46 protein-coding genes (2 of these 46 running past the window's edge) are annotated in these 57,671 nt (G+C 42.9%); 24 read left to right on the forward strand and 22 right to left on the reverse strand.

Annotation, left to right across the window (positions count from 1 at the left end; all coding sequences use genetic code 11):
* The 3 genes from G7092_RS12235 to bglX all read right to left on the reverse strand — a co-directional run.
* On the reverse strand, nucleotides 1-855 hold the 5' portion of the coding sequence (locus G7092_RS12235; protein ID WP_166089645.1) for a RagB/SusD family nutrient uptake outer membrane protein. Its footprint begins 963 nt before the window's first position; 855 of the gene's 1,818 nt are visible here — the first part of the coding sequence; its start codon is at nucleotides 853-855; its stop codon lies beyond the left edge, outside the window.
* A 28-nt stretch (nucleotides 856-883) separates the two neighbouring features.
* Nucleotides 884-4,168: a SusC/RagA family TonB-linked outer membrane protein gene (locus G7092_RS12240; protein ID WP_166089647.1), complete on the reverse strand. Its 3,285-nt coding sequence runs from the start codon at nucleotides 4,166-4,168 to the stop codon at nucleotides 884-886.
* Nucleotides 4,169-5,036: 868 nt separating this feature from the next.
* Nucleotides 5,037-7,349, reverse strand: a complete 2,313-nt coding sequence (gene bglX, locus G7092_RS12245) for a beta-glucosidase BglX (protein ID WP_166089650.1) — start codon at nucleotides 7,347-7,349, stop codon at nucleotides 5,037-5,039.
* 199 nt (nucleotides 7,350-7,548) lie between these two features.
* On the opposite strand from bglX, the gene G7092_RS12250 reads away from it, so the two are divergent.
* Nucleotides 7,549-8,310 carry an NUDIX hydrolase gene (locus G7092_RS12250; RefSeq protein WP_166089652.1) on the forward strand — a complete coding sequence of 254 codons (762 nt, stop codon included), beginning with the start codon at nucleotides 7,549-7,551 and terminating at the stop codon, nucleotides 8,308-8,310.
* A 73-nt stretch (nucleotides 8,311-8,383) separates the two neighbouring features.
* Here G7092_RS12250 and G7092_RS12255 read toward each other — a convergent pair whose 3' ends face one another.
* Nucleotides 8,384-8,623, reverse strand: a complete 240-nt coding sequence (locus tag G7092_RS12255; RefSeq protein WP_166089654.1) for a hypothetical protein — start codon at nucleotides 8,621-8,623, stop codon at nucleotides 8,384-8,386.
* Nucleotides 8,624-8,764: 141 nt separating this feature from the next.
* Between G7092_RS12255 and G7092_RS12260 the strand changes: the two genes are divergently transcribed.
* From G7092_RS12260 to G7092_RS12285, 6 genes are all read left to right on the forward strand, one after another.
* A complete protein-coding gene (locus tag G7092_RS12260) occupies nucleotides 8,765-10,630 on the forward strand; it encodes a M1 family metallopeptidase (RefSeq protein WP_166089656.1) in 1,866 nt (621 codons plus the stop codon).
* Between the two features lie 560 nt (nucleotides 10,631-11,190).
* Complete coding sequence (locus G7092_RS12265) at nucleotides 11,191-12,246, forward strand: sterol desaturase family protein (RefSeq protein WP_166089658.1); 1,056 nt, start codon at nucleotides 11,191-11,193, stop codon at nucleotides 12,244-12,246.
* A 270-nt stretch (nucleotides 12,247-12,516) separates the two neighbouring features.
* Nucleotides 12,517-12,861 (forward strand): winged helix-turn-helix domain-containing protein, encoded by a 345-nt coding sequence (locus tag G7092_RS12270; protein ID WP_166089660.1) that lies wholly within the window; start codon nucleotides 12,517-12,519, stop codon nucleotides 12,859-12,861.
* A 325-nt stretch (nucleotides 12,862-13,186) separates the two neighbouring features.
* Nucleotides 13,187-15,190 carry a TonB-dependent receptor plug domain-containing protein gene (locus G7092_RS12275; protein ID WP_166089662.1) on the forward strand — a complete coding sequence of 668 codons (2,004 nt, stop codon included), beginning with the start codon at nucleotides 13,187-13,189 and terminating at the stop codon, nucleotides 15,188-15,190.
* A 129-nt stretch (nucleotides 15,191-15,319) separates the two neighbouring features.
* Nucleotides 15,320-16,465, forward strand: a complete 1,146-nt coding sequence (locus G7092_RS12280; protein WP_166089664.1) for a cytochrome-c peroxidase — start codon at nucleotides 15,320-15,322, stop codon at nucleotides 16,463-16,465.
* Nucleotides 16,466-16,475: 10 nt separating this feature from the next.
* Nucleotides 16,476-16,967 (forward strand): molybdopterin-dependent oxidoreductase, encoded by a 492-nt coding sequence (locus tag G7092_RS12285; RefSeq protein ID WP_166089667.1) that lies wholly within the window; start codon nucleotides 16,476-16,478, stop codon nucleotides 16,965-16,967.
* A 375-nt stretch (nucleotides 16,968-17,342) separates the two neighbouring features.
* Here G7092_RS12285 and G7092_RS12290 read toward each other — a convergent pair whose 3' ends face one another.
* A complete protein-coding gene (locus tag G7092_RS12290; protein ID WP_166089669.1) occupies nucleotides 17,343-17,990 on the reverse strand; it encodes an ankyrin repeat domain-containing protein in 648 nt (215 codons plus the stop codon).
* A gap of 239 nt (nucleotides 17,991-18,229) precedes the next feature.
* Between G7092_RS12290 and G7092_RS12295 the strand changes: the two genes are divergently transcribed.
* Both G7092_RS12295 and lolA1 read left to right on the forward strand, forming a co-directional pair.
* Nucleotides 18,230-20,791, forward strand: coding sequence for an FtsK/SpoIIIE family DNA translocase (locus tag G7092_RS12295; RefSeq protein WP_166089671.1), 2,562 nt, complete (start codon nucleotides 18,230-18,232; stop codon nucleotides 20,789-20,791).
* Nucleotides 20,792-20,947: 156 nt separating this feature from the next.
* On the forward strand, nucleotides 20,948-21,625 hold the full coding sequence (lolA1, locus tag G7092_RS12300) for an outer membrane lipoprotein periplasmic chaperone LolA1 (protein ID WP_166089673.1): 678 nt from the start codon (nucleotides 20,948-20,950) through the stop codon (nucleotides 21,623-21,625).
* Nucleotides 21,626-21,882: 257 nt separating this feature from the next.
* Here lolA1 and G7092_RS12305 read toward each other — a convergent pair whose 3' ends face one another.
* The 4 genes from G7092_RS12305 to G7092_RS12320 form a co-directional block, all read right to left on the reverse strand.
* The gene (locus G7092_RS12305) at nucleotides 21,883-22,134 is read right to left on the reverse strand and encodes a DUF1456 family protein (protein ID WP_076374097.1); all 252 of its coding nucleotides are present in this window, start codon (nucleotides 22,132-22,134) and stop codon (nucleotides 21,883-21,885) included.
* A 16-nt stretch (nucleotides 22,135-22,150) separates the two neighbouring features.
* Complete coding sequence (locus tag G7092_RS12310; RefSeq protein WP_166090988.1) at nucleotides 22,151-23,452, reverse strand: DEAD/DEAH box helicase; 1,302 nt, start codon at nucleotides 23,450-23,452, stop codon at nucleotides 22,151-22,153.
* Nucleotides 23,453-23,740: 288 nt separating this feature from the next.
* The gene (locus G7092_RS12315) at nucleotides 23,741-24,022 is read right to left on the reverse strand and encodes a hypothetical protein (protein ID WP_166089676.1); all 282 of its coding nucleotides are present in this window, start codon (nucleotides 24,020-24,022) and stop codon (nucleotides 23,741-23,743) included.
* A gap of 71 nt (nucleotides 24,023-24,093) precedes the next feature.
* Complete coding sequence (locus G7092_RS12320) at nucleotides 24,094-24,771, reverse strand: pseudouridine synthase (protein ID WP_166089678.1); 678 nt, start codon at nucleotides 24,769-24,771, stop codon at nucleotides 24,094-24,096.
* A 133-nt stretch (nucleotides 24,772-24,904) separates the two neighbouring features.
* On the opposite strand from G7092_RS12320, the gene G7092_RS12325 reads away from it, so the two are divergent.
* The gene (locus G7092_RS12325; protein WP_166089680.1) at nucleotides 24,905-26,050 is read left to right on the forward strand and encodes an acyltransferase family protein; all 1,146 of its coding nucleotides are present in this window, start codon (nucleotides 24,905-24,907) and stop codon (nucleotides 26,048-26,050) included.
* Between the two features lie 192 nt (nucleotides 26,051-26,242).
* Here G7092_RS12325 and rlmF read toward each other — a convergent pair whose 3' ends face one another.
* Together rlmF and G7092_RS12335 are read right to left on the reverse strand one after the other, a co-directional pair.
* A complete protein-coding gene (gene rlmF, locus G7092_RS12330) occupies nucleotides 26,243-27,196 on the reverse strand; it encodes a 23S rRNA (adenine(1618)-N(6))-methyltransferase RlmF (RefSeq protein ID WP_166089683.1) in 954 nt (317 codons plus the stop codon).
* A 20-nt stretch (nucleotides 27,197-27,216) separates the two neighbouring features.
* Nucleotides 27,217-27,690 (reverse strand): pyrophosphohydrolase domain-containing protein, encoded by a 474-nt coding sequence (locus G7092_RS12335; RefSeq protein WP_235953818.1) that lies wholly within the window; start codon nucleotides 27,688-27,690, stop codon nucleotides 27,217-27,219.
* A gap of 348 nt (nucleotides 27,691-28,038) precedes the next feature.
* On the opposite strand from G7092_RS12335, the gene G7092_RS12340 reads away from it, so the two are divergent.
* From G7092_RS12340 to G7092_RS12350, 3 genes are all read left to right on the forward strand, one after another.
* Nucleotides 28,039-28,476, forward strand: coding sequence for a histone (locus G7092_RS12340; protein ID WP_166089685.1), 438 nt, complete (start codon nucleotides 28,039-28,041; stop codon nucleotides 28,474-28,476).
* A gap of 338 nt (nucleotides 28,477-28,814) precedes the next feature.
* The gene (locus G7092_RS12345) at nucleotides 28,815-29,987 is read left to right on the forward strand and encodes a DUF5009 domain-containing protein (protein WP_166089687.1); all 1,173 of its coding nucleotides are present in this window, start codon (nucleotides 28,815-28,817) and stop codon (nucleotides 29,985-29,987) included.
* Between the two features lie 35 nt (nucleotides 29,988-30,022).
* On the forward strand, nucleotides 30,023-31,186 hold the full coding sequence (locus G7092_RS12350; RefSeq protein ID WP_166089691.1) for a glycoside hydrolase family 18 protein: 1,164 nt from the start codon (nucleotides 30,023-30,025) through the stop codon (nucleotides 31,184-31,186).
* 192 nt (nucleotides 31,187-31,378) lie between these two features.
* Here the strand turns inward: G7092_RS12350 and G7092_RS12355 are convergent, their stop codons facing one another.
* The 3 genes from G7092_RS12355 to G7092_RS12365 are packed head-to-tail and all read right to left on the reverse strand — an operon-like array spanning nucleotide 31,379 to nucleotide 33,479.
* Nucleotides 31,379-32,131 carry a ThuA domain-containing protein gene (locus G7092_RS12355; protein ID WP_166089693.1) on the reverse strand — a complete coding sequence of 251 codons (753 nt, stop codon included), beginning with the start codon at nucleotides 32,129-32,131 and terminating at the stop codon, nucleotides 31,379-31,381.
* 20 nt (nucleotides 32,132-32,151) lie between these two features.
* A complete protein-coding gene (locus tag G7092_RS12360) occupies nucleotides 32,152-32,907 on the reverse strand; it encodes a ThuA domain-containing protein (RefSeq protein WP_166089695.1) in 756 nt (251 codons plus the stop codon).
* A gap of 29 nt (nucleotides 32,908-32,936) precedes the next feature.
* Nucleotides 32,937-33,479 (reverse strand): DUF4468 domain-containing protein, encoded by a 543-nt coding sequence (locus G7092_RS12365; protein ID WP_166089697.1) that lies wholly within the window; start codon nucleotides 33,477-33,479, stop codon nucleotides 32,937-32,939.
* Between the two features lie 182 nt (nucleotides 33,480-33,661).
* Here G7092_RS12365 and G7092_RS12370 point away from each other — a divergent pair, with 182 nt between their 5' ends.
* Complete coding sequence (locus G7092_RS12370; protein WP_166089700.1) at nucleotides 33,662-34,432, forward strand: ThuA domain-containing protein; 771 nt, start codon at nucleotides 33,662-33,664, stop codon at nucleotides 34,430-34,432.
* Nucleotides 34,433-34,766: 334 nt separating this feature from the next.
* Here G7092_RS12370 and G7092_RS12375 read toward each other — a convergent pair whose 3' ends face one another.
* Nucleotides 34,767-34,964, reverse strand: coding sequence for a hypothetical protein (locus G7092_RS12375; protein WP_166089702.1), 198 nt, complete (start codon nucleotides 34,962-34,964; stop codon nucleotides 34,767-34,769).
* A gap of 467 nt (nucleotides 34,965-35,431) precedes the next feature.
* Between G7092_RS12375 and G7092_RS12380 the strand changes: the two genes are divergently transcribed.
* The gene (locus G7092_RS12380; protein ID WP_166089704.1) at nucleotides 35,432-38,350 is read left to right on the forward strand and encodes a triple tyrosine motif-containing protein; all 2,919 of its coding nucleotides are present in this window, start codon (nucleotides 35,432-35,434) and stop codon (nucleotides 38,348-38,350) included.
* A 109-nt stretch (nucleotides 38,351-38,459) separates the two neighbouring features.
* Here the strand turns inward: G7092_RS12380 and G7092_RS12385 are convergent, their stop codons facing one another.
* The 3 genes from G7092_RS12385 to G7092_RS12395 form a co-directional block, all read right to left on the reverse strand.
* Complete coding sequence (locus G7092_RS12385; RefSeq protein WP_166089706.1) at nucleotides 38,460-39,584, reverse strand: redoxin family protein; 1,125 nt, start codon at nucleotides 39,582-39,584, stop codon at nucleotides 38,460-38,462.
* Nucleotides 39,585-39,599: 15 nt separating this feature from the next.
* Entirely contained in the window at nucleotides 39,600-41,426 is a 1,827-nt protein-coding gene (locus G7092_RS12390) for a glycoside hydrolase family 9 protein (protein ID WP_166089707.1), read from the reverse strand.
* An 87-nt stretch (nucleotides 41,427-41,513) separates the two neighbouring features.
* Nucleotides 41,514-44,489, reverse strand: coding sequence for a glycosyl hydrolase family 28-related protein (locus G7092_RS12395; protein ID WP_202985262.1), 2,976 nt, complete (start codon nucleotides 44,487-44,489; stop codon nucleotides 41,514-41,516).
* Between the two features lie 484 nt (nucleotides 44,490-44,973).
* Here G7092_RS12395 and G7092_RS12400 point away from each other — a divergent pair, with 484 nt between their 5' ends.
* The 6 genes from G7092_RS12400 to G7092_RS12425 are packed head-to-tail and all read left to right on the forward strand — an operon-like array spanning nucleotide 44,974 to nucleotide 50,193.
* A complete protein-coding gene (locus tag G7092_RS12400) occupies nucleotides 44,974-45,378 on the forward strand; it encodes a PTS sugar transporter subunit IIA (protein WP_166089710.1) in 405 nt (134 codons plus the stop codon).
* Entirely contained in the window at nucleotides 45,371-45,841 is a 471-nt protein-coding gene (locus G7092_RS12405) for a PTS sugar transporter subunit IIB (protein WP_166089712.1), read from the forward strand. Before G7092_RS12400 ends, G7092_RS12405 begins: the two co-directional genes overlap by 8 nt.
* Nucleotide 45,842: 1 nt before the next feature.
* Nucleotides 45,843-47,441, forward strand: coding sequence for a PTS system mannose/fructose/sorbose family transporter subunit IID (locus tag G7092_RS30525; protein WP_202985263.1), 1,599 nt, complete (start codon nucleotides 45,843-45,845; stop codon nucleotides 47,439-47,441).
* Nucleotides 47,438-49,156 (forward strand): phosphoenolpyruvate--protein phosphotransferase, encoded by a 1,719-nt coding sequence (gene ptsP, locus G7092_RS12415; RefSeq protein ID WP_166089714.1) that lies wholly within the window; start codon nucleotides 47,438-47,440, stop codon nucleotides 49,154-49,156. The genes G7092_RS30525 and ptsP overlap by 4 nt, the downstream gene beginning before the upstream one ends.
* The gene (locus tag G7092_RS12420) at nucleotides 49,153-49,419 is read left to right on the forward strand and encodes an HPr family phosphocarrier protein (protein ID WP_166089716.1); all 267 of its coding nucleotides are present in this window, start codon (nucleotides 49,153-49,155) and stop codon (nucleotides 49,417-49,419) included. The genes ptsP and G7092_RS12420 overlap by 4 nt, the downstream gene beginning before the upstream one ends.
* A 15-nt stretch (nucleotides 49,420-49,434) precedes the next feature.
* Nucleotides 49,435-50,193, forward strand: a complete 759-nt coding sequence (locus G7092_RS12425; RefSeq protein WP_166089718.1) for a 6-phosphogluconolactonase — start codon at nucleotides 49,435-49,437, stop codon at nucleotides 50,191-50,193.
* A gap of 103 nt (nucleotides 50,194-50,296) precedes the next feature.
* Here the strand turns inward: G7092_RS12425 and G7092_RS12430 are convergent, their stop codons facing one another.
* On the reverse strand, nucleotides 50,297-51,256 hold the full coding sequence (locus tag G7092_RS12430; RefSeq protein ID WP_166089720.1) for an alpha/beta fold hydrolase: 960 nt from the start codon (nucleotides 51,254-51,256) through the stop codon (nucleotides 50,297-50,299).
* A gap of 231 nt (nucleotides 51,257-51,487) precedes the next feature.
* On the opposite strand from G7092_RS12430, the gene G7092_RS12435 reads away from it, so the two are divergent.
* Nucleotides 51,488-52,123, forward strand: a complete 636-nt coding sequence (locus tag G7092_RS12435) for an RDD family protein (RefSeq protein ID WP_166089723.1) — start codon at nucleotides 51,488-51,490, stop codon at nucleotides 52,121-52,123.
* A 4-nt stretch (nucleotides 52,124-52,127) separates the two neighbouring features.
* Here G7092_RS12435 and G7092_RS12440 read toward each other — a convergent pair whose 3' ends face one another.
* Entirely contained in the window at nucleotides 52,128-52,697 is a 570-nt protein-coding gene (locus G7092_RS12440; protein ID WP_166089725.1) for a DUF1572 family protein, read from the reverse strand.
* Between the two features lie 187 nt (nucleotides 52,698-52,884).
* Between G7092_RS12440 and G7092_RS12445 the strand changes: the two genes are divergently transcribed.
* Complete coding sequence (locus tag G7092_RS12445) at nucleotides 52,885-55,815, forward strand: PAS domain-containing protein (RefSeq protein WP_166089727.1); 2,931 nt, start codon at nucleotides 52,885-52,887, stop codon at nucleotides 55,813-55,815.
* Between the two features lie 9 nt (nucleotides 55,816-55,824).
* Here G7092_RS12445 and G7092_RS12450 read toward each other — a convergent pair whose 3' ends face one another.
* Entirely contained in the window at nucleotides 55,825-56,619 is a 795-nt protein-coding gene (locus tag G7092_RS12450; protein WP_166089729.1) for an alpha/beta fold hydrolase, read from the reverse strand.
* A gap of 81 nt (nucleotides 56,620-56,700) precedes the next feature.
* Between G7092_RS12450 and G7092_RS12455 the strand changes: the two genes are divergently transcribed.
* On the forward strand, nucleotides 56,701-57,297 hold the full coding sequence (locus G7092_RS12455) for a TetR/AcrR family transcriptional regulator (RefSeq protein WP_166089731.1): 597 nt from the start codon (nucleotides 56,701-56,703) through the stop codon (nucleotides 57,295-57,297).
* A gap of 8 nt (nucleotides 57,298-57,305) precedes the next feature.
* On the opposite strand, the gene G7092_RS12460 is transcribed toward G7092_RS12455, so the two are convergent.
* On the reverse strand, nucleotides 57,306-57,671 hold the end of the coding sequence (locus G7092_RS12460; RefSeq protein WP_166089734.1) for a sulfotransferase. The gene runs 465 nt beyond the window's last position; only the last 366 of its 831 coding nucleotides appear in the window; its start codon lies beyond the right edge, outside the window — the gene reads right to left on this strand; the stop codon is at nucleotides 57,306-57,308.

Genomic DNA, 57,671 nt, shown 5'->3' on the forward strand with positions numbered 1-57,671 from the left:
ATTTACAGAGTTTTGAGCTGCAAATACTGATTCTGCACTATTTTTCTGCGAAGCCTCAGGACTAAAGTTTGTCTGAAAAATTGGGGTTAACGCATATTTTTGACCACGTGCAGTAACTCCATTTGCTATTAAATCACGCAGCAAGGTAAGTGCCTGGTCATATTTGTGCTCAAACATATATGTTTTTGCCAGGTATGCTTTTGCGGCCCAGCTATTGGCCCGCCCAGCTTGTGGCTGTGTAGCAGGCAAATCGGTCATCGCTGCTGTAAAATCGGCCTCTATTTTAGGCCAAATTTCTGCAGTATTGGGTAAGTTATAATTAGTTGTTGTTTCATCTGCATATGGTACCTGACCATACATTTTTCTTAATTCCAGATAATAAAAGCCGCGTAGGAATTTAGCCTCAGCTGCTATAACTTTAGCATCTGCCGCAGCAAGGTCCTTAGCCAGTGGGATAGTACGTAACACATCATTTGACCTGGCAACGCCATCAAACAATAGGGTATATCTGTCCCTTACATAAACATTAGAAGTGTTAGCAGTAAAGTTACCTACCGGCAATGCATCCTGGCCACCATCTGAAGGTTGTGAACCTTTATAAGCATCACCTGCGGCTATACTACCAAACATCCAGTTTGAACCGGAAGCGTTTGAACCACCACCTATACCACCTACACCATCTAATAAAGAGTAAGCTCCAATTAAAATCCCGTTTACTCCGGCAGCATTGGAAACCTGAGAAGGTGTTAACTGGCCCGCAGGGGTTTGAGACAGCAGGTTCTTTTTACAACTATATGCTAAGCATAACGCCACTAAAACCAGAGGCACTATGACTTTTAAATGTATTTTTTTCATAATTTCTTTTCGCTAAAAACATTAAACATTAAAACGTCGCCTGTACACCTATACTGTATCTTTTTTCGTTTGCCGGATAGTTTCCGAAGTCAATACCAAAGCTGGTGTTATCACCCGCAGTACTATTATTAAGAGCCGAATTCTGTAATTCAGGATCTAAGCCAGTATACTTGGTGATTGTAAAAAGATTATTTCCTAATACGAACACTCTTACCTTAGATAAACCAATTTTTCTTAATGCTTCCGGAGATAGAGTGTAGCCTATTTGTAATGATTTTAATCTTAGGAAAGAGCCATTTTCAATATAAAATGAGTTAAACGCACCAGTGTTGCCAATATTAGCTGCTCTTGTTAAAATAGGAATAGTAGCTTTGCTGTTATCAGCACCAGGATGCCATGAATCTGTTAATATATTGGCACTTACGTTGCCATCAAACACAGCGGGGAAACTTGTCCAGTATTTAACGTAATTAGCAACTTTATTACCATAAACGCCATAGAAGAAGGCGCTAAAATCAAAGCCCTTATAACTGGCGCCTAAATTTAATCCTCCTGTAAACTTAGGATTTGGGTTTCCTATAAAAGTACGGTCATTGGCATCAATTTTGCCGTCTCCGTTAACATCCTTTAGCTTAAATAAACCAGGTTTAGCTCCGCTATACCCTGGAGAGTTATCAACATCGGCCTGACTTTGATATAAGCCCACTACCTGATAGCCATAAAACTCTCCCACTGGCTGTCCCGGCTGCAACCGTACAAAATTTTGCAAGCGGGTTGAACCTGCACTATTAACATCCAGATAAGGTACACCTGAATTTAGCGATTTCACTAAATTGCTGTAGTGGCTAAAATTAAGTCCTACTGTAAATTTAAGCTGGTCGATATTACCATGATAATTTACACTGAAATCAAAACCTTTGTTTACTAAATTTCCGGCATTGATATAAGGAGGGTTTGGAATACCTGCCGGGGCGGGCAGCTGTGATTTAAATAATAATCCAGAGGTTGTTTTTTTATAATATTCAAATGAAAAATCAACCGCATTATTCAATATCGTTCCATCGATACCAATATTTAACTCTTTATCCGTTTCCCAGGTAGTTTGTTTATTACCTTTTTGTGTGAGCGAGTACCCCAAGTTTGCAATATTTCCGGTACCATTGATATCATAATATTGAGTTCCAGGGCCTGCTGTATATAAATCGTAAGCGTTGTAAGGCTGCGTTGCCACACCACTCAATGATCCTAATGAACCATAACCACCACGCAGTTTTAAATCATTTATCCAGTTAACACCTTTCAGGAAATCTTCTTTAGATATTCTCCAGCCTAAAGTTACTGAAGGAAAAGTTCCGTACCTGTAACCAGGAGCAAAATAAGAAGATCCATCCCGTCTGATAGTACTGCTTAACAGGTATTTATCATCAAACGCATAATCTAACCTTGCAAAATAAGATTGGATAGTATTGGAGAAAAATACGTTATAATCAAGAAAGTTATTGGTATTTGTTTGGCCAGATGGCGAGCCTGTGTTCAATTGTATATAATCCGGATCGGTTATATTGTAATTTCCTCTACCGGCCTGTACCTGGCGGCCATAGTTATTGATGGACTCCTCTCCTAACAATACCTTTAAGCTATGTTTGCCAAATTGTTGATTGTAATTTAAAGTATTAGTCCATGTATAATTGCTGCGGTATCCCGAAATTTCCTGATACGAATTTGCGCCTGTATTACCTTCAGCATTTTCATACGGAGTTGGGTTAAAATAACGATTATAATAGTTATCAATAGTACCACCAAATTGCGTACGGGCAGTGAAGTGTTTCAGGAAATCAACCTCAGCAAAAAGGTTACCTTGAATTTGCCAATCCTGGTTATTCCCCCTTAACTTGCTATTGGCAAGGCTGCGTTGAACAATAGCTACAGGGTTTTGAGAGTTACTTAAACCTGGAGATCTTGAACCAGCATAATTACCCATAATATCATAAACCGGGATGATAGGAGGTTCGCGATAAATGAAGGAAATCGCATTGCCTTCATTCTGGTTAGCCGTACCCATATTAGGGTTGTTTTTATTAAACAAATAGGCATTTTCACCAACACGTACATGATCTGCAAGATTAAAATTTGTATTGATTCTTGTAGAGTAGCGTTTTTCATAAGTACCGATCAATGTACCCTGCTGATTAAGATAACCAACCGACATTAAATAGGTTGATTTATCATTACCTCCGCTGGCTGTTATATTATGTATTGTAGTTGGGGCGGGTTTAAATACTTCATGAAACCAGTCGGTTCCCTGCTTATTGGCCATAGTTACCTGATTACCTACACCTGTTAAAGGATTTAAGGTATAATCAGCGGCCGTAGTACCCGGATCACCTATTTTAGCACCTGCCGGAGAAATGAAATCCGGAATAGTATAGGTACCTGTTCCTTGTGGGTCAAATTGAGTATTAGGGTTTCCTTTCGGTCCACCACCTATCTTACCGTCATTTTTATACGACTCAAATTCGGCCTCCATGTATGTTTTGGTATCTGCCAGTTTAAAACCATCTTTTAATGGTCTGGTAGTTCCATAGAAACCATCATAGGTTATGGTCGTCTTTCCTGATTTACCTTTTTTCGTAGTAACAACAATTACACCATTTGAACCACGTACACCATAAATAGATGCCGAACCCGCATCCTTTAGTACTTGTATAGATTCAATGTCGTTTACGTTGATGTCGTCTAATTTACCTGGAGTACCATCGATAATAACCAATGGCGCTGTACTAAAAATAGAACCTACACCACGAATATTTACAGAAGTTGCAGCACCCGGCTGACCGGAGTTGGTAACCGTTACACCTGAAGCCTGACCTTGTAACAATGTAGCTGTGTTACCTGCGGGCACCGATTTCATCGTAGTCACGTTAACAATAGCTACCGAACCAGTGATGTCCTTTTTACGTTGAGAGCCGTAACCAGTAACAACAACTTCATTCAGTGAATTGCTGCCGGCCTGCAGCGTAATTCTGATGTTGGCATCGGTGCCTACTTTTACTTCGGTAGTTTGATATCCGATGTAGGAAACCACCAATGTGTTGCCCGGACTTAGGCTCAGCGTAAATTCGCCATTAACATCCGTTACAGAACCTGTGGTAGTACCCTTAATGCGTACTGACGCACCTACTACGGGTAGTTTATCGTCGCTGCCGATAACTTTACCCTTGTACTTTGTTTGCGCTGTAACTACCAATGAAGAAACCAGGCAGCATAGCAGCACACCAAGGAATCTTCCCTTGAGGAGTAAACTTTTAAACATGAGATTGAGATTTAGTTGATTAATATATTTGATTTAAGATTGTAAGTCGATAACCATAGTTTTAAGTTTATAATTGGACCATAAAATTTTCAGGGATGAATTGTTTTCGGGGCAGAAAAACCTAATAGTGCGGCTTTTAAAATAGCGGCACCTAAATTCAGAAGATTCGAAAAAAATAAAGAGTGTAAAAGTTTTATCATATAATCTTCCCCGTAATAAATTTTTAATTTATCCCCGCTATCACCCGTTTTTGCTTACCCTTTCGGGTTAAGCACATTAATTAAAATGTTATAATAATATTAGATTCAGTGTAATTTCTGTCAATTCAGAAATTTTAATTGGCTGCTCATCTAATGTAATGAGAGTGTATTGTTTACACAAGTAAAAAGTGAAGATTTACAAATTAATTATTAGTAAATCATTATAGCAAGCAAACATGGCAATTTGCGTTTGTTTTATTAATAAATTATTAACAAAACTTATTTTTTTATAAAAATATAGCAATGTAAAATTGTTGCTACTAATGATTCTACACATCCAAAAATTGGTCGTGAGCAATAATTATTAATAGACGACAACAAAATCTATATTTTTTCTGATAATAAATCCGTGTTTTATCAACGCAATCGATTCCATTTTAATTGTCAAAAACATCTTTATAATCAAAAATAATGTCATTATAACACTTATAACGAAACATATAAAACTGCCGTACAATCATTTATATGATTAATATGCATCTATAAAATTGTCAAATAAACACTTATCAACATATAAAATACTTTCGGCTTTTTCTTCGAAAACTAAAAATGGCGGAGATATTATAATACCTCCGCCATTTTAAGATCATTAAGAAAAGTTCACTTTGTTATTTATTCCATTGTACAGAAGCATTATGCGTATCGCTTGAGTTTGTACCAATTTCAACAATGAACTTGCCTGGCTCCCAATCATACCTAAGTTGGCTGTTATAAAATTTAAGCTCTTCTGGAGTGATAGTAAATGACACCTCTTTTTGTTCACCTGGTTGCAGGCTTATCTTTTTAAAACCCTTCAGTTCCTTTACAGACCGGCTTATGCTGGCTACCGGATCGCTGATATACAATTGCACCACCTCTTCTCCTGCATATTTACCGGTATTGGTAACAGTTACTGTTGCTGTAAGGTTGTCATTACCTTTTAGTGTTGTTTTATTGAGTTTAACATCACTATAGCCAAAAGTAGTATAGCTTAACCCATAACCAAATGGATAAAGCGGGTCGTTTGAAATATCAAGATAATTTGATTTAAACTTTGATGGCCCGCTGGTATATGGCCTGCCTGTGTTTTTGTGGTTATAGTAAATAGGTATCTGCCCTACACTGCGTGGAAAGGTAGCGGTAATTTTTCCGGCAGGATTATAATCGCCAAACAGGACATCAGCTATAGCATTACCGGCTTCGGTTCCAGGAGCCCAAACATCTAATATAGCGCTGGCATGTTTATCTTCCCAGGTTAAGGTAAGAGGACGGCCATTAAATAATACAATAACTAATGGTTTACCCAACTTGGCCAGTTCTTTCAGCATATTTTTTTGGCTTTCGGGAATATCAATATCTGAGCGGCTTGATGATTCGCCCGACATACTTTGTGATTCACCTACCACAGCCACAATTACATCCGATTTTTTAGCAGCTTCAACAGCCTCTTTCAATAATTCATCAGCAGGTTTGGGATCAACTGTTACCATCTGCTGACCAAAAAAGTTCAGCCGCTGTATAAATAGGCTATCTTCTGTGATGTTGGCACCTTTGGCATAGTTAATAGTAACGCCATCACCAACTACATTCTTAATGCCCTGCATTACACTAATTGATTTTTGCCAATCGCCGGCAACTACCCAGGTGCCCAGCATATCGCGCTGATTATTTGCCAGAGGACCTACCAGTGCAATGGAACCTGTTTTCTTTAACGGCAGTGTTTGATTACTATTTTTTAACAGCACAAATGAATGCTTGGTGATATTACGTGCTTCCGTACGATTTTCGGCTGTTAGTACATCTTTAGCTTCGCGGTTTGCATCAATTGACTTATAGGGGTTATCAAATAATCCCAATTTGTATTTGGCCTCCAGCACACGGCGGCATGCCAGGTCAATTTCCTGTTGGGTTACTTTACCGGCGGTTAATGATTTTTTTAATGTAGTTAAAAAGCCTTCGCCTACCATATCCATATCCAAACCGGCTTTAAGAGCTAACGCTGATACAGTTTGCAGATCACCCAATCCATGCGCTGTCATTTCATTAACAGCGGTATAATCAGATACTACAAAACCTTTAAAGCCCCATTGTTTACGCAACACATCGGTTAACAACCATTGATTACCTGTGGCCGGCACGCCATCAACTGTATTAAAGGAGCTCATAAAACTACCTGCTCCCGCATCCACTGCTGCTTTATAAGGAGGCAGATAATCCTGGTACATTTTAATACGGCTCATATCCACCGTGTTATACTCGCGACCAGCTTCGGCACCACCATATAAGGCAAAATGTTTTACACAAGCCATCACTGCATCTGCGTTTTTCATGTTATTACCCTGGTAACCTTGCACCATAGCTTTTGCCACCTGCGAACCGTACCATGGATCCTCACCCGAACCTTCCGAAATACGCCCCCAGCGTGGATCACGTGCAATATCAACCATAGGTGAGTATACCCAATTCAAACCTTCGGCGGTAGCCTCTTTAGCCGCGATCTGTGCCGATCGTTTGATCAAATCCATATCCCAACTAGCTGAAAGACCCAGCGGAATTGGAAAAATAGTACGATGCCCGTGAATCACATCCAATCCAAAAATAAGCGGGATATGTAGCCTGGAGCTTTTTACTGCCAGGTCCTGGATCTGTTTTACCTGATCCGCACCCCATATACCAAATACACCTCCAATGGCACCATTTTTTATTTTTTCCTCAACACCTTTATTTACGACTGAACCAGTGGTTGCGGCACCAATAGTTACCAGATTAAGCTGCCCTATTTTTTCATCAAGGGTCATCTTACTCATTAAACCGGTAACATAAGTATTCATCCTGGTATCCTCAGTTTTGGTTTGGGCTGATGCTTTATAAAAGGGGATCAATGCCACAAAACAAAGCGGGATAACCTTGTTGGTGATTCGGGTTGAAAAACACTTTTTCATTTTTTTAATTTAGATATAACAGAATTGGATAAACAAATATGAATAAAATAAAAGCCATGTAACTGAATATTAATTACTTATTTTAATAGAAAGTTACGGATTCAAATTGGTTGCAATAAAACAAAAACAATGGTGTATAAAGTACACAATTGTAATTATTATAATTAAATAATCAAACTTTATTTGTACAATAGCACAAATGTTAACTAGAGAACAACTTATTGAATATAGCGAAGACGCGCGTAAAAATTATTTGGATCATATTTCTATCGATTGCGTTGTTTTTGGCTTTCATGAGGGGCAGATGAAGGTTTTATTGTTAAACCCCCAGGATGAAAAGAAATGGTTGCTACCCGGTGGCTTTGTGCAGAAACAGGAACCTATTGAAATGGCCGCCAACCGCATATTGAAAGAACGTACCGGTCTTGATAAAATATTTTTGCAGCAATTTCACATTTTTGGTGCTCCAGATCGTGCAAAATTCCACCATGATCTTTATAAAAACATAGTATCTGATGAGCAAAACTGGTTTGCTAACCGTTTTTTATCGATAGGCTATTATGCACTGGTTGATTTTTTTGGTGTAGTACCGCAGGCCGACCAGTTTTCTGAACTTTGCACCTGGCGCGATCTGGATGATATGCCCGAATTTCTGCTTGATCATGAACTGATATTTAAAACCGCATTGGAAACACTCCGCGTACAGCTCAGTTATCAACCTATAGGATATAACCTGATGCCTAAAGAGTTCACCATGCCCGAGCTGCAAAAGCTATATGAAACCATACTGGACAAAAAGCTGGACCGGCGCAATTTTCAACGCCGCATACTTGGTTTTGGCATCCTGACCCGGGCCGAGCAACCCCGTAAAGGGGGAGCTCACAAAGCTCCCTACTTATATTCTTTTGATCTGGAAAAATATCAAAATGCCCTAACCGAAGGTTTTAAAGGCGGATGGTAGTTTTAAGACAGAAGTCCTGAATCTTAAATTTCAAGTCAAAATGACTTTGGACTTCTGACTTAAAACTTTGGACTTAAGACTCAATTACGTACTCCATTTTTACCTGGATATTCAAATCTTCATGCATTTTGGCAAACTGCCGGGGGTTACGCGTAAAATCAGGATCGGTATCCATATACATGTTAATAATTTTCACTTCCTCGGGGTGTTTATCTGTACCTATATTATAGGTAAGGCCATCACCACTTTCCAGCTTTTGTTTTAATTCCAGGTATTGCTTACCTGTTATCATAATTATTTTTTCTGCGGTCATTAGTTTATTTATATGGGGTATAATGGTGGTATTTATCCGTTGAACTTAAATATGTTAAAATCACTTATTTGGCAGGCATACGTTGCTGCCTATTCAGTTTATTATATTTACCTTCAAATATAACTGATATAATTTCGCTTAATGCTTAACATCAAAAAATTACTCGCAATAGTACTCTTATCCGGCAGTACCATTTCTTACGCGCAGGTTAACCTACCGATAGCCTTAAATCTGCAAAATACGTATACCAAAGGAACGCGCACCAAAGCAGGAGCCCCCGGGAAAAACTACTGGCAAAATACTGCCGACTACCATATCAAAGTAAGCTTTGACCCCAAAAGCCGGAATATTGCCGGCACAGTGGCTATTGATTATGCCAATAACAGCCCGGATACGCTTAGCACAGTTCTGTTTAAGCTTTACCCTAATTTATACAAAAAAGGGGCGATTCGTGATATGCCTGTATCTGCTCAAGACCTTACCGATGGCGTACATATCAAATCAATCAGCGTTAATAACCAATTACAGGACAGCACCAAACATCGTATTGAAGGTACCAATATGATGCTGAACGCTCATTTAGCACCCGGGCAAAAGACTCATTTTGATATCGAGTATGCTTATACCCTCAACAAAACATCACATATACGTACCGGGCAAATTGATACCGGAGCTTTCTTTGTGGCCTATTTTTTCCCGCGTATAGCCGTTTATGACGATATTGACGGCTGGAACGAATTTCCCTACCTGGGCTCGCAGGAGTTTTACAACGATTTTTGCCATTTTAATGCCGAGATCACCGTACCTGGCAATTACCAGGTTTGGGCTACAGGAAACCTCAAAAACCCCGAACAGGTGTATAACCCCAAATATGTAAAACTGATAAACCAGGCAAGCATCAGCGATAAGATAACCGATATTATTACCCAAGCCGATGTTGAGGCTGCTGATATCGCCAGGAACAATCCTACCAATACCTGGAAATTTGAAGCCGACAGCGTTACTGACCTTGTTTTTGCTATCAGCAACCATTATATCTGGAAGGCATCAAGTTTAGTGGTCGATACCAAAACTAATCGCCGCACGCGTGTTGATGCCGTTTTTAATCCTGCACATAAGGATTATTTTGAGGTAGTGAACTACGCCCGTAAAACAGTAGAAACGATGAGCTATCAGTTTCCGAAATGGCCATATCCCTACCCGCATGAAACCGTATTTGACGGGCTCGACCAAATGGAATACCCGATGATGGTGAACGATAATCCATTAGAAAACACCGCCGATGCTATTGAATTGACCGACCATGAAATATTTCACACCATGTTTCCTTTTTACATGGGCACCAACGAAACCAAGTATGGCTGGATGGACGAAGGCTGGGCCACCATTGGCGAATGGCTTATCAGTCCGGTTATCGACCCCAGCATCGTGGATCCTTATGGCGTTGCAGCAACAGAAAACAGCGCTGGCATTGAGCAGGATGTGCCTGTCATGACCCTAACCCCTCAGCTTACCGGCGTTTCAAAATTTACAGATAGCTACCCTAAACCCGGTCTGGGCTATTTATATGTCAAAGATATGCTGGGCGATGAGCTGTTTACCAAAGCCTTACATTACTATATTAGCCAATGGCATGGTAAACACCCAATGCCCTACGATTTTTTCAACTGTATCAATACCGGTTCGGGCATTAACCTTAACTGGTTTTGGAAAAGCTGGTTCTTTGACAACGGGCAGCCTAACCTGGCTATCAGCAAAGTAAGCCATCAACAACAAAAATATAGTGTGACCATTACCAGCATCGGTACCAAGCCTGTACCCATTAACCTCACTGTATATTATCAGGATGGCAGTTCGCAGCTGGTGCATCAGAGCATTGCTTGCTGGGCCAAAGGCAACAAAACCACCAATGTTACCTTCGCGGCTAAAAAGCCAGTTAAACAAATGGTGCTAGGCACTACCTATGATCCGGACACAGATAAAAAAGATAACATCTGGAAACCATGATCAAAAACTTTTTAAACCTTAAATTTTAACAATTTTTCGATCAAAATCGGGTAAAAATCATTCAAAAACTACTCAAAAAACCCTCATTTTAACACTTTTTAACAAATTAAAACCCGGTTTTGAGTAGTTTTTGAAACTTTAAAAAGTATTAAATATCTAATTATCAAATAACTACACACCAAACAGTTGATTTTCGACCTTGTTTTGGTGTTAACAAAACAGCCCGGTTTTTTCCCAAAAGAGAAAACCGGGCTGTTGATTGATATAAATATACGAAAAATTATGGGAAGATCTGGTGAAAGGGTTTTGCGTATAGCTAAATGTGATCAACGATTCACCTTTGGCCTATATTCGCTGAATGCCCCTCTCTTTCCCGTCACCACGACTTTGCGATAATAAGAAGTAATCATTGGGGTTCTTTAACAGTTTAGTCCCTAAATTTAGATTTTAACTTGCAGGGTAAATAAATTTTGCTGACTTTTATAAAAATTACTATGTACATACATAATTACATATTAATTCCGTTTTAAATCAATAAACCAATTATAAAAATTTAACGAATGGACTTCTTAAACGCTGTATGGCATCAATTTACAGGCTTTTTTGGATTTGGCCAATTAATCGAAATCATCAAATCGGGCGATTATGATAAACTGCTCACCTATCAGGGCTTTGTGGCATTACTGGTACCCATTATGCCTTTTCTATTGGTGATGGAGATTATCAGGGGAGCATTTTACAAGCGTTTTAAGGTGATCAATTACAAGCTAACTTTTTTCTCCTATGTGTTCAACTCTTTTATTGGCCGGGTAATATCTATTGCCATGGTGGGTATTTGCATCGGCTTGTTTGAAAAATACGCCATCTTTAAGCTTTCGTTCACCTGGTATTGGTTTATTTATGGTTACGTTGTATGGGAGTTTGGTCACTTTTTATATCATTATTTCGGGCATAAAGTAAGACTGTTCTGGTGCCTGCACTCTACCCATCACGCTCCCGAAAGCATGAACCTTTCGGTAAGTTATGCTCACTTCTTTCTAGAAGGGCCTTATGCCGATTTTATCCGAACCACAACCTGTATTTTGCTGGGTGTACCTCCAGCCATGCTATTTGTGATTATGTTTATCGACGGCTTTTGGGGCGGTATGATCCACATTGGCGAAAACCTGGTACATGACGGTCGCCTGGGTTTCCTGAATAATATTATCCTTACCCCGTCGCACCACCGCGTACATCATGCACGTAACCCGCTTTATATGGATACCAACTTTTGTAATCTATTGAACATCTGGGATAAAGTTTTTGGTACCTACCAGGTGGAAGACCGTAACATCCCTATCGAATACGGTATCAGTCGCCCGATGATCAAGAATAGCTTCCTGGATGCTTATTTTGGCGAAATAGTGGCCCTGGCCAAGGACGTATACCGGGCACCGGGCATCAAAAACAAATTTCTGTACATGGTGATGCCTCCAGGCTGGAGCCATACCGGCGATCATAAAATGACTACGGTTGTAAAAAAGAAATATTTTGAAGAATTACAGCAGCAACAGGGAACTCCGGTGAATGATGCGGATAAAGCTGGCACTCAAAGCAATGAGCCGGTGCTCTCATAAAAGACCGTCGGTTTACGCACATGCCAATCAAAATACCTTTCATTATCCCATTGGGCTAAAGCCCCAACCTTGCTATTTATTTTACCCGTCCTATAAATGGGACGGCAATGAATTGATGTATCTTATCCATTGCCGTTGGCTTTAGCCAACGGATAAAGGATCGTTCAATTAAGGCTTTAGCCAAACCCAGCGTTGCTTGCCGCAAAATATCCGCGATGATATCCCGGGATTTGCCTTTTCATCAAAATAGCCTTACTTTCATTATTAATAATGAGTGATCCTATATTTAAATTGAACGGCAGAGTTTGGATAGAGATCGGGGACGAAAAAGTTCTCGGCCATGGGCGGGTTGAATTGTTGGGGCGTATCCAGGCTTCTGGTTCTATCAGACAGGCGGCTCTCCAAATGAAAATGTCATACAAGCAAGCCTGGGACCTGGTAAACCACATGAATGAGCATTTTAGCCAACCGCTGGTGATATCGCATCGTGGGGGTAAAGGAGGTGGTAATGCGGTGATAACAGAGTATGGTATAAAGGTGATAGGGGAGTTTCATCTGCTGCATCAAAAATTACAGGAGTTTTTAAAGGATAATACCGAAGGACTTAAATTTTAGAAAAACATTCTTTAAATTTCGGACACAAGGTTTGGAGTAATTTTTATAAAGGGTAATCATCCTCAAAGACCCTGTCCGTCATATTTCGACAGTAGATAATTAGACTTACGAAGTTTTAGAAACTTCGTAAGTCTTTCTACAATTGCCCCAGCCCCCTCAGCGGGAATCGCACCCTACCAGCACTTCTTCTTTTAAAATATCTTCTCATGACAAGCTAAGCCACCATTTTAGGGTAGCAAAATTCAACAAATAATCTCCGGATACTTTAAATTCCGGTCAAAATTGCGAATTTGCGTTATATCTTATTTTATATAACGCATTGTTCATGAAAAAACCTTTACTCTTTATTATCACTGTTTTAACCGCGCTCAACCTATCTCATTTAAATGCTCAGGCTCAAGACAGGGACACCTCCAAACATGTTTTCCAGTTGGGGCAGGTGAATATCATCGGTACAAAAGATAGTTTACGATCTGATAAGCTAAGTTCGGGCACCATTAACCGGTATAACCGCTTAACCGTTTCCAGCGCTCTGAACCTGCTGCCTGGTGTTACCTTAACAGCTGTGGGCCCAAGGAATGAATCGGCAGTAAGCATCCGCGGGTTCGATGTGCGTTCGGTTCCTATTTACCTGGATGGTGTGCCGCTATACGTACCTTACGATGGTTATGTTGATCTGGCACGGTTCAATACCTTCAACTTATCAGAAATACAGATTGCCAAAGGCTATTCTTCGGTTTTGTATGGCCCAAATGCCGAAGGCGGTGCTATCAACCTCATCAGCCGTAAACCCGTAAAACCTTTTGAGCTGAGTGCCATTGCCGGTTGGCTAAGCGGCGGTTACAGGCTAAATACCAATATAGGCTCCAACCTGGGTAAGGTTTATTACGAAATCTCGGCCTCGCAGTTAAAACGTAACTGGTACCCGCTGTCGCATGATTTTGTGCCTACTAAAAATGAAGATGGCGGCCATCGCGATAACTCCTACAATAATGATGTGGCCGTAAGCGGCAAAGTTGGCTTTACCCCTACCGCCAACCAGGAATATGCCGTGGGTTACAGCTATCAGCATGGCACCAAAGGAACTCCCGTTTATACCGGCGATGATACGGCTAACCCGCTGTTTAAAAGTCCGCGTTACTGGAAATGGCCCAACTGGGATACCCAGAGTCTTTATTTGATCAGCAATAACCGCATCAACAGCACCAACGTGATCAAAACCCGCTGGTATTATGATCAGTTTAAAAACAACCTGCAAAGTTTTGATAATGCCTCCTACAACAGCATGACCAAACCGTATGCCTTCACCAGTATTTACAATGACTACACGCTGGGCAGCAGTATCATGTTTGAAAATACCAGCTTAAAAAACAACAGTTTCAGTGTAGCGGGTCATTTTAAACAGGATGTGCACCGCGAGCATAATGTAGGCGAACCCGTAAGGCGCGACGCGGACAACAACTTTACCGTTGGCGCCGAGGATACTTATCACCTCACATCGGCCTTAAAAGCCAATGCTGGGATAAGTTATATGAACAGGCACAGCATTGATGCCCAGCAATACACCAACAATGTGGTGAGCCAGCTACCGGCCAACAGCAACAGCGCCTGGAACTTACAAGGCTTATTACAATACGATATAGACAGCACGAATGCTATTACACTTTCGGTGGCCCGCAAAACCCGTTTTGCTACCATCAAAGACAGGTACTCGTATAAATTTGGAACTTTTATCCCCAATCCTAACCTGAAAGCAGAGAACGCTTTAAATTATGACCTGAGCTATCATACGTTACTGAGCGGCAAACTATCGGTACAGGCATCCTTATTTTACAGCAAGATTGGCAACCTGATCCAAACCGTAAACAATGTGCAGGTTGACCCTAAAACGGGCACCAACCTGTCGCAGGTGCAAAATGTGGGTCGCGCGGAGTATTATGGCGCTGAGCTGGCCTTGGGTTATCCCATTGCCGACCAGGTGCGGATAGATGCCAATTACACCTATCTGAAACGTAATAACCTTTCAAGCCCATCTATTTACCTCACCGATGTACCACAAAACAAAGTATTTGGTTCGGTGCAATACTCCCCTATCAAAAAACTGTACGTCATGGCATCGGAGGAGTATAATTCTAAAAGATACAGCACCAGCTACGGCACCGTATCCGGCGGATTTGCACTTACCAATGTCAAGGCTCATTTAACACTGGTTAAAGGATTTTCGATTGAAGGTGGTGTAAACAACCTGTTTGATAAAAACTATACCCTGGTAGAAGGTTTCCCCGAAGCCGGGCGTAATTATTTTGCGAATGTGATTTTTAGTTATTGATAAAAGTCGGATGTCATGCTGAGCTTGTCGAAGCATGGTGGGCAGGGCCTCTACGCGCGCCCTTCGACAGGCTCAGGGTGACAGCCCCTTTTAACATGACACAAGGCCAGTATTTAAGTAAATTTGTTCATGCACCAACTCAAACATAACCCACTTTTAAGCCGGCAAAGCCTCAGAAAAGGCCGGGTTATGTTCCTGCTGCTCATCTTTGTTATAGTATCCGGTTGGTGTTATGTAGATGGCGGTATCGAAACAGGCCCATACAACCTGGTATATCCGGCCAACTTTGGGAACCGTATCCAGATCCCGGCTGATAATCCTACTACTAAACAAGGTGTTTACCTGGGTCGGATGCTTTTTTATGAAACCAAACTTTCGGCTAACAACAAGCTTTCCTGTAGTAGTTGTCATCAGCAGGATAAGGCTTTTACCGATGGACGAGCATTTAGTCCGGGAGTAGATGGTGTATTGACGCCACGCAATTCCATGTCGCTGGTTAATTTATTGTGGGCGCGCAGGTTGTTTTGGGATGGCCGGGCTAATGGACTGGAAGAACAGGCTGTTACGCCACTGACCAACCCACACGAAATGGGGCAGGCATTAAGCATTTCGGCACAACGGCTTAGTCAAACAGCCAACTACCCAGTCCTGTTTAAATTGGTTTATGGAGACGAAAAGATCACCGGCGACAAGATAGTAAAAGCCCTATCGCAGTTTGAGCGTACGCTGATATCAGCCAATTCTCACTATGATCAGTACCTGCGCGGTGCTTATCAACCTACACCCGACGAATTGAAGGGCATAGAGTTGTTTAACACGGCACCTCAGCCCGAGAAAGGTATCCGCGGAGCCAATTGCAGCCATTGCCATGGTGGCCCAAAAACTTATATGGAATTGTTTCATAATAACGGCCTGGACAGCCTGCCGAAAGACTCCGGCATAGAAAAGCTGACTGCTTTAGCCACCGATCGCGGTCGTTTTAAGGTGCCAACCTTACGCAATGTAGCCCTTACGGCACCCTACATGCACGACGGCCGGTTTAAAACCCTGGATGAAGTGATTGATCATTACAGCGAACACATTGAGCAGTCGCCCGCGTTAAGCTCCTTTCTGCGTGGTGAATCCAACGAAGCCGGTGGTAAAAGTTTAAAACTAAATTCAATAGAGAAAAAACAGTTGATCGCCTTTTTGAACATGCTTACCGATTCGGCATTTATCACCAATCCTGCATTTTCAGATCCGCATATACTATCCACAAAAAATAAAAAGCATTAGATTTATATCCATGAAAAAACAACTCCTGATAGCCTGCATCGCTTTTTTAAGCTTTACAACTATTCCTTTTATATCTCAAGCACAAACCATTAAAATAAGTGGTGAAGTAAGTACACCATTAACTATCGACGCTGCCTATCTGCAAAAATTCACCCAAACAACCGTGGTGCGTAAAGACAGGGACGGGAAAGATCATACCTATAGTGGGGTTATCCTGTCGGAGATACTGAAGAACGCGGGTGTTACTTTAGGCCCAGAGCTCAAAGGAGAGAATCTGACTAAATACTTACTGGTTGAAGCTAGTGACGGCTACCAGGTGATCTTCGCGCTGGCTGAACTGGATAAAAGCTTTACCGACAGAACCATCATCCTGGCAGATAAGGTTGACGGTGCCCCACTTGCCCCCGCCGATGGCCCCTACCGCATTATTGTACAAGACGAAAAGAAACCTGCCCGCTGCATTAAGCAAGTAACGGCAATGCAGGTGCATTTTGTGAAGTAACAAGATTAATTATTGAATTAGTGATTTAGTGAATTACTGATTAGGAACAACCTTTTTTCCTTTTTTGTCAGCAGTTAAGCTTCGGGCGAAAGCGGGCAGAACAATGGTGGCCTGTGCGGATGCGGGGCATAGCAAGTTTTTGCTGAAGCGCAGGGAAACGCGGGAACAAAGTGGGGCAAAATAATTGCAGCCCTGGTTCTGACTGATTTGGAGGGCAAAGGCCTTGTGCCGTAAAGAAGCATTTCTGCTGAAAGCCTTTTGGTTACTTTGTGGCGACAAAGTGACTGGCCCTCCCGCGGCCAAGAGCGGGTATACGCCATGCCTACCAACGAATATATTCTTCGCTCCGCCCAGAATGACAAAACAGAAGTATGATCAACCCAATATCTCTGCAATTTCTTCAAAACCCTTTTCGCGGGCCAGATCGGCGGGGAGCTTGCCGCCTTCCATACGTACATTGGTAATGGCGCCATGCTCCAGCAGCAGGATCAGCATTTCGATGTTACCATTTTGAGCAGCTGAATGTATAGGAGTGGCACCTGCCTGTTGCTTTACGTTTACCTGCGCACCGTTTTCAACCAGCAAACGGGCTATGGCAGTATAATTACCGGCGCAGGCAGAGTGTATAGGCGCAACCCGGAAACCATTGTTTGATGGTAAGTTAACATCGGCGCCATTAGTCACCAGGTAACGGGCAACCGCCTCATGACCAAAATAACAGGCCAAACCAAGTGGGGTAAAACCATCGGAGGCGTGATCGTTAATCGTATCAGGATTGGTTTCAACAAAATGACTTACTACTTCCAACTTCCCGGCAGCAGCTGCTTCAAATAAGGTGATCTGGTTAACGTATCTCAACAACACATCAGTAACCTCAGGCTTTTTGTAATAACAAGATAACATTAATGGCGAAACCTGGTGGCTGGTTATGGTAGTGGCCAGCGTGGGGCTTTGCATCAGTAAGGCTTCCAGCTTACCCAGGTCGGCGGTGGTGATGTATTGTTCCAGCTTTTCTATACTCATGGTGTACATTGGTGTAAGCCGCAACTACATGGGCTATGCTTTTAATAAGGCTCTTTTACGAGGATCGTACCAGATGGTTTTCAATAATACTAAAAAATAAAAATACGATTAAATAATTGTTTAATCTGCTAACTTTATGTGAGTGAATTTAGGATTTACATTGATTTGGGATTAACCACCAAGTCCTAAATCCCGTGAAATTTTGTGTAAGTTTGCAGTAAAAGGATGTTACATCAGCGATGCCGGTAAAAGGAAATCAGTTTAAATCAAATAGTTTTAAGGACGATAATCAGCCCCGCCAAACGGGAAAAGTTGAAAAGGAAAGAGCGCCAAAGCGCAGGCTGCCCAGCATGCCGCGCCTGGATATGGAGAATGGGAAGACGGTTAAAATAGCAGGCTTACTGTCGCTTTTGATGTCGATCTTTTTCCTGATAGCCTTCACCTCTTACCTGTTCACCTGGCAGGAAGACCAGAGTTATATATCAACCACCAACGGCGGCTGGCATAACCTGGCTACAGGCAAAACCGTGCAGGAAATTGCCGATACCGGCAACCCGCAGATAGCACAAAACTGGCTGGGTAAATTTGGCGCATTGCTTAGCAACCAGTTTATTTATGAATGGTTTGGTGTGGCCTCGTTCCTGTTTGTGTTCATCTTTTTTGTGATCGGTTACCGCCTGCTCTTTAAGGTAAGGTTGTTTTCCATTATCAAAACATTGGGTTATACCCTGTTTAGTATCGTATTTATTTCTACCACTATAGCTTATTTTCACGCTTTTATTATTGATTATCCGCATTACCTGGAGGGTGGTTTTGGCTACTGGACAAATCGTTTGCTGGATGCGCAGATCGGCCCGGCGGGTACGGGTGGTTTCCTGGTATTTGCCGCACTTACAGTACTGGTAATTGCCTATAATATTGACTTTAAACTACCGCAACGTAAAAACCGACCGGCAGCACCAATAGCTGTTGATGAAGTGTCGCCAGAGCCGGTTGAAATGACAGAGGAAGAACCTTCTATTCCGTTGGAATGGCCACGGGGTAATAATCGCATCAAGGAAACGCATGTGACATCCATTATGCCCGAACCCAGGCAACAGCAACAACCATTGGAACAAACGCCCATTTATCACGAGCCGGTTGTGCTTAAGCCATCATCAACACATGAACCGGAGGAGGAAACCGAGATTCCGCTTACTATTGATACCAATCGTCCGCTGCCTGAACTCAATGTAGAAAAAACCGACGACGACAAAGCCAAAGATCTGGTAAATCAGTTTGGCATTTATGACCATAAACTCGACCTGGCAACATACAAAATGCCGCACCTGGAACTGTTAGAGAACCACGGATCGAATAAAATATCAGTTAACGCCGAAGAGCTGGAAGCCAACAAGAACAAAATTGTTGAAACGCTGAATCATTATAATATCGAGATCGATAAGATCAAGGCTACCATCGGGCCAACGGTTACGTTGTATGAGATCATCCCGGCGCCGGGTGTGCGTATCTCCAAGATCAAAAACCTGGAAGATGATATCGCCCTGAGTTTGGCGGCATTGGGCATCCGTATCATCGCGCCAATGCCAGGTAAGGGAACTATCGGTATCGAGGTGCCAAATCAGAACCCCGAAATGGTATCGATGCGCTCGATCCTATCGACAGAGAAATTCCAGAACACTACGATGGACCTGCCCATCGCCCTCGGTAAAACCATATCCAACGAGGTATTTATTGCCGATTTGGCCAAGATGCCACACTTATTGGTGGCTGGTGCTACCGGTCAGGGTAAATCGGTTGGTATCAATGCCATATTGGTTTCGCTGCTGTATAAAAAGCATCCTGCGGAACTAAAATTTGTACTGGTAGATCCCAAAAAGGTGGAGCTTACGCTTTTCCGTAAAATTGAAAGACACTTCCTGGCTAAGCTCCCTGACGAAGGCGATGCCATTATTACCGATACCAAAAAGGTGGTGAATACGCTCAACTCGCTTTGTATCGAGATGGATCAGCGTTATGACCTGCTGAAAGATGCACAAGTACGTAACCTGAAAGAGTATAACGCCAAATTTGTAAACCGTAAGATCAGCGATCCGGAAAAACACCGCTACCTGCCATTCATCGTACTGGTGATTGACGAGTTTGCCGATTTGATGATGACCGCCGGTAAAGAGGTGGAAATGCCGATAGCCCGTATTGCCCAGCTGGCCCGTGCCGTAGGTATACACCTGGTTATTGCCACACAACGTCCATCAGTTAATATCATTACGGGTACTATTAAAGCCAATTTCCCGTCAAGACTGGCATTCAGGGTACTTTCCAAGATCGATTCACGCACCATTCTTGATGCCGGTGGCGCTGATCAATTGATCGGTCGCGGGGATATGCTGTTTAGTACGGGCAGCGACCTGATTCGTTTGCAATGTGCCTTTGTGGATACTCCGGAGGTTGAAGCCATTTCAGATTTTATTGGAAACCAAAAAGGTTATCCAACCGCCCTGTTCCTGCCCGAATATGTGGGTGAAGGCGAAACCAGCAGCGCTAAAGAATATGATCCGGATGATCGCGATCCGATGTTTGAAGAGGCTGCCCGCCTTATCGTGATGCACCAACAGGGCTCCACTTCACTCATCCAGCGTAAAATGAAACTGGGCTATAACCGTGCCGGCAGAATCATTGACCAATTAGAGGCCGCAGGTATTGTAGGCGCTTTTGAAGGCAGCAAGGCCCGCGATGTACTTTATCCCGATGAATACAGCCTGGAACGCTATCTGGAAACCCTTCAAAAACCCAAAGATTAAACCTATTCAAATTTATTTACTCTAACAGAGTAACTATTAACAATAATAGTTGTTGATGTAAAAAACACTGATGAAACCATCATGAGCCGCCGTCAAAAAAAACAAATGAATATGCTCGTGATAGCTTCATTACCAATAAAAAAACAGATTATTTTAATGAAAAAGATACTCCTTTATTCCATTTTAGCTATAAGCACCTGCAGCCCCGCTTTCGCCCAAAAAGATACACAAGCTAAAGCTATATTAAACCAGGTAAGCCAAAAGTATAAATCATACGATGCTATCAAGACAGATTTTAGTTTTACGCTCGATAATCCACAGGCTGGCGTTAAAGAAACCCAGAACGGCACTTTAATTTCAAAAGCAAAATCGGGCAAATACCGGGTAACCCTTTATGCTTCGACCGGTGGAAAAGATGTAGACAAGGAAATCATCAACGATGGCAAAACCCAATGGACCTACCTCAAAAAAGATAAAGAAGTACAGGTTGGCGACGCGCCAAAAGGCACAGATGGTGTTAGCAACCCCTCACAAATTTTCACCATCTATGAACATGGTTACAAATACTTGTACACCGGTGAGCAAAAAATAGGTGGAAAAGCCTATCAGGTCATCGACCTGACCCCCGAAAACGAAAAACAAAATATTTTTAAGGTCCGCCTGTTGATAGACAAAGCCAAAAAACAGATTTACAGCGCGCAACTGTTTGATAAAAACGGTAATAAATACAACTACACCGTACGCAGCTTTACCCCGAATGCCCAAATTGCCGACGCCACATTTGCATGGGACGCCAAAGGCCACCCGGGTGTGGAATTAGTTGACCTGAGATAAGATTAGGTTTTACGTTGGCCGTAATAAATTTTACGTTTGATATTTAACAAGAAGAGCGATGATAAAATCATCGCTCTTCTTGTTTTTAGTTCCCTCCCAAGGGAGGGGTGCGGCTGGCTTGAGCGCAATGGCAGGGAGGGGTTTCTGCAAGAGGTGATTACCCGGCGATGAAACCCCTACCTCCCCTTCCCCAAGGAAGGGATCGCACTAACCCTATTTCCTTTTATGTAGTGAACAAAAACGTCCAACCTAAATCCCTATTTCCCTTCCACCTTAGGTGCCCTTTTATCAGGCATAGGGCCGCGTTGATGAATGATGAGGCCATTCAGAAAATTGCGCAGGATCTGGTCGCCGCAAGGCTTAAAATTGGGGTGATCGTCGGCACGGAAAATGGCACCCAGTTCCGTTTTGGTGATGCGGAAGTTAACCAGTTCCAAAACTTTTACAATATCATCATCGGTAAATTTCATCGCTACACGTAGCTTTTTCATGATATCATTATTGCTCATGCTCTTCTCAGTTTTATTATCTTGAAATATCTATTTTAACTTTTTTGTTTTTGATCTTCTCGCCTTTCACCGCTTGTACTGCCCGCTCAATACGGTTACGTTTTACCGCCGCGTATGAAGCGTAATCGTGTACTTCTATTAGCCCTACATCTTCCTTATCCAATCCGCCTTTTTTAAGTAGTAGACCCACGATGTCGATCTTATTTACCTTATCTTTTTTACCCGCGGCAATGTACAATGTAGCCCATGGCGATAACGGTGGTATCACCGGATTCTCGGGCAATTCCTCTATCTCGGGCATTTCTTTTAGATAAGATGGCTTTTCATCGGGCGACAGGATCAGGTATGATGTACCCTTCGCATGCATACGAGCCGTACGGCCGTTCCGATGAGTGTAAGCCTCCTCGTTATGCGGCAGTTGATAATGTACCACATGCTCAATCTCGGGTATATCCAGTCCACGGGATGCAAGGTCAGTGGTGATGAGTAAACGATGGCTGCCATTCCGGAATTTTAACAAAGCCCGCTCACGGTCCTCCTGTTCCATTCCGCCGTGAAATATATCATGCGGCAAACCAAGGTCAAACAACAGATCGCTGATGCGTTCAACTGCATCACGATGATTACAAAAAACCAACGTGGCGTTATCGCCTATTTTACAAATGAGGGCAAACAGCGCATCCAGTTTATCGGCAGCTTCGACTATAACGGCTTTTTGTTTGATATCAGGGGCTGAAGCGGCATTGGTTAGATAATCCAGTGTGCTGGGCTTTATTATTCCAGTAAAAGCCGGAATCTCCTCCATTTTGGTAGCAGACGTCAGGATGCGTTTTTTAATGGCGGGCATCTGTTTAATGATATAAGCCATATCCTCCTGAAAACCAAATTCCAGGGCTTTGTCAAATTCGTCGAGTATCAGGGTATGGATGGTATCGGTACTAAAGCTTTCGCGGCGCAGGTGATGCGCTATGCGGCCAGGCGTACCAATCAATACGGCTGGCGGCTGCGACAGGTTGTTTCGTTCAATTTTTACGGGATGACCACCATAGCAACAGTTCACTTTAAATCCGCTGCCTATGGCCTTAAAAACCTGCTCTATCTGTAAAGCCAGCTCGCGCGATGGCACCATGATGAGCGCCTGCACTGTTGGTATTTGAGCATCCAGCAAACTCAATAGTGGCAGTAAAAAACCCAGCGTTTTACCCGAGCCTGTGGGCGACAGCAATATCACATCGCTTTTTTTGGCGGCGCTGATGGCTGCCTCCTGCATAGGGTTTAACGCGTTTATCTTAAGATTCAGAAGGGCTTGCTTGATCATTATTTGTGCTGGAGTATGCGGCAAAGATAAGCTAAATAAACGACTCACCCGGTCATCGCTTCGCTCGACCACCCTCTCTTCACCTGCGGCGGAAAGAGGGTAAAAGCAGTTTGTCATGCTGAACGGAGTGAAGCATCTATTGAGCGCCATCTTTATCGCAGAATAGATCCTTCGCTATGCTCAGGATGACAAGAAAAAAGTAGGCTGTCATGCTGAGCTCCGTCGAAGCATGGGGGCCAGGCCTCTGCGCTCGCCCTTCGACAAGCTCAGGGTGACAGGCCATCTTATCTACCCCATTTTCTCCTCTTCTAACTCCTGGTTGGTTTTTTCCTGTATGTAGGTAGCTATCTCGGCTGCTTGCTCGTGGGTCAGGTCGCCAAAGCCGGTGTATTCCCATTCGCGCAGATCGTCGTCAAAAACAATATCACCCAAACCTACTTCTCCCTCACTTAGTTTAAATACACCGGTTATATATAATGCGCCACCCGATATGGTTTGATTTACGGGTTTTATGGTGATGGTACGGTCGCCGTCATCGGTGTATAACTTATATTCTGCCGGTTTAATCATCTTTTATCTGTTTAGGTAAAAGACAATTATCAAGCCATTTTGTTTATTTCATCACCCTAAAGCTGAAGCTTTTACCAACCCATAATTTGCATCACCCGCTTAAATTCAGGCTGCAGACCGGCATCAATTTGTATGGCTTCGCCGCTAACCGGATGGGTAAATTCCAGGTGCGAGGCGTGCAGCAGCATGGTTTCCATATCCCAGGTTTCTTTAAACAGTTTGTTCTGCTTGTTACAGCCGTGGGTACGGTCGCCTATAATGGGATGAAAAATATGACTAAAATGCTTGCGTAACTGGTGCATACGCCCCGTAGTGGGCACAGCCTCCACCAGCGAATAGCGCGATGTAGGATGTTTGCCCAAAGGCACATCCAGCTCGGCCCGCTTTACGGTAGTATATTGGGTAAAAGCATCTTGCAAAGTACCGTTCTCTTTGCGCAGTGGGTAATCGATATTTTCCTGATCAGGGGTATGACCACGAACAATAGCCAGGTATTTTTTGTGTACCTGGTTTTCCATAAACTGTTGCTGCATGGCAATTTCGGCAGGTTTATCCAAGGCGAATAACAATATCCCTCCAGTTTTGCGGTCGATACGGTGAGCAGGGTTTACCTTCTGACCTATCTGATCGCGCAGCAATTGCAGGGCAAACTCCGATGCATCGGCAGCTATGGGCGACCGGTGTACCAGCAATCCGTGTGGTTTATTGATGGCGATAAGATGTTCATCGCGGTATATGATCTCTAACATGCAGCACTCGTTCAAAACGCGAAGGTACAACGCTGCGTAACAATTTCATTTTACAAAGTATGGTTAACTAAAAAAAATATTTTAAATAGGGTGCTTTTTATATCTTTAGTACCAACTAAAATCTTTTTGCAATATGGCCACTAGCGCAACCGCATCAGCAGGCAATGCCGATGATATCAATAAGGCATCAACCCGCTTATTTTCGTTAGACGCTCTGCGGGGCTTTGATATGTTTTGGATAATGGGCGGCGAGGAGATTTTTCATACCCTGGCCAAAACCACCAAATCGCCATTCTGGGAGGCCATAGCACTACAATTCACTCACCCCGACTGGAACGGTTTCCATCTGTACGACCTGATATTTCCACTATTTCTGTTCATGGCAGGTGTATCCACCCCATTCTCGGTAGGCCGCGAACTGGAAAAGGGTAAAAGTAAAAAACAATTAACCTTAAGAGTGATCAGAAGAGCTGCCATACTGGTGCTTCTTGGTATTGTTTATAATAATGGATTAAACATTATGCCTATATCGCAAATCCGTTTTGCCAGCGTGCTTGGCCGTATCGGCATTGCCTACATGTTTGCTAATATCATTTACATCTACAGCCGGGAACGGATGCAGATGGTATGGTTCTGGGTTTTTATTATTGGCTATTGGTTGCTGCTTAAATTCACCTCGGCACCGGGTTTCCCGCATGGCGATCTGACCATGCAGGGGAATTTTGCCTCGTATATGGATCGTTTGATATTACCTGGAAAACTGTATTTAGGCATTCATGATCCCGAAGGTTTATTCTCTACCATACCGGCCATCAGCACCGGCTTATTGGGTATATTAACCGGTCAGCTTCTGAAAAAAACAGGACTGGCCCAAACCCGTAAAGTAGCTATTATGGCGGTTACCGGGGTCATATTCCTGATCATAGCACAGATCTGGAACCTGGATTTTCCGATCAATAAAAATCTGTGGACAAGCTCATTTGTGATGCAGGTGGGCGGTTTGAGCTTGTTGTTGATGGCCCTGTTTTATTATGTGATTGATGTGCTGGGTTATCAAAAATGGGCCTTCTTTTTCAGGGTCATCGGCATGAACTCCATCCTCATCTATATTTCCGGACATTTTATCAAGTGGCAATTCACCAGCAATGCTTTTTTTGGCTGGATAGGGCAGTTGGTTGGTGATCCATACAATATTGTGGTGATGGCCGTTTGCTTTATCCTGGTGAAATGGGTTTTTCTATATTATTTGTACCAGAAGAAGACATTTTTGCGGGTGTGACCGTTGATGGTTCTGATGACGTTGATTTCGTTGATTATCTGAACCTTGATTTTTAGGATTAAGGGATCTCCACGATTTACTTATGCAAATCAAAATCCTATAATCTGATAAATCCCATAAATCATAGTTCAGACAAAATCTATTTAATCAAGGTTCAGACAAATATCAGCGAAATCAACGCAATCAAAATAATCAACGGTGCTGTTCTTCCGGTGTAAAAAATGTCCAGGCCATAATACGGCTAACTTTTTGACCTTGCGACATATTGATGGTTTGCACTTCCTTGGCGCCAGCCTTTTGCAGGGCATTGTACAAAATACGCAGATTTTCTTTTTTGGATACCAACGAGGTGAACCATAAGCATTGTTTGGCAAAGCGGGTGCTCTGGGTAGCCATCTGTTTTAAAAACGCGGCCTCGCCACCGGGGTACCATAATTCGGTATTCTGACCGCCAAAGTTTAATAGCGGTTCTTCTTTGCCCTTCGCGGTATGCAGGCCAAGGTTATTCCATTTACGACGCGATCCTTCAGCAGCTTCCCTTACAGATGCATGAAACGGAGGATTGCAGACTGTCAGATCGAAAAACTCACCCGGCTTTATAGCAAACGTAAAAATATCAGCCCGGTGCTTTTGCAGGCGTAATTCAACGGTCTTTTTCAACTGATCATTACTATCAATGATCTTTTGTGCCGATTCAATAGCCGCCTCGTCGATATCTACCCCAACAAAGCTCCAACCGTATTCTTGTACGCCAATGATGGGATAAACACAGTTGGCGCCTACACCGATATCCAGCACCCGCACCTTTTTGCCTTTGCGTACCACACCACCGTTTGAAGTAGCCAACAGATCAGCCACGTAATGGATATAATCGGCCCGGCCGGGTATCGGCGGGCACAAATAACCTTCGGGAATATCCCAGCTGGCAATGCGATAATGATGCTTTAGCAATGCTTTGTTCAGCATTTTTACCGCATCGGGGTTGGCAAAATTGATGGTTTGGTTATCGTATTGATTTACCGTAACAAAAGGCCGTAAGGCCGGCGTGGCCCGCATCAGCGCTTTAAAATCGTATCCCAGGCGGTGCTGGTTACGCGGATGCATGGTTTCTTTTGCTTCGGGTTGGTTTGGGGCTGATTCTGGCAAGTTTTTTATTTTAAGTATGGTTATCCTACAATGCTGCCCAGATTGGCAGGTGAATAATTGATTGATTTCAGGGTTTTGTTATCCGATGTACGGTAAACCAAAAATAATCCATCAATCTCTTTATAGTGTGATTCGGTACCGGCTGTATTACGGTAATGTTCAATAGTTTGGTTAGCCTCTTCAACGGTTTTGCAGGCTTTGCTCATATTGGAGCGATGCACTTCGTCAAATAACTCTTTAAACTTTTGACCCAGTCCAAATTCCAGTACTGCACCCGATAGCACATATTGCAAATCGCAAAGGGCATCTGCTACCTCCACCAGGTTGTTATCATCAACCGCTTGTTGCAGCTCCTTTAGCTCTTCTGCCAATAGTTCAATGCGCAATTGACTGCGTTCTTTGGAAGGAATAGCCGGTTCGGCAACAATGGGGTGTTTAAAAGTGGTATGAAATTCCGCTACCTGGTTTAAGGAGTTTAAATCTTTGATCATCATATAAAAACAATATAAGCGCTGCTAAGTTATCAATTAACCCAAAAGCTTTCAAAAAATGATTGTTCACAAAAAGCAAAATGTCGCATGATACAATCATTTATATCATACATATTCATTAATCCAACCATCATAAAATCTGGTTAAGCTGATTAATAATATACAATTAATATTAAAAGCTAATGGTAGATCGCTAAAAATGAACATAATAGTCAATTTATCTTGTTAATAATTAATTAACATTAACTATCTTTATTAACATAAACATAATATTAAAATCACTGTTTATTAACTTAGCTTTGTGCCGAAAATTAATTTCAAAAAACACTCAGAATTTCCTTGTCCAGTAATATGAAAAACGATAAAAATAAGACAGCCACTAAAGAAGCCCGTAAGGCTCTTAAGAAACAATTAAACGATAAACTGTTTGCACAGATCAAAACCGTAGTAAGCGAATTTGAATCAGACCTAAAAAAGGTGAACAAAGCTATTGAAAAAGCCTCAAAAAACCTGGCCAAAACATTAGCTGCAAAAATTGGTGAAAACACGGCTCCTGCTAAAAAAGTAGCAGTTCCACAAGCACTTGTTACCAAAGACAAAAAAGTAGCAGTTCCACAAGCGCTTGCTGCTAAAGATAAAAAAGTAGCAGTTCCACAGGCACTTGCCACTAAAACGGCTGCAGCGCCAAAAGTTGCCGCCGCTAAAAAACCGGCAGCGACACCGGCTCCAGCTCCTGCAAAAACCGCAGCCAAACCAGCTGCAAAAAAGGAAACAACACCTAAAGCGTAAGTTTTATATAACTATATACAGAGTATAATTATGCTCAAAAATAAGCAAGACCCGAAAAGAGTCTTGCTTATTTTTTTGCCAAATTTCTATCTTAAGCCGTCACCAATATCAACTACTAAACCTGTTTACCCCTCGCATTCCGCCTGTTTCTACCTATCGTAGTGGTAAAGTAGTGCCCAATTAATACAATCCGGATCATTTCCCTTTTAGATTTGCTTGAAGGCATATAAAACAAATTTGCTTAACTTATACTCGTGTATTGATCTGCATAAAGCAAACCTGGTTGGCTAAAAGTTAATACACGTACCTATTCATATTTCACAGTTAAACCCTTTTAAATGCAACAGCTACCTAAGCGCCTTTTATCTATCGATGTGCTGCGAGCCATCACTATGCTATTGATGATATTTGTTAACGACGCCAGCGGTGTAAAAAACATCCCCGGATGGATAGACCATGCACCGGGTAAAGCAGATGCCATGGGTTTTGCCGATACCATATTCCCGGCGTTCCTTTTCATTGTAGGTTTGTCGTTACCCTTCGCTATCAAAAACAGGCTCAATAAAGGCGATTCTTTCACCTCTATTTTAATATACATACTTACCCGCAGTGCGGCATTGCTCATCATGGGGTTTTATCATGTAAACCTGGAAAGCTACAGCAATACTTCTGTGTTACCCAAAGCACTTTGGGCGATATTGATTACGCTGGCCTTTTTCCTGATATGGCTGGATTATCCCGAAACCATGGCCAAAGCCAAAAGATACACTTTACAAGGACTAGGGATAGCCATACTAATTGCCATGGCCGTTGTATATAAAGGGAATGACGACGGCGAAATTACCGGTATGCGCCCCGAATGGTGGGGAATACTGGGCATTATTGGCTGGGCCTATCTTATATGTGCCATTGTTTACTTACTGGCAAAAGGCAAACTGAACATTATTCTTCCGATACTGCTGTTATTTGTAGCTATCAATATAGCCCGGCATACTGGCATCATCCATAAAAGATTATTCCTGATCGGCGATGCCTCATCACTCTGTTTAACCATGGGCGGCATTGTAATATCAGAGTTATATGCACGCCTGGTTACTCTTGGCAAAACGCAGCGCATGTGGCTCATTTTTGGGCTTACTGGTGTAGTGTTAATCGTATTAGGATTGGTGATACGCCCCTACACGCAAGGCATCTCCAAGATCCGCTCTACTCCTGCCTGGATATTTATTTGCAGTGGTATTACCATCCTGGTATTTGAGCTGATGATTTACCTGGTTGATGTAAAGGGCAAAAAAAATTGGTTCAAATGGATATGGCCAGCGGGTACCAGTACGCTTACCTGTTACCTGATGCCTTATTTCCAGGTTTTTCTGCTGATGCTTTTCCATATTAATTATCCGGATATTTTCAATTCGGGCATTATCGGCCTGGCCCGTTCTATGGCCACCGCGTTTATATTGATTGCCCTCGTTGGACTGATGGAAAAAAAGCGGATCAGACTCAAAATCTAATAAACACTTATACCATACTTAAACCTCATTATAAAATGATCAACCTAAAATTTCACAAACATCTACTGGCTAAAGCACTGCTTTGTTTATTGCCATTTTTATTACCTGCCATTACGCTCCGGGCACAAAAAGCAACCAAGAAACCTAAATATGTAATTATTGGGTACGTTGGCGGTTATAAAGGTGTAGCCAACATGGAAATGGTGAACCCCGAAAAACTGACCCACATTAACTATGCTTTTGTCAACGTAAAAAACAACCGGGCCTTTTTAAGTCACGAAAGAACGGATACCATTAATTTCCGGAACCTGGTACAGCTTAAAAAGCGTAATCCTGCACTTAAAGTGCTCATATCTATAGGCGGTTGGACCTGGAGCGGCAACTTCTCCGATGCAGTATTGACCGATACCGCTCGCGAAGCTTTCTCGGCCAGCGCGGTAGCCATCATTAAAAAATTTGATCTTGACGGTATTGATATCGACTGGGAGTACCCCGGTATGGCTGGCAACACCGGTAATACTTATCGCCCCGAAGATAAGGTAAACTATACGCTGATGTTTAAAGCCCTGCGACATGACCTGGATATACTGGAAAAACAGGCGGGCAAAAAGCTGCTGTTGACTACGGCGGTTGGAGGGTTTAAACGTTTTTTAGATCATACCGAAATGGATAAAGCTCAGCAATATTTGGACTATATAAACCTCATGACATATGATTATTTCCAGGATGGATCAGGCATCGCAGTTCATCATACCAACCTGTACGCCTCCAAACAATACCAGACAGAAAACTATGCCGATAAAGCTGTATCCGATTTTATTGCCGCCGGTGTGCCTGCCAGCAAATTGGTATTAGGCGTGGCTTTTTATGGTAGATCCTCAAAAGTACTGGATGTTGCCCAGAATGGGTTGGGGATGAAAAGGGCAGAATATGTACATGTGGGAGGTTATACACTGATCAAAGACAGTTTGCTAAACCGCAATGGTTTTAAATATTATCGCGACCGCAATGCTGATGCCCCTTACCTATTCAACGCGGCTACCAAACAATTTATATCATATGATGATGAATGGTCGATAAAAGCTAAATGCCATTATCTGATCAAACATAAAATGGCCGGGGTGATGTTTTGGGAATATGCTGATGATAAAAAGGAATATTTGCTTAATGAAATAGATGCAAGATTGAAGGCGAAGTAAAAGAGAAGTTCGTTATTCACAGTTTTAAAGCTCATAAAGAATATGTCATTGCGAGCGCAGCGTGGCAATCTCCTCGCTTGCATATTAAACGCGAGGAGATTGCTTCGTCGTTCCTCCTCGCAATGACATATTTTTTATAAGTGATTGATTTTGTGCCTCATCTGCACATCTGGAATTTGCACATTTGCACATCTACTTCCTCCCCAACCACAGCACCGCATTCTCAAACAGTTTGTTCTGAATATCCGACGTAAATATCTGATCACCGTGGCCCATGTTGATGTACAGCATTTTGTATTTGGTATTCGTCCAAACTACCGGAATATCGCCCTCGCGGATGATGTCCTTTTTACCCAGGGGATAATTTGCCGGATCGAGCGTGACCAAAACTTTAATGTCTTTGTTTAGCCGGGGACTTGGCTTCCACCCATACCATTCGTTGATGGGCGAAACAAAATGAGCAGGAATGCCTTTAGTCACCGCGTGTTTAGTATCATCAACCAGCAGTTTCGCCGGCAATGGGGGCCAACTGTTGTTATAAAAAACCGAGCTACCTAAAAAGCTCACAAACCAGGGCCATTTGGTATACTTATCGTTATACCCGGCTACATGAAAGCCGATCCAGGCGCCGCCATTATCCATATATTTTACAAAAGCGGTGCGCTGCTCTTCATTCTGCGGAAAATCATTTAGCCAGATGATTAACTGGTAATTTTTCAGATTATCATCGTTCAGATTTTTCCAGTTGGTGGTGGCCTCGAAAGTAAAGCCATCTTTAGCTGCCAGATCAGTAAAGTACTTAATGGCATCGTTGGCAAAATCAACATGATCTGATTCGACAGTGGTGGTGTAAAGGGCCAGCATTTTAAATTTAGATCCCTGGGCAAGCACTACAGTACAACACATAACGGTTATCAGCAGACAAAACAGTTTTTTAAACATCATATGAGTATTTATTATCAACATCATTTACCTGCAGCCCAAAAAATAGCGTTAGTGACCAATTTTACCCAGGCCGGATTATCCAGCAGGTTTGGCGAATGCCCCATGAAAATGTAAACGTTACGGGCCTTTTTCTGCTCGTTAGTCCAAACCACCGGATGGTCTCCCATTTTAATATCGCCTTGAGGATCGTAGGTTGATTCATCAACGCTGGCCAGCACATGCACATTGGGGCGCGGACTTTTATCATAGGTATACCACTCCTCCTGTTGTATCAGGAATGACGCAGGCACGCCTTTCATTACCGGGTGCTTTTTATCCTCAACATTTACCTTCCCTTTGGCAAAGGTGGCTATGTAATTTTTGAAGCTGATACCGCCCATAAAATTCGAGAACCATTGCCACTCATGATAACCATCAAACTCGCCCAGGAGCGTTGCGTGGTGAAAGCCAACCCAACCACCTTTACCTTCGTCGATATATTTCTGGAAGGCGGCCACAGCTTTATCGGTCCAGGCATAGGGGGCATAGTCTAATTGCAAAAACAATTGATACTGGCTCAAAAAGGCGTCGTCTATTTTGTCGGTATTTTGAATATAATCGATAGTAAACCCTTTTTCGGCGGCCAGTTTATCCAGCCATACTTTAGCGCGTTTGGAGAACTCGATATGGTGCCCGCCGTTTTCATACAAGGCCAATACTCTAAAATGTTTAGTTTGCGCATGAACGTTAAAGCAAATAAATAGGCCAAGGCAAATGAACAGCAGTAGTTTTTTCATATATTTTTAGTTGTAGTGTTTGTAAGATTTTATTTATCCATAATGGTTTTTAGCGAGGCCAGGAGTGTACGCGAGTTGTTATTTAAACCGGTAAACAATCGTTTATCTTCTGCCGACCAGGGGTGTCCGCGGCGATAATCCCACCAGCGATATTCAATTTTGGAGTATTCATTGGTGATACCTTTTTCTATCGGCTTTTCGTAATAATTATAGGCGCGATAGGTATATCCGGTATCTGTCACCGCAATAGCTACATTGAACCTTAACCAATAATAGTTCCCCGAATCGCTGGTGACCACTTTGAACAATCCAAAGCCATTAATGGTTCCGGCTTGCCGATCAATAACAACTTTACCTTCCGACTGATCCGGGAACACCATACTAAACCATTTACTTGCCCGCTTAAATAGTTCGGCTTTACCGGCCATATTTTTCGAAGCGTTTTCATAGCTTAACTTTCCCTTATTCATAGGGATATCAATTTTAGCGGTATCTGTTTGCGCAAATGCAAAAGCAGGCAAAGCCAAACAACAGGCCATCAAGCAAAGAATAATAAGCGGGGTTCTTTTCATATAGGTTACAGGTAATCAAATGAGGGGTGCTACGTCAGCAACCCTACAGCAACCAAATATCCTAATTTGCAGCTGTAAAAAGCCTTTATACCTGCCCTACTTTACCACTACGATACGCTGATTACCGTTTTTGAATAAAAAGTTTCGGCTATAATTGCCCGACCTAAACCGAAGGTCGTGCTATGAAAACATTTAAAATTATTGCCATCGTTTTACTGCTCGTTACTGGCAGTTCACTCATTAGCGTTGCTCAAAATAAACACCCGCGTTTCCGGGCTATTGCCATTGCCGAAGTTGGCGGGGGACATGCCTTGTTTGATGCCGCCGCCAAAATATGGCTGGACAAGCTGGCCATCGATAGCAACTTTACCATTGATTATATTACCGATACCAAACCCATAACCAAGGATTTTTTAAAACAATATCAATTGTTTATCCAACTGGATTATCCGCCCTATCCCTGGGGACCAGAAGCTCAGGCGGCTTTTACAGAGTACCTGGAACAAGGTAAAGGTGGCTGGATTGGTTTTCACCATCCTACCCTGCTGGGTGTGTTTGATGGTTACCCCATGTGGCAGTGGTATTGCCAGTTTATGGGTGGCATTGAATTTAAGGATACCATACACGGCGGCACAACTGCCTTACTCACCGTTGAAGATAAAAACCACCCTATTATGGCAGGCTTACCGGCATCATTCACCACCAGGGATGAGTGGTATACCTACAATAAAAGTCCGCGCCCCAATGTGCATGTATTAGCCAGTATTGACGAAAACACCTACGTACCGGATAAGCCCATCAAAATGGGCGATCACCCGGTGATATGGACAAATGAGCATATCAAGGCCAAAAATATCTACATAGCCATGGGCCACTTCCCCGAACTTTTTCAGGACAGCACGTTTACGACGTTGGTGAGAAACACGATATTCTGGACGGTGAAATCTAATTAGTGAATTAGTGATTGGGAACAATTTTTTTTGGTGTAATCGGAACAGAACCGCTTAATATGCCATAAAAGTGGGTTTACATGGTTTACACTTTTTATGGTTAAAATTTATTTAATTAATTGATTTTTAACTAGTTAATTAAATTTTATACCAAATTTGTGTTAACCGACTTTTTAGAGCTTTTGCCTTCTTAACATCTGCCGCCCGATGCAGGGTAATAGCTAATAAAAAAACAGTGGTGCTGATGATTATCCTGTTCCATAAACCCCTTCCTCCCCTTCCCGAGGGAAGGAATCGCACCGGGCCTTAGCTCTTTTCATGGAGGTCATACTGGTTTTTAATTAGTGATTTTTCTTCTCCCGTCAGCAGATAAGCTTCGGGCGAAAGCGGGCAGAACAATGGTGGCTTGTGCGGATGCAGGGCATAGCAAGTTTTTGCTGAAGCGCAGCGGATTGCGCGAACGAAGTGGGGCAAAATAATTGCGGCCCAGGTTCTGTCCGCTTTGCAGGGTAAAGGCCATGAGCCAAAGAAGCATTTCTGCTGACTTGATTTATTCGTTGTTGTTTATTTTTTATCGGTGCTCATTATCTCGCTTCGCTCGGTCTTGGTTACTTTGTATCAAGACAAAGTAACAGCCACAGCGGCAATTGAGCGCTCTACGACATGCATTATTCGTCCTGTATAAAGGAGATTGCTTTGTGCCTCACAATGACGCGGTGATATTTGATATTGTTAAATCTATAAGGCCTGATGAGCGTTCTCAAATGTCAGCACAAGTACCAATAATATCAATGCAGGACACCTCTACATTAACACTACAAAAACCCTCAAAAGGCCCTGATATGACTAATAACAAGTATATACACTCCACTACAAACAAAACATTTACCCTTTATATTAAAATGTTTTTTAAATTACCTTTTTAATCCAATTACCGTGCTCGCCTGATAATGCCGGTTTTATAAAACATTTTAAAATACCTCCTCGGGGGAAGCTTTGTTGATGAAGAAAATCATTCTGTTGATTATTATTTACCACGCTTTGGTTTTTGTTGCCGGTGCGCAAACTACCATAGGTGTGCCCGCTATTAAAAATTACACGCATACAGATTATAACGCCAGTACCGAAGTATGGGATGTAAAGCAGGACCGCAATGGCATACTTTATTTTGCCAATAACGACGGACTTTTAACTTTTGACGGCAGTTACTGGAAAATATACCCTTTACCCAATAAGGGCACCATCAAAGCCCTGGCTATTGACCCCGATGGAAAGATATTTGTAGGCGGACAGGATGAGATAGGCTACTTTTTCCCGGATGCGAACGGCATTTTAAAATATCATTCCATTAAGCAGCTCATGCCGCAGAAAGCAAGACAGTTTGCCGATATATGGAGCATTGTGCTGTTCAAAAATGAAGTTTTCTTCCGCACTATTGAATGTGTTTTTGAGTACAATAACAACGAGATCAAAACATTTGATGCGCCGGGCGGCTGGAGATTGCTGTCAAAAGCCGGATCGCAACTCTTTGCGGAAGATAAGGACGAGGGCCTGATGTTTTTTAAAGATTATCAATGGCAGCCCTGCCATACCCAATTGCCTACTGCCAGTCTGCATATTACCGGGGTGATGGATTATAATCGTGATACGGTACTGCTTACTACGCTGAAACAGGGCTTATTTTTATTAACCGGATCAACCTTAATCAAAAAACCTACCGCTATTGACCCCATTTTACAGAACGACCTGGTAAACTGCGCCAAAAAAATAGGCGATGACCGCTATGCCATCGGCACCAAGGCCCGCGGCCTGATTATTATTGACGGCAAAGGCAATGTGGTAGAACGATTCTCCAACAACGAAGGGCTGCAAAACAATAACGTGCTTGGCCTCTTGCTCGACCGTGACAAAAACCTGTGGCTCGGCCTGGAAAGCGGGATTGATTTTATCAACTATAACACCTCGGTTAAGCGTATTTATGCCAATAAGGATAACCAGTTAAAAAGTAACGCGGTAAGTGTGTTTAACCAAAAATTATTCATAGGTACCTCAAACGGGCTATACAGCGTTCCGCTTGATGCACAGCAAAAAGATATCAGCAATAATAAAGGGGTATTTACCGAGGTAGAAAACACCAAGGGACAGGTATGGAGCCTGCGCGAAATAAACCACCATTTGCTGGTTGGGCATGAGGATGGCGCCTTAGTGGTTGATAATAACCATGTAAAACAGATCACTAACCGGGAAGGTGCCTGGCGGTTTGTGTCCATCCCTTCCTCGCCCGATATTATTGCGGGCACTTACACAGGTTTGCAATTGATCAAAAACAATGGCAATGATTTTAAGGCTGATGTTAAAATGGATGCCCTGTATGAGTCGCTACCCACGTTGGCAAAAGACAATGACGAGCACGTGATATGGGCCTCGCACTCCTATCGTGGGGTTTATAAGATCCAGCTATCTGCTGATAGAAGAAAGATCATTCGTTATACCCAATACACCGATCGTAACGGTTTGCCTTCGGTGATGAACAATCACGCTTATTTCATCAGGGGTAAAATTCTGGTAGCTACCGAAAAGGGCGTTTATGAATATAATGTAAACCAAAACAGGTTTGAACCATCGGCATTCTACAATCAGGCTTTGGGCAATACCTATATAGAGCATCTAATTGCCGATTCTACAGGTAATATCTGGTTTATCAGTAATCAGCGGGCTGGCGTTATGGATTTTAGTAAACCATCAAGCGGCAAGTCATATACCGTGATCTATTTTCCCGAACTGGCTGGGCAAACCGTAAAGGGTGCCGGGTACATTTACCCTTACGATAAAGAAAACATCTTTGTGGGTTCCAACAATGGGGTGTTTCATTTAAATTACCGGCAATATGTACAGTCGGAAACCAAACTGAACGTGTTATTAACCACCGTAAAGGCCATTGCCGAAAAAGACAGCCTGATATTTGGCGGCTACTTTATGAAGGATAATGAGGTGGCCGGCATTCAGGGCAAAAAGCAGATCGTTACTTTATCTAATCATTGGAATTCCTTTCATTTTGAATACTCATCAACCCTGTTTGCGCAAAAAAGTAACGAAGAATTTTCCTATAAGCTGGAAGGTTTTGATAACGAATGGTCAAAATGGTCGGTAAAAACCGAGAAGGATTATACCAATTTGCCTTACGGCCGGTACACCTTTTTGGTAAGGGTACGCAATAACCTTGGTAATGCCTCGGCACCGGTAAGTTATACTTTTGTGGTTGATCCTGCCTGGTACCAAACTATCTGGGCCTACCTTTTTTATCTTTTGCTCGTGATCTTCGCTATCTACCTCACCTTTAAAGAGCAACGGAAACGCTTCGACCTGCATCAGCAAAAACATGAGGAAGAACAGCGCCGCCTGAGCTACCTGCACAGCCTGGAGCTCGACCGGAACGAGAAAGAGATCATCGCCCTGAAAAACAACAACCTGGAATCGGAATTAAACTATAAAAACAAGGAGTTGGCCACCATTACCATGCACCTGGTGGAGCGTGGCCGTATCCTGCTCAATATTCGTGAAGAACTGGTGGCCGCCATTAAAAAAGTGAACATGCCCGATCTGACCCACGAATTCCGGAATGTTTTTAAGCTGGTAACCGATACCGAAAAAAAGGACGACGACTGGAACCACTTTGCCATTTACTTTGACCAGGTACACAACAATTTCCTTTCCATCATGAAAACCCGGTTCCCGGGGCTTAGTCCTACCGATCTGAAACTGTGTGCTTATCTGCGGCTTAATCTCACCTCTAAAGAAATAGCCCAGCTCATGAACATCTCACTCAAAGGTGTCGAGATCAGCCGGTATCGTGTGCGCAAAAAACTGGGTTTAGCTACGGAGGTTAATTTGTATGATTTTTTGATTGATATAACGAAGTAGCCTGTATATCATTTCAAAGGCTGTCATGCTGAGCCCGTCGAAGCATGGTGGGCAGGCCTCTGCGCGCGATACTTCGACAAGCTCAGTATGACAAGCCCTGTTTTACACCTTACTTATATATCCTCCCCATCAACGGATCATCCCAGATGATCTTTTTGAGTTCTTCGGGATTGATGATACCTTGTTTTCCGTAAACAACTTTACCATCAGGGTCAACCAGCATAGTGTATGGCAGGGCGCCATCCCATTTAGGGTCAACCGCTTCGATCATTTTGTATTTATCATCGCCGGTATAAATATAATTGGGGCCCGATGCCTGTTTACCCTTCAAAAAACTCAAAGCCTTATCCTTACGCGATGGATCGTCGGCGCTGATGGTGACAAACTCCAACCCTCGGTCACGGTACAGATGCATGATGGTTACCAGCTCCGGAAATTCGGCCACGCAAGGGCCACACCAGGTAGCCCACAGGTTGATCAATCTTAGTTTATCGCTTTTATTTTTTACCAGGTTGGCAATACCCGCTGCATCAATGGTATCCAGTTTTACCGGCTCATTGGCCCAGGTTACGGCGGCTTTCTGGATCCAGTCCTGCTTCTCGGCCCATTTGATAGAGCAGCCAAAGGTTTTGGTTACCGGCACTGCCACTTCTTTACCAGCCAATACAGCATCAATAGCGTTGCGGGCATCTAAAGATCGTGGTGTTTTGGCAGGGTTTTCCATATCGTCAATACGGCCATTATAGCGTAACTTCCTGTCCTTATCAAAAATAAAAATATGCGGTGTCGCTACCGGGCCATATTTATTACTGGCGATCTCTGTTTCGCCGTCATACAAATAGGGAAAATTAAAATGACGGTCTTTAGCACGTACTTTCATATCGTCAAACGAATCGCCAAGGTCACTATATCCCAACTCATCCAAGCGCAGGGAAGCCGGGTTGTTTGGGTTGATGGCCACTACTTTGACACCTTTTGATGCATAGTCGCTGGTTAGTTTCACCAGTCTATCCTCATAAGCCTGCGAAGTTGGACAGTGATTGCAGATAAACACTACGGCCAGCACCTTGGCATCTTTAAATGATTGCAGTGTATACGTTTTCCCATCGATGCCGGGCAGACTAAAATCGGGAGCAGACTCACCCGTAGCTAAAGTGGTATGTGTTACCTGCGCAAAAGTAAACCGCGACAGGATCAGTAAAGCAATAAGAGTTATTAAACAAATCTTTTTCATATTCTTCATAACTAATTATTCATGTATAGCCACGGCCAACAGGTACCAGGCGGTATGCGGAAGCCACTGCTCGGCCCAGCGCCAGTCGTAATCCTTGTGGATCTGGGCGTAGGATAAATTAAAGTCGATATCATTTTCATCAGTCAATCCACCGGTTACACCATTTACAATACCGCCGGGAGCATTGGTATATTCAAACGTGCCAAAGAAACCATACGCGGGATTATTATGCCCTGTGCCCTGCAGCATACTGGCATCAAAAGGGTTCAAACCCAGGATCCAATTTAACTGATCAACGGCGAAGGTTTCCAGCTGATCATGGTAAGCTTGATCATCGGCAAACAAACCGGCAGCGAGGCGTGCAGCAGTAGCCATAGAAGATAAGCGGGCATTTTCGCCCTGCCACCAAGGCGAGGCATCGCTGCCCTGCGGAAAGAAAAACGATGTGCGCCTGTTGCCCAGGGTGTCCTGCACCAATTGACGACTATAACCAAAAGGGTTATTCACCTCATGGGTAACTTTCAATTCAAAATCAAAGGACGCTTTGATGGCTTTTTTGATGGCTACCTGCATAGCCTGATCTGCATATGGATAGTAATAGATCAAACTGGCAACAGGCATTCCTGCGTCTGATGGATGAAAGAATGGCCTGTCGGTACTATCGGCCTTCCAGTAGTTCTGATATTTTTTCCAGGCAGATAATCGACTAATAAGATTAGTAGCCCTTTTGGTTGCAGCTGTTAAATATTCCGTTTTTTTGGTGGCTTTGTATAACTCGGTCGCAGCGCTTAAGGCGCAATAATCATCCAGGATATTCTCGCGACCATCAAAGGTCATGAGCTTGTTGTTGGCTTCCAGGAAATGGAAAGCGTTTTCGGCGGCCTGTAAATATTGTTCGCTGGTAAAATCGCCGTTTACTTTGATGGTTGATGCCATAGCCAAGGCAGCAATGGCTATACCCCCACCCGATCGATAGCTGGTTTGATAACGGTGCCAGTCCTTATTTTCGGCGCTGTTGCTGAAGGGTTGATCTTTAGTTTGTTTGATGCGATAGGAAGCATCTTCGGCACGGATCACCCTGTCCTTTGCCAGTTTGCCCGGGCCCGGAGCCGATACCGAACGATAAAAAGAACCGTTTTTGACCTGCATCCGCACCAGGTAATCGGCACCATAAGTGGCCTCATCCAAAATACGGCGATTGATCTGCCTGAAATCGGTAGTTGTTTTTTTATCGAGGATCTCTTTGGTTTTCAATAAGCTCCAAACCACCAAAGGTATCTGCTGCGGATTGAAATAATTGGAGAACGACAGATGTGAAAAATGCTTGCCATAATCACCGGTGGCATCATACCAACCGCCATGGGCATCAATAGTATCCTGTGTTCTGCCAGCCAACAATAAATGACGATCGGCCTTGTCGATTTCGCCAGCAGCGCGCTGCCCTTTAAAGTAATATACTACATCTGACAGCGTAGCCTGCTCCAACACATTCTTCCCTATTTTAAACGGATAGGAATTGATCTTTTTACCGGATAAGTTGATCTGCACCTGGTAGATACCCGCAGTAGTAAACCCGCTAAAATCAAGCGTATAAAACTCCCGGTTTTTCCATCCTTTCACGTTGCCATTGTATGCAGACTTGCCAGAGAATACCATTTTGCCGTCCACATCAACCAGCTGAAATGTGGTGATTTGATAGGCTTTGTCCGTTACTACAATAGCCTTTTTAGCTTTGGTATCTTCATAGCCTACCTGGTTGGTTACTATTTTAATTTGCTGGGCAAAGGTTGCCAATGGTACCATTAATATGGAGAGCAAAAACTTCAGTTTCTTTTTATTCATAGATCAAGATATTAATATGTTATATAAATTTATAAAAACAGTTGCGCTGTTCGAAGTCTCTGACTTCGAACAGCGCAAAACGTCTTTCTAATTAACAGCCACCGCGTACAAAGCATTATGCCCGGTAACGTACAAGGTTTTCCCATCTTTACTAAACACAAGCGATGTAGGGCGTTCCGGAACTTTGATCACACCGCTCTGCTTACCGGCACTGTCATAAATATACACCTGCCCGTCGGCTATATACACATTGCCTTTGGCATCACCAGCCAAATCAAACTCGCCTCGTTCGGCAAAATATTTCAGATCGCTCAGGTAACCTTCGGGGCTTACCTTGAGCTGTACCGTACGTTTATCATACTCATCAGTAGTATAAACCGGTTTACCGGGGTAGGCGGCAACTAGCGCGCTTGAACGGGCCAGGTCATACACCACCGGGATAATAGTAACTCCATCTGGCGCCACCCAGCATTCGGTTGCTTTATTGACTGATACCGTATTAAAATCATGAAAATCGCGCCAGCGGTGTACGGGATAAAGTGCCTGATATATAGTCTTGCCAGTTGGCATAGCCTCTTTTTTCAGGAGAAGGATGCTCTCATCCGGATTATCTGTATTTACCGAATACACCAAACTGCCAAAACCCGAATTGCCCCAGCCGCTAAAGGAAGTACCTGATGCATCAGCCGGATTTTTAAATTCTTCGGGCTTACCATCAACCAGATAACCGGGCTTGGGGGTATATTTAAATACCACCAGCAGGTTATCATTTTTATCGCAGGCCAGCGAAAGTGGTTCCCAGGGATAATCGGCCAGCAAACTGATAGTTTTGGTACTGGCATCCCATTTATAAATGCGCCTCATCCGCGCCTCGCTGAAGTAAACATTGCCCTTGCTATCGGTACACAAACTGTTGGCAAACTCAAAGCCAGATGCCAGTTTTTGTACATTGCCCTGAACAGGCTGTTCGCTGGCTGTTGTGGTACTGTTGATCACCAAACGGGCAAACTCCCAGGGACGTACCGTGGTATTGGTACCAATATCATACAGCGGATCGGTAGTGGTATATTTGATTTGGCTGTAGTTATGTACATTCAGCAGCTCCACATTTTTATTATTCCAACTGCGGACAGAATATGGATAAGGTTTATTTACCCTAATCACCCTAAACATGTACAAATTGGCAAAAGTCATGTCAGCACAATTTTCCAGTTCCAGCGGCTGGCATTCGGTGCTTTCCCGGCTTTCCTCCTCCAGTTGCAGGGCGTACACTTTCCAGTTGGCTACTTTGTTAAAACGGACCTCGTTGCGTACATGGTGCTCAACCGAAAGGGCATAAATGCGTCCCGGCGTGCTGGTATTGGAAACATAGGCCCCGGCAGTAGCGTAGGTATTGGCACTCCAGATATTTTTGAATGTACCTCCGCCGCCATCGGTTACCCAAAGGCTCCAATATTGGCTGTCCCACATATCGCTGTCGTTACCTTTATACAAACCTTGACCTGTTTGCTCGCCAGGCTTATTCATGCCTCCATGACCGCCTAAAAATTTTACATCATTCAGGTAGGAGTTTTCACCGGCCATCCACTTACAGGCCACGGCCCGCGGGTTGATGCGACCCGATGATAAGCCTATACCGGTAAGGATATTGTTGCCGCCTTTACTGGTTTCGATCATTGGTACAGGTCCGCCGAAACCACCGAAGGCCTGGGTATTGTCTTTCAATATGATCTGTGTAGCGATGGGATTTAAACCGATCAGAACCGTATTCGGTTTGAATTTTAAAGTTCCGGTGATCCGATATCTCCCCGATGGTACATAAATAGCAGGATATTGGTCAATCGCCTCCTGCATGGCTTTGGTATCATCCGTTTCACCATCACCTTTGGCACCCAGTGTTTGCAGGTTGACCCAGGTACTTATCGCCGGAAACTCCGGTATATCTTTTTTGGCTGGTGCAGGGAAAGCCGACAGCGGCTGGATCTCTTTTATGGTTTTACATACCGGGTCAGCAGTCAGGTTATCCATCTGCAAACCGTATATAAAGTTTTTTACTTTGTAGATAGCGCCTTCACCGGTGGTTGTTGTTTTGCTGCGGCGATAGTTGACCAATGTTTTTACATCGCGGCAATCCACATTACGCAGACTGATCTGGTTAAAGGCATTATCCTCATTACTGATGATAACAGCCGGACCGCTCACATGGTCAAACCGGCTATCCTCCACAAACAATTTTTCATGATAATTGGGATGGATCTCAATCGCCGTAGGCACATTTTTTACCTGCATGCGCACAATGGTTAATCCCGCCTCCTGGGTACTGATGGCGGCTTTGCGTTGCCCTTCAAAATAGGTATCCACCATCATAAACTGCCATCCCGGTGATGGCTTGGTGGTCAGGATGCCGTAATCGCCATTAAAAAAGCGCACATCTTCCATCTCGTTACCCACATCAAACATGCCTGCCTTGCCTTTGCCCACGTCAATATCAGCATGGGCTATAAAACTATGCTGGGCATAATGCGTGCGCAAGGCGACAGCTACCGGATTACCGTCTTCAATTTTAAGGTTGATATTGGATAAGGCACTGTAGAAGGTAGATGCCCCCGCATCTGATACCTCTTCGCCAGGTTTGGATATATTATTCACAAACCAGAACATATATTTGGCCTTGCCCTTATCCGTTGTATCGGCCACCTGGAAACCGGGTGAGTTTTTGGCCAGGATAATAACCGGGCGGGTTTTACCATAACCGATCAGTCGCACCGCCCGGGGTACAAATATGGTTTTACTAATGAGGTATTTCCCTTCGGGGATAAACAGTACGCCGAAATTATTTTTATCCTTCAAATCCTTAATAGCCTGTTGCAGCGCATCGGATACATCAGTTTTCCCATCGGCCTTCACGGGGTATTTATCTGGTGTAAAGTAAACAGCTTCCTTATCCTCCAAACGTTGCTGGTAAAATGACCTGGCCGCTCTAAATGGAGCATCAGGAGCCTGGGCAAAGCCGTAATGATAAATTGATGATATAAAAAGCGTCAATAAAAAGAACTTCTTCACAGTTGGTGTTGGTTTTAGACAAGGTATCACAATTGGTAATTGAATATAACAGGATATAAGCCAGCATTGATCAGCTTGAACAAAGCTCGATATTAGTTTTCCCAACTGCTATTTTAACAACACTACATCACCACTACCAATATTGCCAACCCGATATTATATCAAATTAGTTACAAAAGATTGAAAGGCGAATCTGTCTCATTCTCCGTCCCGGTTGCTCTGCATTTTTTCTGTAGTGCCGGCACTATGCATTTTCCCTGCTTAAAACCCTGTTAATATCATCATTTTCAGATCGTAGTAGTGGTAATGTAGTGTACTAAAACTATAAAATGGTTTAACTTTATAGCATACTTGCAAAGTGTTATAACCTGGATAAGCATACTGTCGCATTGCTTATTTCTTTTTAAATTTTTGATTTACTGGCCCTACAGATCGCTCTTTTTTAAGAACAAAAGATCAATGGGGATTTTGGATATAGATATAAATGAGAAAATTCTTAATTGCCACGCATGGGGCTTTTGCCAAGGGGATAAAATCGTCATTGGATATGATTATTGGTGAAACCGATAACGTATTCCTGATCCAGGCCTACCTCGATGATGCTATCAGCGTAGAAGACGAACTGGCCGCGGTTTTAATCCATATTACGGCCGATGATGAACTGGTGATATTTACCGACCTGCTGGGTGGCAGTGTAAATAACATCATGATACGCGAAGCATTGAAAGACAATGTGCATATCGTATCGGGCTTTAACCTGCCTTTGTTAATTGAGGTTATTATGGGTGATGCGGGCACCCCGGTTACCGAGGTAATAGAAACAGCCATTATCGACGGGAAAGAGCAAATGGTTTATGTAAACAAACTGATAACACAACAAAATGATTAAGCTAACCCGCATAGACGACAGACTGGTACACGGACAGGTGGCTATGACCTGGACACCCGCACTGGGCGCGGATTGCCTGCTGGTAGCCAACGATAAGGCCGCCACCGACGAATTCTTAAAAATGACCCTGGGCCTAGCCAAACCTGCCTCGGCCAAATTGCTCATCAAAACATTGGCCGACGCCATCATATTTTTAAATGACCCGCGCGGCCAGAACATGAAAATACTGGTACTGGTGAATTCTGTAAAAGACGCGGCTGCATTGGCTGCCGGCGTAAGCGAGATAAAAAGCATCAACTTTGGCGGCATCCGTACCAGAGAAGGCACTCACTCCATAGCCAAGGCTTTGGCGGTTACTGATGACGATATAGCCATTATCCGTGATCTGTTAGCCAAAGGCATCGAACTGGAAGTACGACAAGTGCCAACTGATAACAAAACCCCGATAGAAACCCTGATTTAAGATGCTGGCCACCTATCTGTTACTCACACTCATAGCCGTTTTCGGACATTTTGAGGATTTTTTGGGCACTACGCTGTTAAGTCGCCCGCTGATCCTGGGGCCACTGGTTGGTTTAGTACTGGGCGATGTTACCCAGGGCGTCATGATAGGTGCTACGCTGGAACTGATCTTTATGGGCAATATCAAAGTTGGTGCAGCTATTCCACCGGATATTATTACCGGTGGAGTCTTGGGAACGGCCTTCGCTATCATGTCGCACAAAGGACCTGCCATCGCGCTGGCTTTGGCCGTACCTATCTCCATCCTCTCAGAAATGGTGATCAGTGGGCTGTTCGTTTTCCGGGCAGTTTTCAATAAAAAATTCAATCAATATGCCGAGGCCGGCGATTATAAAGGCGTGCAGCGATTACATATTCTGTCAGGTCTGTTAAAACCGGTGCTCATGGGCGTCATTATTTTTGTGGCTTTGGAACTGGGTTCAACGGCCATCAAATCATTCCTTGATTTGATCCCGGCCTGGGTACAATCGGGCTTGCAGGTGGCCGGGAATATGTTGCCCGCGCTGGGTTTCGCTCTGCTCATGAATCTGATGTTTAACAAAAGAGTAGCGCCTTATTTTTTCCTGGGATTTATGCTGGCGGCTTATTTAAAGCTTCCCATTATTGCCATTGGCGGTTTAGGGGTAATCATCGCGCTCATCGTAACACAGGATGCACCTAAACTGGCCGCTACCGCCTCTAATGATGATGATTTTGATTTCGATGATACACCTGCCGAAACAACACCCGTTGAGCCGCAACATCAACTAAGCAATGGCACTTTAAGAAAACTATTTTTACGATCGCTTACGCTGGAGGCCAATTTCAACTTTGAAACCTGGCAAAATACGGGCTTTGCATTTGCCATCATCCCGGTGCTCAAAAAATTGTATCACACCAAAGAAGCCATGACCGCAGCCCTCAAAAGGCATTTGCAGCTGTTTAATACCAGTCCCTATGGTTCTACCCTCATCATCGGTATTACCGCTGCTATGGAAGAGCAAAATGCCCTGGACAAAGATTTCGACGAAGAATCTATCAGCTCGGTGAAACTGGGATTGATGGGACCACTGGCCGGAGTGTTCGATTCTTTATTTTGGGGTACTTTTAAAGTGATCGCCGCAGGCGTAGGTACTTCCTTAGCTATTAAGGGAAATATATTAGGTCCGCTGCTTTTTTTGATCATATTCAATGTACCGCATCTGCTGCTGCGCTACAACCTAACTTTTATAGGCTACAATGCCGGGACTAAATTTTTGCAGAATCTGAGCAAAAGTAATGTGATGGATAAGCTCACCTCGGGTGCTGCTATATTGGGCCTAATGGTGGTAGGTGCCATGCCCGCCACGCTTATGAATATCAAAACACCGCTGAATATTGGCTCGTCCTCATCGGCAGTAGGCGTACAGGGCATCCTGGATCAGATAGTACCCGCTATGATACCACTGGGGCTTACCTTCCTGATATATTATTTTGTAAAAAAACAGGTTAAAACCACCTGGCTGCTACTGGGCCTGTTGGCATTGGGTTTTGCAGGCAGTATAATCCATTTGTTTGTATGACGATCAATGGCATAGGCGTATCTTCGGGAATTGCCATTGGCAAAGCGCATCTGCTAAAAAAACAGGAAGCGGCCTTGTCGGGTGTTGTATTAGCGAATGATGCTGATATTACTATCGAGATAGAAAAATTCAATAATGCTGTTATTATTTCAGTTCAGGAGATTGAAACGCTGATCAGCAGTTACGATCAATCTCAGGGAAAAGAAGGACTGGAAATACTGGAAACACATATTGAACTGTTAACCGACCCGCAGATCAGCGAAGATGTGACCGAAAAAATATCCAAAGAAAAGAAGAATGCTAATGATGCGGTGATTGAGGTGATTCGTGCTGCTGTAGACCTGTTTAAGAATATGGACGATGAATATCTGAGCGCTCGCGCCGCCGACGTTCAGGATATCGGTAATCGCCTGCTCGGAAACCTGAATGCTTCAGTCTCAACCACAATTGCTGCTTACGAAGTTGATACCATCATTATTACCGAAGACCTTACACCATCGGATACCATCAGCATGGATACTAGGCATGTCGCAGGCTTTGCCACACAAGTAGGTGGGCGTACATCGCATGCGGCTATTATTGCCAGATCGCGCGGCATTCCGGCCATTGTGGGATGCGGTATAACCTTAATGGATATTAAAGATGGCGACTCGCTGATCCTCGATGGGCAAAGCGGTGCGATCATCATCAATCCGAATCAGGAGACGGTTGAACAATATCGTATAAAACAAGAAAACTGGCAGGTGCAGGCTGATTTACTTCGGTCCCTAAAAGATACACCCGCCACAACTATTGATGGAGTTAATATCAAGCTAATGGCCAATATAGGCGATGCCAATGATATGGAACAAGCCATCGGTTTTGGTGCTGAGGGCTCGGGATTACTGCGTACCGAACTACTTTTTATGGGGCGCGATGCCTTACCCGACGAAGATGAGCAATTTGAATTTTATAAAGCCGTAGCCCTTAAAGCTAAAGGCAAGCCCGTTATTGTACGCACGTTGGATATTGGTGGCGATAAACAACTATCCTATTTTAATTTCCCGGCAGAGCAAAACCCTTTCCTGGGTTACCGTGCTATTCGAATCTGTTTGGATCGTCCGGATATTTTTATCGTCCAGCTGAAAGCCATATTACGGGCCAGCGCGTTTGGCCGGTTAAAGATCATGTTCCCGATGATCTCCAATATACAGGAAGTAAGGGCAGCCAAAACCATATTGCAGCAAGCCAAGGATGAGTTAGCCGGGGCAGGAATCGCCTTTGATCAAAATACCCCCGTAGGGATTATGATCGAGATTCCGTCAGCAGCCGTCACGGCAGATCTGCTGGCTAAAGAGGTTGATTTTTTCAGTATCGGCACCAATGATCTTTGCCAATATACTTTGGCTGTCGACCGCATGAATGAGCAGATCAAAGAGCTGTATGATCCTTACAATCCCGGGGTGCTTCGGCTTATTGCTTATGTGATTGAACAGGGTCATAAAAACAATGTGGAAGTAGGTATGTGCGGCGAACTGGCATCAGATCCTAAAGCAACCCTTTTATTATTGGGCATGGGGCTTACTGAGTTTTCCATGAGTGCCGCGGCTATTCCAGAGATTAAGCATATCATTATCCACAGCGATCTGGTAAAAGCCAAACAGATACATAGCCGTGTAATGGAGATGGATAGTTCGACAGCCATCACCGCTTATTTACAGGAGATAACCCTATGATAACAAAAGACTATTTAATTACAGCCGCCGAAGGTATGCATGCCCGGCCAGCAACCAATCTGGTAAAATTATCCAAAAACTACAGCTCACTCATCAGCATAAAAAAAGGCGAGCGTACGGTTAAACTAAGCAGCCTCATGAACATTCTTTCGCTGGGTATAAAAGGCGGCGAAACCATCTCTATCATTATTGATGGTGAGGATGAAGCAAGCGCTGTTATAGCCATCGACGCATTTTTTGAAGAAGAATTAAAACACCTGTAAAGGCAAAATAATACGATGAAAATCACCATAACCAAAAACGAAAAAGAATTTAACGAAACCGCGGCCTGGCGCATTATTGGTCAGATGCTGGAAAAACCCACGGCTGTGATAGGCCTTTCAACCGGGCAAACCACTATTGATATGCACCGAATAGTGTCTGATATTTACACGCAATACCCGTTTGATGTATCGCGCATTACCCTTTTTAATGTGGACGAATTGACTAACCTGCCACGGGAATATGCAGGCAGTTGCTACACCATGATATTGAATCAGATTGCTGGCCCATTGGGTATCCCTGATGAAAATTTTATTATGCCCCCTACCCTGAGCGATGATTTTGAAGCCGAAAGCCTGCTTTTTGAAAAACGCCTGGCCGAACGCGGCGGTGCCGATCTGCAGATGCTGGGTATTGGCAGCAACGGTCACATCGGTATTAACCAGCCCGGTACGCCTTTTGAAAGCGAGACATGGGTATCGCCTATGGACCCCGACTTTGAGGCCCGTGTACGCCGCGAAACACAAGTTCCTGAACACATTGTATTGGGTGGCCTAACCCGTGGTATTAAAAACATCATGCATACCCGCAAACTAATACTGATAGCCAAAGGAGCACATAAAGCCGAAATCATTGAGCAAGCCATTTTAGGCCCTGTAACTACCGACATACCTGCATCCGTAGTCCAGCTGCACCCTAACTGCGAAATTCTACTCGACGCCGATGCAGGCGCGCTGATCCATGAACGTGTAAAGCAACGGGGCTATAATTTCTAAAGATTTTCCCACCCTAAACCTTTATCATAAGTCTTATAGCAATTGTTGTAAGACTTTTTTGTTGGCGAAAAAAAGTCAGTACACCACTTTTAAGTTAGTCGCCCTATTTATCAATAAACCTAAATACGGCTGCCACAAAGGCTGCATTCTTTTCATAATAAAGCATATGTGAGCCATCCAACTTCACTACCTGTTGATTAGGAAACCGAAAAGTTTTATAATGCTCTGTTCCAATGGCATAATCGTGGGTGCCGGTAATAACCAGTACAGGCACACGGATCTGACTGCTGATAGGAGCATAATCTATCCAATACTCCGGATAGTGGTTTTGTTTGGTAGTATCTATCAGGTGGGCGATAACGGCATAACCAAAATCAGAAGTACGTTTATAACCCGATTCTATGCTATCCATTTTTTCGATGGTGCTCATACTATCGGCCAATAATTTGTAACCCAGGTGTGCTTTGTTTAATTTTTTTCTGACAATAGAGTTTTGCAATAACAACTCCCTGGTATTATCGCTGGTAATGGTAGTATCTTTATGCAACAAATGATAGGAGTACGTAATCTGCTCCCTTAATGAATTGTTATTAAAAAAGTGTAGCGTCGAATTAGTCAATATTAGTCCGGAAACATGCCCCTGATATTTTTGAACATAATTAACCGCCAGCACACCACCAAATGAATGGCCAAGCAGGTAAATTTTGTCAACACCCAGGTGTTTCCTGGTTTCTTCTATATCGGCAACCAGGCGGTTCAAACCATAATCTTTCGCATTTTGTGAATGCCCCGAGCCCCGCTGGTCAAGGTAAACCATGGTGAATTTTTTTTCAAGATTAGAGCCACCCATTTTCTCAAACGACAAATAATCCTGCCCGGGGCCACCATGAATATATATACATACCGGCCCATTGCCCGCCACCTTGATCGCCAGTTTAATACTATCTGATGTAACGATGGTCTGCTCTCCCTTTTTTAGCCGTATCTGTTGCGCACAAACCGGATAGCCGGGAAGTATCATGGCTATAAATAGAATTAGGCTGTAAAAGATGCTATATTTCATTTATCAACTCGTATTAAGCTTTAGATTTACCGGTACGGGCATTGTTACAAACCATACAGCCCGCACTTGCTCCGGCATTAATCAAATCAGCCATCTTTTTGAACATCAAAACAGCTTCTTATAAAGTAATATTTTAACTATTATTTCAAGTTTAGTTATCTTACCTTTCTTCATTTTGCAGTTGTTCTCAACAGATATTTTCTTTATTTTTCGATACCTCAAACCTGCATCATGATCAATGAATACTACATTGTAAGAGACAACGAAAAGCACGGCCCGTACAGCCATACCGAGTTAATGGACATGGAAGTAAATGCCACAGAACTGGTATTGTCGCCATTAGCTTCAGATTGGCAGGAAGCTGCTGAGCTTCCCGAATTTGACGAGTATTTTAAATCCATTGGCGTATACGTACCAACAAAACATACTGTAGCTAATTTTGGATGGCGCTTACTGGCCTTTGTTATTGATTATCTTATTATAGTACTGGGCTTTGGGCTAATTGGCGGAGTACTGGTTGTTATAGAACGGTTCACAACCGGCACTGTAAGTGACAATGAAGCAGTGTCATCACCCGGAGCAGATCTGTTGTTCAGGCTCCTTTTTCTCCTGGCATTAATTTCCTATAATTCGGCTTTTGAAGCCACAGAAATGCAGGGAAGTATTGGCAAGTTCATTTGTCGCCTGGCAGTTGTAAACATTAATGGGGAAAGGTTAAGATTTGGTACTGCACTAACGCGTAATCTGTTTAAAATTTTATCCAGCTTTTTCTTTTGCATTGGCTATTTTGCCATGCTATGGAGTTCAATGAAACAATGCTGGCATGACCAGCGGGCTAAAACCTATGTGGTTAGGAAACCAAAGTGACAGATTAATTTTTATCATCGCTGAACTCATCGGTAAAGTGCTCGCGATGTTTCTCTTTGGCAAACTTATCAGCATTATAAGCTTCCGATTTCCCTCTGGGTATAGAAAGCGAACTCCAATTTTCATTACAAAGCATTTTGCCAATAAAAACAATTTGCCCTACATGGTACGGGTAATGTGCCAGCTGCCGGTTAATGGCCTCAGCAACTGTATGCCCCATATTGCGGATATAAATAATCCTGTCCAGATCATCAGCAGTTAATTGTTCAAGCACGCCTAAAAGGCATTCCCACCCCCTGTTCCACCGCTCTATAAGCTCAGCACGCCCGGGATTTATGACAGTAAATTCAGCCTCGCGATTACGCCACTCTTTTTCTCCATCGGCATTAAAAATATCCGTCCATCTGGAGAGCATGTTTCCCGACAGGTGATTAACAATCATGGCAATACTGTTTGATTCTGCATTATACTGCCAGTTCAACTGTTCATCAGTCAATTGCGCGAATGTTTTTTCACCCAGTATTTTATAATAGGCAAATTGTTTTTTAACACTTTCCAAATAATCTGATGTCATAAATAAAGTTAAAGATTTTGAACTTATGGGCCAATTTTTTGTTGATTGATAGTAAGCCTGGCGTATATTAATTAAATACAGATTCTGCATTTAAGTTTATTTTCATTCAAAACATTTTCTTATAAGATAATATTTTAATAATTACCTTAGGATTATTAATCTTGCTTTTATCCATTTTGTATAATATATGCCCATTAAACACAGTTCAGCGTTGCCCCCAGAAATGTTAAGGGTTTTTGAGACCTTACCTCACCCTTATCTTATTCTTTCAAAGGAACTGTATATACTTACTGCCAGTAACACTTATTTACAATTAACCGGTAAAATGCGGGCCGAGCTGCTGGAAAAGCATTTGTTTGATGTTTTCCCCCAAAAGCCGGATTGGGCATCTGAAGAAGGGGGCATCGTTTTTTCATTAGAGCAGGTATTAAAAACCGGTAAACCACATCAATTACCTGTTACACGTTTTGACACGCCTAATCAATCAGGCATATTACAGGAGCGTTACTGGGATACCGCCCATACACCTGTACTTGATCCTGATGGTGATATCTGTTATATTATACACCATACCCAGGATGTTACCGAAAAGGTAATTGCCGAACGGAATTTAAATATCAGTTTAGAAAAGGAAAAAGCAGCGGCAGCAAAGGCAGGTCAGCTAAGCCAGCAAATGGAAAAGCTATTTGATGAGATACCTGCGCAAATTGCCATTTTTACGGGCCCCGATCTTGTATATGAGTTTATAAACCCGCTTTACGAAAAAGAATTTTTCCCGGGGCGTAAAATATTGGGTAAGCCTTTGCTGATGGCTATGCCAGAGATTGCTGCCCTGCCTGTTTGGGACGCGCTGCAGCAAGTTTATAAAACCGGCAAAACCTATGTTGGCAATGAGATCTGTGTACCACTGGTGAGCGAAATTGGAGGATCACCGGATGATCATTATTTTAATTTTATTTACCAGGCTATCCGCGATGATAAAGGAAATATAACGGGTGTTTTAAGCTTCAAATATGATATCACCGAGTTGGTTATGGCTAAAAAACGCCTGGAACAAACCAGCAGGGAATTATTAGCCCTTAATGAGGGCTTAGCTCATGCCAACGAAGAAATACAGGTTACCAGCGAGGAAATACAATCGGCCAACGAGGAGTTAAGCGCCACGAACGAGGAGCTGTTCCGGGCACAGCAAAGTCTGCTCAAATTAAACAATGAATTGGAAAGCCGGGTGGAATTACGCACTCTTGAATTGTTAACCGCACAGGCAGATGCCACCGGTCAAACCGAGCGACTGAAAAGATTCTTTATGCAGGCTCCTGCTGGTATTTGCATACTTGATGGACCAGATTTTATATTTGAATTAGTTAACCCACCGTATCAAAAGCTTTTCCCGGGACGAAAACTCACCGGAAAACCCCTGTTAGAAGCATTGCCAGAGCTTAAGGATCAACTAATAGCTGATATTTTAAAAAACGTATACAAAACGGGTAATACGTTTGAAGGCAAAGAGTTATTAGTCCCCTTGGCCCGTGAAGCCGGCGGACCTTTAGAAGATCGCTACTTTACCTTTATTTACCAGGCCAGATATGATGCAACCGATAAAGTAGATGGCATTATGGTTTTTGCTTTTGAAGTAACCGAGGCGGTGCTGGTGAGACAAAAAGAAAAGGAAAACGAAGAGCGTTTCCGTTTTTTACTCAACGCCATGCCGCAGCAGGTATGGACAGCCCGTCCCAATGGCAAACTTGATTATGTAAATGAAGTAATCTGTGATGATTTTGGGCGAAGCGCCGAAGATATTATCAGCCAGGGCTGGCAAGCTTTCATCCATCCTGATGATCAGCAAAATTGCTTAAAAAAATGGCTCACCGCTTTACGAACAGGTCAGGAGTACCTGGTGGAATTCCGTTTAAAATTTCAGGACGGGCAATATCGCTGGCACCTGGCCCGGGCTGTACCGTTGATTGAAAATGGAGAGATCAAACTATGGCTGGGTACTAATACCAATATCGATATTCAGAAAACCAATGAGCAAAAAAAGGACGAGTTTCTTTCTATTGCCAGTCATGAATTAAAAACACCACTTACCAGCATCAAAGCGTTTAACCAGCTCATGATGCGTATTAGTGACCCCTCAAAGCTTAATGATCTTATTCAAAAGTCGGCCGCGCATGTATTAAGATTAGAAAAACTGATCAGCGATCTGTTGGATGTATCACGCATTAATGCCGGGAAGATGGATTATAATATGGAAACTTTCAATTTCCATGAAATGCTCAGGGATACTATTGATAGTGTGCAGCATACTACTACATCACACCGGATCATACTGGAAAGCGCAGAAGATATCACCTATACCGGCGATCGTTTCAGGCTGGAACAGGTAGTAAATAATTTATTGACCAACGCGATCAAATATTCGCCCGAGGCTGATACTGTTATTGTTAATTGTATACTGCATGATGATAACAGCCTGATTGTATCGGTTCAGGATTTTGGTATTGGCATCGAAGAAAAAAACCTGAGCCGCCTGTTTGAACGATACTACCGGGTAGATAATACAGCGATGCGCTTTGAAGGACTTGGCCTGGGTTTATTCATTTCGGCCGAGATCTTAAAAAGACATAACGGGAGTTTTTGGATAGACAGTGTGCCTAATGAAGGATCTACTTTCTTTTTCCGATTGCTGACACATCAAATCCCCAAACAAGCAGCCATCATACAAGGTGATCTGTATTATCATGATAGTGCCATCACGCTTAGCTACAATAGCATCCACTCGCGCATCGATGCCGACTGGACTGGCTTTCAAAACCTGGAATCGGTACAACAGGGATGCCATCGTATGTTAAACATGATGATAAAAAACAATGTTTATAAAATACTGAATAATAACATTCATGTGTTGGGCAATTGGTCTGAAGCTGTTGACTGGGTTGCCCAGGAATGTTTTCCGGCTATGCAGAAAGCCGGTTTAAGATATTTTGCCTGGGTTAACTCCCCAAGTGTATTCAGCCAGCTTTCGGCCCGCAAAAGCGTGAATGATCTCAATGGCGAAATGACCATTAGTTTTTTTGCCGATGTAATAACAGCCGAAACATGGATAAATAAACAGTAGTTTTTTACCCTAAATTTTATCCAGATAATCCTTTAATAATTGATTAAACTGCCCGGGTTGCTCCATATTAGGCATATGACCAGCATTCTTTATAATAACAAGCGCAGCCATATTTATACGGGCATGCATGTACTCTGCAGTGCTAACAGGGGTAAATACGTCCTGATCTCCAACGACAATCAGTGTTGGAAAATCGATATTTGAAAGCATGGCCGAATGATCTCTTCTTTCAGCACGACCTAACTGTACCGCTGCTGCACCAGTTGCATCTGTATTTATCATCATATCACTAAGATGATCTACTACCTCCTGATTGGTATCAAAAGTATTTTTACAAAGGTAATGACCTATATTTTGAGTGGTATATCTTTCCATACCCTCACTTAGCAACCTTTTTGCAAGCGCTAGCCGGTTTAAATAACTGGTAGCATCTTCGGCTCTTGCATCTGTATCAGCCAATACCAGGCCTGTCACCAAGTGTGGGGCAAGTCTGTATATTTCGAGTGCTACCTGTCCGCCCATTGACAAACCCACCAATACAGCTTTAGAAATATTCAGTTCATTAAGCAAATAGATAATATCAAGTGCAAGCTCGTCTAAAAGTACTAACGGCTCGGTGGTGATACTTTCGCCATACCCTCTTAAATCAGGAATAATGAGCCTATTTGTTTTACTAAATACCTTCGATTGATAATTCCACATGCTGCGATTAAAGGGCTGCCCATGTATAAATACAATAACGTCACCTGTACCCTGGTCTTCATATACCAAATTAATACCACGAATTTTGAGTTTGCTTGCCATGTTATTTTTTATGATACTAATATCTCACAAAAATATTAATTTTAATCTATGAAATGAATTTTATGAGAAAAAAGTATCACAATGGGGAAATTATCATTAGACAAAGGAAGAGTTAGCCAAAAGATGAAAACCCGCGAGGTTCTTCTTTTAAAAGCAAATGAATTACTAAAACAACGTACCGAAATAAGTGTCGACTTAGTTGCACGGGAAGCCGGAATTTCCAAAGCCACAGCTTACAGGTACTTTTCCAGTTCAGAGGCATTAAAGCGTGAAGCATCCCTCCAGCTAAAGGCAAAAACAAACGACAATCTTTTTGCAGATTTAAGTAATACCGATCTGAAAGGAAGGTTAGACCGGTTAATTGATTATCATTTTAATTTATTTATCAATAATGAGATTGAATTTCGCCTGTTTTTAAGTTCGGTGATTGGCGAATCAGTTATCCGCAAGGAAACACCATCAAGAGCCGGGAGGCGGATCCTCCTGATCAGGGAGGCTCTTAAACCATTACAATCAACATTAACATCGGGGGTTTTCGATCACATGGTTAATTCACTAAGTATATTTTTCGGCATCGAATCTATCACCGTTTTAAAAGATGTATGCCGGTTAACCAATGATGAAATACTACAAACCTGGAAATGGTCGGTAAACCGTATTGTTTTTTTTAAAGATTAAGCATTTTATCAGGAAAAATGAATGAAGCTTTTTAGTTCATCTTGTAATCGGATTGCCGTTCCAATAAGCGTCTTGTCGGTGATGTGCAGATCAATCTCTATATCTTTACCTATGTGGCTCTCTTTAAATACATCTTTAAATTTGAAATACTTCAATGAAAAGTTCCAGTTATTTTCAAGAAAAGAGAAGAGTTGGGTATCTGCCCTGTTTAACAGAGAATAATTAACTACTATAAATGAGTCGTTGTTAAGTTTCTTAATACAGTTTAAAATATCCTGGTTATAAGCTATCCAGACTTTTAAAAATTTTGATGCATTTTCGTCGTAATATTTTTTAAGCCTGCGTGATCTTCTGAATTTCTGCCATACTAATCT

This window comes from Mucilaginibacter inviolabilis (assembly GCF_011089895.1).
GTDB lineage: Bacteria > Bacteroidota > Bacteroidia > Sphingobacteriales > Sphingobacteriaceae > Mucilaginibacter > Mucilaginibacter inviolabilis.

Coding starts and splice junctions, on each gene's coding strand:
- G7092_RS12240 (WP_166089647.1), bottom strand. CDS start 4,168: ATGTTTAAAAGTTTACTCCTCAAGGGAAGATTCCTTGGTGTGCTGCTA.
- bglX (WP_166089650.1), bottom strand. CDS start 7,349: ATGAAAAAGTGTTTTTCAACCCGAATCACCAACAAGGTTATCCCGCTT.
- G7092_RS12250 (WP_166089652.1), top strand. CDS start 7,549: ATGTTAACTAGAGAACAACTTATTGAATATAGCGAAGACGCGCGTAAA.
- G7092_RS12255 (WP_166089654.1), bottom strand. CDS start 8,623: ATGACCGCAGAAAAAATAATTATGATAACAGGTAAGCAATACCTGGAA.
- G7092_RS12260 (WP_166089656.1), top strand. CDS start 8,765: ATGCTTAACATCAAAAAATTACTCGCAATAGTACTCTTATCCGGCAGT.
- G7092_RS12265 (WP_166089658.1), top strand. CDS start 11,191: ATGGACTTCTTAAACGCTGTATGGCATCAATTTACAGGCTTTTTTGGA.
- G7092_RS12270 (WP_166089660.1), top strand. CDS start 12,517: ATGAGTGATCCTATATTTAAATTGAACGGCAGAGTTTGGATAGAGATC.
- G7092_RS12275 (WP_166089662.1), top strand. CDS start 13,187: ATGAAAAAACCTTTACTCTTTATTATCACTGTTTTAACCGCGCTCAAC.
- G7092_RS12280 (WP_166089664.1), top strand. CDS start 15,320: ATGCACCAACTCAAACATAACCCACTTTTAAGCCGGCAAAGCCTCAGA.
- G7092_RS12285 (WP_166089667.1), top strand. CDS start 16,476: ATGAAAAAACAACTCCTGATAGCCTGCATCGCTTTTTTAAGCTTTACA.
- G7092_RS12290 (WP_166089669.1), bottom strand. CDS start 17,990: ATGAGTATAGAAAAGCTGGAACAATACATCACCACCGCCGACCTGGGT.
- G7092_RS12295 (WP_166089671.1), top strand. CDS start 18,230: ATGCCGGTAAAAGGAAATCAGTTTAAATCAAATAGTTTTAAGGACGAT.
- lolA1 (WP_166089673.1), top strand. CDS start 20,948: ATGAAAAAGATACTCCTTTATTCCATTTTAGCTATAAGCACCTGCAGC.
- G7092_RS12305 (WP_076374097.1), bottom strand. CDS start 22,134: ATGAGCAATAATGATATCATGAAAAAGCTACGTGTAGCGATGAAATTT.
- G7092_RS12310 (WP_166090988.1), bottom strand. CDS start 23,452: ATGATCAAGCAAGCCCTTCTGAATCTTAAGATAAACGCGTTAAACCCT.
- G7092_RS12315 (WP_166089676.1), bottom strand. CDS start 24,022: ATGATTAAACCGGCAGAATATAAGTTATACACCGATGACGGCGACCGT.
- G7092_RS12320 (WP_166089678.1), bottom strand. CDS start 24,771: ATGTTAGAGATCATATACCGCGATGAACATCTTATCGCCATCAATAAA.
- G7092_RS12325 (WP_166089680.1), top strand. CDS start 24,905: ATGGCCACTAGCGCAACCGCATCAGCAGGCAATGCCGATGATATCAAT.
- G7092_RS12335 (WP_235953818.1), bottom strand. CDS start 27,690: ATGATGATCAAAGATTTAAACTCCTTAAACCAGGTAGCGGAATTTCAT.
- G7092_RS12340 (WP_166089685.1), top strand. CDS start 28,039: ATGAAAAACGATAAAAATAAGACAGCCACTAAAGAAGCCCGTAAGGCT.
- G7092_RS12345 (WP_166089687.1), top strand. CDS start 28,815: ATGCAACAGCTACCTAAGCGCCTTTTATCTATCGATGTGCTGCGAGCC.
- G7092_RS12350 (WP_166089691.1), top strand. CDS start 30,023: ATGATCAACCTAAAATTTCACAAACATCTACTGGCTAAAGCACTGCTT.
- G7092_RS12355 (WP_166089693.1), bottom strand. CDS start 32,131: ATGATGTTTAAAAAACTGTTTTGTCTGCTGATAACCGTTATGTGTTGT.
- G7092_RS12360 (WP_166089695.1), bottom strand. CDS start 32,907: ATGAAAAAACTACTGCTGTTCATTTGCCTTGGCCTATTTATTTGCTTT.
- G7092_RS12365 (WP_166089697.1), bottom strand. CDS start 33,479: ATGAAAAGAACCCCGCTTATTATTCTTTGCTTGATGGCCTGTTGTTTG.
- G7092_RS12370 (WP_166089700.1), top strand. CDS start 33,662: ATGAAAACATTTAAAATTATTGCCATCGTTTTACTGCTCGTTACTGGC.
- G7092_RS12375 (WP_166089702.1), bottom strand. CDS start 34,964: ATGCTTCTTTGGCTCATGGCCTTTACCCTGCAAAGCGGACAGAACCTG.
- G7092_RS12380 (WP_166089704.1), top strand. CDS start 35,432: ATGAAGAAAATCATTCTGTTGATTATTATTTACCACGCTTTGGTTTTT.
- G7092_RS12385 (WP_166089706.1), bottom strand. CDS start 39,584: ATGAAAAAGATTTGTTTAATAACTCTTATTGCTTTACTGATCCTGTCG.
- G7092_RS12390 (WP_166089707.1), bottom strand. CDS start 41,426: ATGAATAAAAAGAAACTGAAGTTTTTGCTCTCCATATTAATGGTACCA.
- G7092_RS12400 (WP_166089710.1), top strand. CDS start 44,974: ATGAGAAAATTCTTAATTGCCACGCATGGGGCTTTTGCCAAGGGGATA.
- G7092_RS12405 (WP_166089712.1), top strand. CDS start 45,371: ATGATTAAGCTAACCCGCATAGACGACAGACTGGTACACGGACAGGTG.
- G7092_RS30525 (WP_202985263.1), top strand. CDS start 45,843: ATGCTGGCCACCTATCTGTTACTCACACTCATAGCCGTTTTCGGACAT.
- ptsP (WP_166089714.1), top strand. CDS start 47,438: ATGACGATCAATGGCATAGGCGTATCTTCGGGAATTGCCATTGGCAAA.
- G7092_RS12420 (WP_166089716.1), top strand. CDS start 49,153: ATGATAACAAAAGACTATTTAATTACAGCCGCCGAAGGTATGCATGCC.
- G7092_RS12425 (WP_166089718.1), top strand. CDS start 49,435: ATGAAAATCACCATAACCAAAAACGAAAAAGAATTTAACGAAACCGCG.
- G7092_RS12430 (WP_166089720.1), bottom strand. CDS start 51,256: ATGAAATATAGCATCTTTTACAGCCTAATTCTATTTATAGCCATGATA.
- G7092_RS12435 (WP_166089723.1), top strand. CDS start 51,488: ATGATCAATGAATACTACATTGTAAGAGACAACGAAAAGCACGGCCCG.
- G7092_RS12440 (WP_166089725.1), bottom strand. CDS start 52,697: ATGACATCAGATTATTTGGAAAGTGTTAAAAAACAATTTGCCTATTAT.
- G7092_RS12445 (WP_166089727.1), top strand. CDS start 52,885: ATGCCCATTAAACACAGTTCAGCGTTGCCCCCAGAAATGTTAAGGGTT.
- G7092_RS12450 (WP_166089729.1), bottom strand. CDS start 56,619: ATGGCAAGCAAACTCAAAATTCGTGGTATTAATTTGGTATATGAAGAC.
- G7092_RS12455 (WP_166089731.1), top strand. CDS start 56,701: ATGGGGAAATTATCATTAGACAAAGGAAGAGTTAGCCAAAAGATGAAA.